Source organism: Bifidobacterium jacchi, assembly GCF_009078285.1.
Lineage (GTDB): Bacteria > Actinomycetota > Actinomycetes > Actinomycetales > Bifidobacteriaceae > Bifidobacterium > Bifidobacterium jacchi.
Genome location: NZ_RQSP01000013.1, coordinates 1 through 57671, shown reverse-complemented (window position 1 = coordinate 57671; position 57671 = coordinate 1). Strand labels below are relative to the sequence as shown.

Annotated in this window: 40 protein-coding genes and 1 pseudogene (1 of these 41 running past the window's edge); 30 read left to right on the top strand and 11 right to left on the bottom strand. The window is 63.2% G+C overall.

Annotated features, from left to right (window positions below; translation table 11 throughout):
* From EHS19_RS05235 to purF, 4 genes are all read right to left on the bottom strand, one after another.
* Positions 1–387 carry the start of an AMP-dependent synthetase/ligase gene (locus tag EHS19_RS05235; protein WP_151916731.1) on the bottom strand. It extends 1425 nt beyond the left edge of the window, so the window shows 387 of its 1812 coding nt (coding positions 1–387); its start codon is at positions 385–387; its stop codon lies beyond the left edge, outside the window.
* 43 nt (positions 388–430) lie between these two features.
* On the bottom strand, positions 431–1702 hold the full coding sequence (gene purD / locus EHS19_RS05230; RefSeq protein ID WP_151916730.1) for a phosphoribosylamine--glycine ligase: 1272 nt from the start codon (positions 1700–1702) through the stop codon (positions 431–433).
* A 20-nt stretch (positions 1703–1722) separates the two neighbouring features.
* Positions 1723–2769: a phosphoribosylformylglycinamidine cyclo-ligase gene (gene purM / locus EHS19_RS05225; protein WP_151916729.1), complete on the bottom strand. Its 1047-nt coding sequence runs from the start codon at positions 2767–2769 to the stop codon at positions 1723–1725.
* Positions 2770–2886: 117 nt separating this feature from the next.
* On the bottom strand, positions 2887–4395 hold the full coding sequence (gene purF, locus EHS19_RS05220) for an amidophosphoribosyltransferase (RefSeq protein WP_151916728.1): 1509 nt from the start codon (positions 4393–4395) through the stop codon (positions 2887–2889).
* Positions 4396–4659: 264 nt separating this feature from the next.
* On the opposite strand from purF, the gene EHS19_RS05215 reads away from it, so the two are divergent.
* Complete coding sequence (locus EHS19_RS05215; RefSeq protein WP_151916727.1) at positions 4660–6294, top strand: Y-family DNA polymerase; 1635 nt, start codon at positions 4660–4662, stop codon at positions 6292–6294.
* The gene (locus EHS19_RS05210) at positions 6291–6509 is read left to right on the top strand and encodes a hypothetical protein (RefSeq protein ID WP_151916726.1); all 219 of its coding nucleotides are present in this window, start codon (positions 6291–6293) and stop codon (positions 6507–6509) included. Before EHS19_RS05215 ends, EHS19_RS05210 begins: the two co-directional genes overlap by 4 nt.
* Positions 6510–6687: 178 nt before the next feature.
* Here the strand turns inward: EHS19_RS05210 and EHS19_RS05205 are convergent, their stop codons facing one another.
* Complete coding sequence (locus EHS19_RS05205; protein WP_151916725.1) at positions 6688–7308, bottom strand: DNA-deoxyinosine glycosylase; 621 nt, start codon at positions 7306–7308, stop codon at positions 6688–6690.
* 237 nt (positions 7309–7545) lie between these two features.
* Here EHS19_RS05205 and EHS19_RS05200 point away from each other — a divergent pair, with 237 nt between their 5' ends.
* The 11 genes from EHS19_RS05200 to EHS19_RS05150 all read left to right on the top strand — a co-directional run bounded on the left by EHS19_RS05200 (position 7546) and on the right by EHS19_RS05150 (position 21091).
* Positions 7546–8571, top strand: a complete 1026-nt coding sequence (locus EHS19_RS05200) for a TrmH family RNA methyltransferase (RefSeq protein WP_241677093.1) — start codon at positions 7546–7548, stop codon at positions 8569–8571.
* A gap of 220 nt (positions 8572–8791) precedes the next feature.
* The gene (gene pheS / locus EHS19_RS05195) at positions 8792–9847 is read left to right on the top strand and encodes a phenylalanine--tRNA ligase subunit alpha (protein ID WP_421745289.1); all 1056 of its coding nucleotides are present in this window, start codon (positions 8792–8794) and stop codon (positions 9845–9847) included.
* A gap of 6 nt (positions 9848–9853) precedes the next feature.
* Positions 9854–12466, top strand: a complete 2613-nt coding sequence (gene pheT / locus EHS19_RS05190; protein WP_151916724.1) for a phenylalanine--tRNA ligase subunit beta — start codon at positions 9854–9856, stop codon at positions 12464–12466.
* A 206-nt stretch (positions 12467–12672) separates the two neighbouring features.
* On the top strand, positions 12673–13503 hold the full coding sequence (locus EHS19_RS05185; RefSeq protein ID WP_241677092.1) for a hypothetical protein: 831 nt from the start codon (positions 12673–12675) through the stop codon (positions 13501–13503).
* Positions 13504–13673: 170 nt separating this feature from the next.
* Positions 13674–14762 (top strand): N-acetyl-gamma-glutamyl-phosphate reductase, encoded by a 1089-nt coding sequence (argC, locus tag EHS19_RS05180; RefSeq protein WP_151916723.1) that lies wholly within the window; start codon positions 13674–13676, stop codon positions 14760–14762.
* The gene (argJ, locus tag EHS19_RS05175; RefSeq protein WP_151916722.1) at positions 14759–15928 is read left to right on the top strand and encodes a bifunctional glutamate N-acetyltransferase/amino-acid acetyltransferase ArgJ; all 1170 of its coding nucleotides are present in this window, start codon (positions 14759–14761) and stop codon (positions 15926–15928) included. Before argC ends, argJ begins: the two co-directional genes overlap by 4 nt.
* Before the next feature lie 2 nt (positions 15929–15930).
* A complete protein-coding gene (argB, locus tag EHS19_RS05170) occupies positions 15931–16887 on the top strand; it encodes an acetylglutamate kinase (RefSeq protein ID WP_151916721.1) in 957 nt (318 codons plus the stop codon).
* Complete coding sequence (locus EHS19_RS05165) at positions 16877–18172, top strand: acetylornithine transaminase (protein ID WP_151916720.1); 1296 nt, start codon at positions 16877–16879, stop codon at positions 18170–18172. The genes argB and EHS19_RS05165 overlap by 11 nt, the downstream gene beginning before the upstream one ends.
* A gap of 113 nt (positions 18173–18285) precedes the next feature.
* Positions 18286–19251, top strand: a complete 966-nt coding sequence (gene argF / locus EHS19_RS05160; RefSeq protein ID WP_151916719.1) for an ornithine carbamoyltransferase — start codon at positions 18286–18288, stop codon at positions 19249–19251.
* Entirely contained in the window at positions 19248–19760 is a 513-nt protein-coding gene (locus EHS19_RS05155; protein ID WP_151916718.1) for an arginine repressor, read from the top strand. Before argF ends, EHS19_RS05155 begins: the two co-directional genes overlap by 4 nt.
* Before the next feature lie 92 nt (positions 19761–19852).
* Positions 19853–21091, top strand: a complete 1239-nt coding sequence (locus EHS19_RS05150) for an argininosuccinate synthase (protein ID WP_151916717.1) — start codon at positions 19853–19855, stop codon at positions 21089–21091.
* A gap of 523 nt (positions 21092–21614) precedes the next feature.
* Here EHS19_RS05150 and EHS19_RS05145 read toward each other — a convergent pair.
* On the bottom strand, positions 21615–22754 hold the full coding sequence (locus EHS19_RS05145) for a hypothetical protein (RefSeq protein WP_151916716.1): 1140 nt from the start codon (positions 22752–22754) through the stop codon (positions 21615–21617).
* A gap of 448 nt (positions 22755–23202) precedes the next feature.
* On the opposite strand from EHS19_RS05145, the pseudogene EHS19_RS05140 reads away from it, so the two are divergent.
* Together EHS19_RS05140 and EHS19_RS05135 are read left to right on the top strand one after the other, a co-directional pair.
* Positions 23203–23564, top strand: a pseudogene (locus EHS19_RS05140) (lyase family protein); the annotation flags it as partial.
* Positions 23565–23876, top strand: a complete 312-nt coding sequence (locus EHS19_RS05135; protein ID WP_421745293.1) for a hypothetical protein — start codon at positions 23565–23567, stop codon at positions 23874–23876.
* Between the two features lie 58 nt (positions 23877–23934).
* Here EHS19_RS05135 and EHS19_RS05130 read toward each other — a convergent pair whose 3' ends face one another.
* Complete coding sequence (locus tag EHS19_RS05130; protein WP_151916715.1) at positions 23935–25797, bottom strand: DUF6020 family protein; 1863 nt, start codon at positions 25795–25797, stop codon at positions 23935–23937.
* A gap of 528 nt (positions 25798–26325) precedes the next feature.
* Between EHS19_RS05130 and ileS the strand changes: the two genes are divergently transcribed.
* The 12 genes from ileS to priA all read left to right on the top strand — a co-directional run bounded on the left by ileS (position 26326) and on the right by priA (position 44127).
* Positions 26326–29652: a mupirocin-resistant isoleucine--tRNA ligase gene (ileS, locus tag EHS19_RS05125; RefSeq protein WP_151916714.1), complete on the top strand. Its 3327-nt coding sequence runs from the start codon at positions 26326–26328 to the stop codon at positions 29650–29652.
* A 155-nt stretch (positions 29653–29807) separates the two neighbouring features.
* Positions 29808–30758: a magnesium transporter CorA family protein gene (locus EHS19_RS05120; protein WP_151916713.1), complete on the top strand. Its 951-nt coding sequence runs from the start codon at positions 29808–29810 to the stop codon at positions 30756–30758.
* A 5-nt stretch (positions 30759–30763) separates the two neighbouring features.
* Positions 30764–31693 carry a transporter substrate-binding domain-containing protein gene (locus tag EHS19_RS05115; protein ID WP_175578321.1) on the top strand — a complete coding sequence of 310 codons (930 nt, stop codon included), beginning with the start codon at positions 30764–30766 and terminating at the stop codon, positions 31691–31693.
* Between the two features lie 122 nt (positions 31694–31815).
* The gene (gene leuS, locus EHS19_RS05110) at positions 31816–34809 is read left to right on the top strand and encodes a leucine--tRNA ligase (protein WP_421745284.1); all 2994 of its coding nucleotides are present in this window, start codon (positions 31816–31818) and stop codon (positions 34807–34809) included.
* 365 nt (positions 34810–35174) lie between these two features.
* Positions 35175–36329, top strand: a complete 1155-nt coding sequence (locus tag EHS19_RS11325; RefSeq protein ID WP_241677091.1) for a ComEA family DNA-binding protein — start codon at positions 35175–35177, stop codon at positions 36327–36329.
* Positions 36330–36388: 59 nt separating this feature from the next.
* Entirely contained in the window at positions 36389–38347 is a 1959-nt protein-coding gene (locus tag EHS19_RS05100) for a ComEC/Rec2 family competence protein (RefSeq protein ID WP_241677090.1), read from the top strand.
* Between the two features lie 93 nt (positions 38348–38440).
* On the top strand, positions 38441–39838 hold the full coding sequence (gene hisD, locus EHS19_RS05095) for a histidinol dehydrogenase (RefSeq protein ID WP_175578320.1): 1398 nt from the start codon (positions 38441–38443) through the stop codon (positions 39836–39838).
* Positions 39835–40992, top strand: coding sequence for a histidinol-phosphate transaminase (locus EHS19_RS05090; RefSeq protein WP_151916710.1), 1158 nt, complete (start codon positions 39835–39837; stop codon positions 40990–40992). The genes hisD and EHS19_RS05090 overlap by 4 nt, the downstream gene beginning before the upstream one ends.
* Positions 40993–41115: 123 nt before the next feature.
* The gene (hisB, locus tag EHS19_RS05085; RefSeq protein ID WP_151916709.1) at positions 41116–41718 is read left to right on the top strand and encodes an imidazoleglycerol-phosphate dehydratase HisB; all 603 of its coding nucleotides are present in this window, start codon (positions 41116–41118) and stop codon (positions 41716–41718) included.
* Positions 41718–42476 (top strand): hypothetical protein, encoded by a 759-nt coding sequence (locus tag EHS19_RS05080; RefSeq protein ID WP_151916708.1) that lies wholly within the window; start codon positions 41718–41720, stop codon positions 42474–42476. The genes hisB and EHS19_RS05080 overlap by 1 nt, the downstream gene beginning before the upstream one ends.
* Positions 42477–42556: 80 nt before the next feature.
* Positions 42557–43204, top strand: coding sequence for an imidazole glycerol phosphate synthase subunit HisH (gene hisH, locus EHS19_RS05075; RefSeq protein WP_151916707.1), 648 nt, complete (start codon positions 42557–42559; stop codon positions 43202–43204).
* A gap of 197 nt (positions 43205–43401) precedes the next feature.
* Positions 43402–44127 (top strand): bifunctional 1-(5-phosphoribosyl)-5-((5-phosphoribosylamino)methylideneamino)imidazole-4-carboxamide isomerase/phosphoribosylanthranilate isomerase PriA, encoded by a 726-nt coding sequence (gene priA / locus EHS19_RS05070; RefSeq protein ID WP_151916706.1) that lies wholly within the window; start codon positions 43402–43404, stop codon positions 44125–44127.
* A gap of 13 nt (positions 44128–44140) precedes the next feature.
* Here the strand turns inward: priA and EHS19_RS05065 are convergent, their stop codons facing one another.
* The gene (locus EHS19_RS05065; protein WP_175578319.1) at positions 44141–45556 is read right to left on the bottom strand and encodes a DUF2252 domain-containing protein; all 1416 of its coding nucleotides are present in this window, start codon (positions 45554–45556) and stop codon (positions 44141–44143) included.
* A 253-nt stretch (positions 45557–45809) separates the two neighbouring features.
* On the opposite strand from EHS19_RS05065, the gene glnA reads away from it, so the two are divergent.
* Complete coding sequence (glnA, locus tag EHS19_RS05060) at positions 45810–47147, top strand: type I glutamate--ammonia ligase (RefSeq protein WP_151916705.1); 1338 nt, start codon at positions 45810–45812, stop codon at positions 47145–47147.
* Between the two features lie 156 nt (positions 47148–47303).
* Here glnA and EHS19_RS05055 read toward each other — a convergent pair whose 3' ends face one another.
* The 3 genes from EHS19_RS05055 to EHS19_RS05045 form a co-directional block, all read right to left on the bottom strand.
* Complete coding sequence (locus EHS19_RS05055; RefSeq protein WP_151916704.1) at positions 47304–48749, bottom strand: DUF5067 domain-containing protein; 1446 nt, start codon at positions 48747–48749, stop codon at positions 47304–47306.
* A gap of 98 nt (positions 48750–48847) precedes the next feature.
* Positions 48848–53011, bottom strand: coding sequence for a DUF3418 domain-containing protein (locus EHS19_RS05050; protein WP_151916703.1), 4164 nt, complete (start codon positions 53009–53011; stop codon positions 48848–48850).
* Positions 53012–53182: 171 nt separating this feature from the next.
* Complete coding sequence (locus EHS19_RS05045; RefSeq protein ID WP_175578318.1) at positions 53183–53842, bottom strand: class I SAM-dependent methyltransferase; 660 nt, start codon at positions 53840–53842, stop codon at positions 53183–53185.
* 80 nt (positions 53843–53922) lie between these two features.
* On the opposite strand from EHS19_RS05045, the gene hflX reads away from it, so the two are divergent.
* Together hflX and EHS19_RS05035 are read left to right on the top strand one after the other, a co-directional pair.
* Positions 53923–55566 carry a GTPase HflX gene (gene hflX / locus EHS19_RS05040; RefSeq protein ID WP_421745278.1) on the top strand — a complete coding sequence of 548 codons (1644 nt, stop codon included), beginning with the start codon at positions 53923–53925 and terminating at the stop codon, positions 55564–55566.
* Positions 55567–55811: 245 nt separating this feature from the next.
* Positions 55812–56774: an L-lactate dehydrogenase gene (locus EHS19_RS05035; protein WP_151916700.1), complete on the top strand. Its 963-nt coding sequence runs from the start codon at positions 55812–55814 to the stop codon at positions 56772–56774.
* Positions 56775–57671: the final 897 nt, after the last annotated feature.

Sequence of the window (57671 nt, the reverse complement as noted above, 5' to 3'; positions counted from 1 at the left end):
CTCGTCGTTTTCGGCGAACGCCATGCGCACTTCGGAGTCGTTGAAGATCATCTTCACCTGAGCGGGCGAATTGGTCTCATATACAGGCACGGTGAGCGCTCCGATCGACATGATCGCCATGTCCAGAGCGGTCCACTGCCAGCAGGTCCGTGCGATGATCGAAACACTGTCGCCCGGCATGATGCCGCGCGCAATGAGCCCCTTGGCCAGTGCGATCACCTTGTCACGGAACTGCGTGGCACTGAACGAGGCCCACTGCCCTTCGGAGCTCTTGTATTCGACCAGCGAGTCGTCCGGCGTGCGCTGCGCCCTCTCCTCAAGAAGGGAGAACAGGTTCCCGTCATCGTCTATGGGCTGTTCAAGAGGACGAGTAAATTCGCGATGCATGACTACTCCTATCGTGTGCTCTGACGCGTCGTGTGCGGTGTGTTCAGGCGTTCGGCGCCTTGGCCCCGATGTCATGGCGATAGAACATGCCGGTGACGTCAAGTCGGTCGAGGATCGCGTAGACCTTGCCCTGGGCGGTTCTGATGTCGGGGGCGCTGGTTTCGACGAAGAGCACACGGCCGGATGATGCGATCAGTCGACCATCGTCATCGTTCGTCACTCCGGCATAGTAGACATGCGAGTCGCTGTCCACGGTGATGTCGGGGATTGGCACGCCGGTGACGACATCGGTCGGATAGCCGTCGGACGCGAGAACGACGCCGAGCGTTGCACCATCCTCGACCCATGTGAATTGCGGCTCGACTCCGTTGAGAATCGCGCTGATCGATGCCGCGAGATCGCTGGTGAGACGCGGCAGCACCACTTCGGTCTCCGGGTCGCCGAATCGGGCGTTGAATTCGATGACCTTCGGCCCCTGTGCGGTGGCGATGAGTCCGGCGTAGAGGATGCCGGTGAACGGCGTGCCTTCGGCGGCCATCGCTTCGACGGTGGGACGGACGATGTCGTTGATCGCGGCTTCGATCACGTCATTTCCGATCTGAGGCACTGGGCTGTATGCGCCCATGCCGCCCGTGTTCGGCCCCTTGTCTCCATCCCATGCGCGCTTGTGATCCTGGGCGATGGGCATGGGCCAGAACTCGGTGCCGCGCACGAAGCTCATCAGAGAGAACTCCTGGCCTTCGAGATAATCCTCGATGACGACCTTGGCTCCCGCGTTGCCGAAGCGATGGTCGATGAAGATGTCGTCCAGCGCCTTGACCGCAGTGTCCTCGTCCATGGCCACGGTCACGCCCTTGCCGGCGGCCAGGCCGTCTGCCTTGATGACGATCGGCGCGCCATGCTCGCGCACGTAGGCGATGGAATCATCCAGATTGTCGAACGTGCGATATCTGGCGGTGGGGATGCCGTGACGTTCCATGAGACGCTTGGCGAAGTCCTTCGAGCCTTCGATCTGCGCCGCAGCCTTGCTCGGTCCGAACGCCTTGATGCCTGCGGCCTCCATATCATCGACAAGACCTTCGATCAGCGGAACTTCGGGGCCGACGAACACCCAGTCGTAATGGTTGTCCTGAACGAAAGCGATGAGTGCGGCATGATTCGACTCGTCGATCTGCGTGGTACGGATGCCGTCGAGCTCCATGCCGGGATTGCCCGGGGCCACGGTGACCTCGTCGACGCTGCCGCCTCGCAGCAGCGCATGCGCGATGGCATGCTCTCGTGCGCCCGACCCGATGACCAGAACCTTCTGTCCCATGTTGTCCATCGTCCTTTCCGTCACATTCCCTTATGCAGCTGCACGCGGGTGCCGTCCACGTCCTTGACGATGCGGCCCACCGTGTAGTGCCTCTCCTGCTCCTGATCGAGGATACGCTCGACTTCGGCGACCTTGTCCGGTGCGACGACGAGCACCATGCCGATGCCCATGTTGAAGATGTTGTACATCTCCAGCTCGTCCACGTCGCCCAGCTTCTCAAGCAGACGGAAGATCGGCGGCACATCCCAGCTGGTGATGTCGAACGCGGCGGCCAGTCCCTCGGGAATGATGCGCGGCACCTTCTCGATGAATGCGCCACCGGTGATGTGGGCCACGCCGTGCAGCAGGTCGTCGCCGGCAAACAGGGGCTTCAGCGGCTTCGCGTAGATGCGCGTGGGCTTCAGGATCTCCTCGCCCAGCGTCTCGCCGCCCAGCTCTTCGGGCTTGGAATCGACGGTCAGGTCGTGGTCCTTGAACAGGATCTTGCGCACCAGCGAATAGCCGTTGGAATGGATGCCGGAGGATGGCAGACCGATGAGCACGTCGCCTTCGGCGATGGCGCTGCCATCGATGATCTTCGACTTCTCCACGACACCGACGGTGAAACCGGCCAGGTCGTATTCGTCGGCATCATACATGTCGGGCATTTCCGCGGTCTCGCCGCCGACCAGTGCGGCACCGGCGTCCACGCAGCCGTCGGCCACGCCTTTGACGACCTGTTCGAGCAGGGCCGGATCGTTCTTGCCGCAGGCGATGTAGTCGAGGAAGAACAGCGGCTCGGCACCCTGCGCGAGGATGTCGTTGACGCACATGGCCACGCAGTCCTGACCGATCGTGTCATGCTTGTTCATCATCTTGGCCACCATGAGCTTGGTACCCACGCCATCCGTGCCGGAAACCAGCACCGGTTCCTTGTAGCCGAGGGAGGCGAGATCGAACAGACCGCCGAAACCGCCGATGCCACCGGCGCCGGGACGTGCCGTTCGTGCCACATGTGCTTTGATGCGATTGACGACCTCATAACCTGCTTCGACGCTCACACCGGCGTTCTCGTAGGCTTTGGGCATGTTTCTCTCCTTGTTCTATGGTCGTTCCATGGTCGTTTACAGTCGTTGCCGACCTTCTCACGGTCGGTGCAGGCGCCAGACACGGCTGGCGCAAAGGTGCCGGCGATAGCGGGAGCGTCAGTCGTCAGCCGGCTTCACAGCGTATTCGTTGCCCTCGTACTTGCTTTTGTACAAAGCGAATTCCGGGAGCCTGACGCGGTCCTGCGGGGTGAGCGACTTGAGGAAGTCCGCTTCGTAGTCATCCAGCGCGGTCGGATAGTCGCCATTGAAATAGGCGACGCACAGTCCTCCGTACGGGGCGTTCGCGTTCAGACCTATCGATTCGACCAGTCCATCGAGCGACAGGAACGCGAGAGAGTCCGCGCCGATGTACTGGCGTATCTCCTCGACGCTTTTGTGCCCTGCAATGAGCTCGCGCGTAGTGGAGATGTCGATGCCGTAGAAGCACGGGTATTTGAGGGGCGGCGAGCTGATGCGCATATGCACTTCAGCGGCGCCCGCCTCCTTGAGCAGCTGCACGATGCGCTTCGAGGTGGTTCCGCGAACTATCGAATCGTCGATGACGACGACGCGTTTGCCCTTGACCACGCCTCGCACCGCGGACAGCTTCATCCTCACACCCTGCTCCCGCAGCTCCTGCGTGGGTTGGATGAACGTGCGGGCGACGTACTGGTTTTTGATCAGGCCCATCTCATTGGGAAGATGCGCGGCTTCGGCATAACCCGATGCCGCCGACAGCGACGAGTTCGGCACGCCGATCACCATGTCGGCATCCGCCGGAGCCTCTGCGGCAAGCCTTGCGCCCATGCGCTTTCGGGCGGAATGCACGTTGACGCCGTAGATGTCGGAGTCCGGACGCGCGAAGTAGATGAACTCCATCGAGCAGATGGCGAGCTGCGTTTTGCTGGTGTACTGGACGATCTTGTATCCGTGATCGGAGACCACGACGATCTCGCCGGGACGGATGTTGCGCACGAGTTCGGCACCGACCACGTCGAGTGCGCAGGTCTCTGATGCCAGCACGTATGCGCCGTTCTTCATGCGGCCGAGCGAGAGGGGTCTGAATCCGTTCGGATCGAGGGCCCCTATCATCGCCGTCTCGGTCATCAGCAGGTAGGCGAATCCGCCGTGAACAGTGTTGAGCGCCTCCTTGAGCTTGTCCATGAACGCGGACTTGGAGGAGCGACGGATGAGATGCATAAGCACCTCGGTGTCGGAGTTCGAGTGGAAGATCGCACCCTCGTTCTCAAGATTGCGGCGCAGCGTCTGGCAATTGGTGAGATTGCCGTTGTGGCACAGTGCCATGTCGCCGTCGTGGAATCGAAAGATGAACGGCTGGATGTTGTCGGTGGACCCGGATCCGGAGGTCGCATAGCGCACGTGACCGATGGCACGGTCGCCCTTCAGGCGGGAGATCTCATGCTCGTCGCTGAAGACCTGAGTGAGCAGTCCGAGCCCACGATGGCCGATGAGGTGGCCGTGGTCGTTGGAGACGATTCCTGCTCCCTCCTGACCTCGATGCTGCAGCGCATGCAATCCGAAATACGTCAGACGGGCGGCGTCGGGGTGCCCCCAGACTCCGAAGATTCCGCATTCCTCATGAATGTCTTCAAGTTCAGCTGACAAGCCAAGGCTCCCTTCCAAAACCGTGGGACTGGGGATTCGCTATCCGTCCACACTATCAATCGGCGGCTACATCGGTGCGTTCGCTTGCGATGACGCGGGGTCGGGCGGTTGCGTGCGCCTTGGGCGACGCGCCGATGTTCAAACAGTTGTTCGATCACTGTAGTACGATTGTTCGACATCGAGGTCGGTGTGTCGTAGGGTCGGGGCACCGATGCGATGTCGGAACACCTGATGGTGACGAAACGATGACGAAAGGAGTGCGCTATGGCGACGGGAAGCGTCTATGTGGCGGTTGATCTCAAATCGTTCTATGCCTCTGCGGAATGCGTGGCGCGTGGGCTTGATCCGCTCTGCACCAACCTTGTGGTCGCTGACGTCTCTCGTACCAGCAAGACCATCTGTCTGGCGGTGTCTCCCTCGCTCAAGGAATATGGCCTTGGCGGGCGAGCCCGACTGTTCGAGGTCATGGAGGTCATGTCTCGCGTCAACGAGGCCCGTAGGCTGCGCGCACCCGGTCGGCGCTTTGCCGGCGAGTCCTGCGACGCCCGCGAACTCGCCGCCGATCCGTCCCTATGTGCGCGCTACATCGCGGCCATGCCGAGAATGGCGCATTACCTTGACGTCAGCGCGCATATCTACGGCATCTATCTGCGGTATGCCTCGCCGCGGGACATTCACGTATATTCCGTGGACGAGGTGTTCATGGATGTGACGCACTATCTGTCGATGTACGGACTGACTCCGCATGATCTGGCAAGGACGATCGTCCGGCAGATCATGCGGGAGACGGGCATCACGGCCACTGCGGGCATCGGATCGAATCTGTATCTTGCCAAAGTGGCCATGGATGTCGTCGCCAAACACATGCCGGCCGATCGTGACGGTGTTCGTGTCGCCGAACTCGATGAGCGCTCGTATAGGCGGCTTCTGTGGAATCATCGTCCGCTGACCGACTTCTGGCGTGTGGGGAGAGGTTATGCGCGTCGGCTGGAAGGCAAGGGGCTGTTCACGATGGGTGACATCGCCCGCTGTTCGATCGGAGGTGCGGGCGACTACTACAACGAGGAGCTGCTGTACCGCATGTTCGGGGTGAACGCCGAACTGCTGATCGATCATGCCTGGGGATGGGAGCCGTGCACGATCGACGACATCAAGGCGTATGCGCCGCAAGCCCACAGCGCCAGTGTCGGTCAGGTGCTTACCGGGCCTGCGGACAGTGCGACCGCTTTGCTGATAGCCAAGGAGATGGCCGATACTCTCGCTCTCGACCTGACCGGCAGAGGCGCGTGCACGAATCGAATCACCCTGTCGATCGGATATGACTCCGGCAGTCTCGATCCCAGACGGCTTGATGATTGCGTGGATGACGCGTTGAGGAAACAGGCGAAGAGGGCCGCGCGGGAGTACCAAGGGCCCGTCGGCATCGATCATTACGGGCGCAGAGTTCCCGAAGCGGCCGGCGGTTCGATCGCTCTAGGCGGGTACACCGCTTCGGCCGATAGGATTCGCGCGGCCGTGACGACGGTGTTTCTTCGTGTTGCAGATCCCCTGCTGCTCGTGCGTCGTCTTACCGTGGTGGCCGGGGACCTGTCAACCGATGCGCGGCGCATGGCGGGGAAACGATATGAGCAGCCTGACCTGTTCGCGACATCGGCGGCTTCTGATTCTTCGTGCACCGATTCGTTGTGCGCTGATTCGTCGGGTGTTGATTGTGAAAGCGTCCGGGCGTCGCCGGACGGGCGATCGGCATCGCGGGAGCGTCGCAGCGAGAACGTGCAGCGTGCGATGCTCGCCGTCAGGCGACGGTATGGTCGCAACGCCGTGCTCAAGGCGATGGATATGGAGCCGGGGGCCACGGGAATCGAGCGGAACCAACAGATCGGAGGGCATCGGGCATGACCTTGCAAACCACCAGTCGCTACGACGACATCATTGACATGCCTCATCATGTCTCGCGCAGGCATCCGCCGATGCCACGGCTCGATCGAGCCGCCCAGTTCATGCCGTTCGCGGCATTGAGCGGATATGAGCAGATCATTGCGCGCAAGGCGCAGGAGGTGGAACGGGAGGTGCAGAAAAGGAACCGTCTCTTCGATTGCGATTTCGGTGCCTAAGGCGGAAGACTCGAAGCCTATGGCCATGGTCGATAATCGTGTGCATCCAACACAGGACACTATTGTGCCGCGTCAGAAGTTCGTTGATCATATTGTTGGCTCCCCTTGTCAGGGGAGCTGGCCCGCGAAGCGGGACTGAGGGGTAGTGAATTCGTCAATGAATTTCTGACACAGGACACTAGCCGTCGAATGCATTGCGATACACGTCGATAAGCCGCTGCAGACCCATCGAGGCGTTCGCCGGACTGGTGGACGGCAGTGGGATCATCGGCGTGGTCAGATCGGCCTTCTCCAACTGCGGCGCGATGAGCCGGCAGTACAGTCGTGCCGCCGTGCCGCCCGTCGTATAGATGCGCGTGATCGGCGCACCACGAAGAATCGGCGTGATGTCATTGGCCGTCGCATTGCGGATGCTGGCATCGGATGCGCCGACGATGTCACATGAGGCGATGACATCCCAGAGAGCCACATGGTGACGCAATGCGAATGCACGACGAGAAGCGGGAGCATCGCCGGGAACATCGGCCGGGTCATTCGGATCGGAGAACAGCGCCTGCATCACCGGCCAGAACCGGTTGCGCGGGTGCATGTAGTAGAACGACTCCTCGCGGGATTTTGGACTGGGCATCGAGCCCAGTATCAGCAGACGGGATTCGGCGTCCCATACCGGTCCGAATCCATGCTGCACATGGGTGACTGGTGGCGTGCAGGAGGCGTTGGCGGCGTGATGGACGGCTTTGCCTTGCAAAGCGTCGGTACTGCCGCATATGGAGTCAGTGTGTGGGGAGGGTCGTTCCATCGTTCATATCCTACCCAGTGAGGCAAACGCAGCATGCGTCTGGGCCTGGATACGCGGGTAGGTCCGCAGCTGATCCGTATCCGGGCTTGTTTCTGGCCAGGGAGCGTTTCCGCTGCGCGCTTCCGGAAGGTCATTGGGAACAGGCTCTTGGGAACAAAATGATCGTAGGAAAGTGAGGATACAATGCGAAATCCGGGAATTGCCGGCCTAGGGCGGGCATGCGGTAGTCTCGGTCATATGCCGATTTCCGCTGAAGTGTTGACCAATCCGAAGGCCGAGCGCATACGTCGCGTCGCCGATCTTGCGAACCGTCGATCGAGAGAACGCTATGGCCGCTTCCTCGTCGAAGGACCGCAGTCCGTGCGCGAGGCGGTCCTGTGCCGTCCTGATGTCGTCCGTGATGTCTACGTCACGGTCGACGGCGACGAACCGGATTCGCCGATCTCGTTCGTCGCTGCGGCCAAAATCGCCGGTCAAGCGCTGAACACCGGCATCTATGTGCACAAGATCACCGCGCAGGTGATGGCGAGAATCAGCACCGATGCGCAGGGCATCGTCGCCGTCGGCGACCTGGGGGCGATGGTCGGTTCGGATTCGGGTGTCGGTGCGGGTGTCGGTGAGACAACCGGCGGCGCCGCAGACAGGCGGGCCGCTGCAGATGGGGGTACCGACGAAAACGGTTCCGTTGTGCACAACGATGCCACGCACAACGATGCCACGCATGGCGATGCCGATGCGCGGGGCGCATCTGGAATGATCGCGGCGTTCTGGCAGGTGCGGGACCCCGGCAACGCCGGAACGGTCATCCGCGTCGCCGATGCGGCCGGATGCAGGGCGGTGGTGTTCGTTGACGATTGCGTGGACATGTTCAATCCCAAGGTGATTCGCGCGACCGCGGGATCGCTGTTTCATCTGCCGGTCCTCACGATGCGCACCGACGAATTCTTCGACTGGGCGAAGAACGGCGACCGACCTGTGATCGCCGCCGATGTGCACGGCACTGAGCTGCGTCGACCCGAATCGCTGCCTGACGTCCTCGCAGCATGGGCGCAACCGGAGGGGATCGAGCGTGAGCCATCGCCGGTCGTGCTCTTCGGCAACGAGGCGCGCGGTCTTGCGGACGATGTGCTCGCGCGTGTCGGACGCATCGTCTCCATTCCGATATACGGGCGAGCGGAATCGCTCAACCTTGCGACCAGCGCCTCCGCCATGCTCATGAGCATGGCCATGGCTGCGCATCGGGCGGGGCGTCACGCGGCGTAGCTCCGGCACTGCGCACGGTACGGCACTGCGCATGGTACGGTATGGCACAGCGCTGCCGGCACGGCGTCGGCACCGTGTGCGGCATAAGAGGTTGTCGAGTCGTATGGGGACAATGAGAATTTGGTTCAATGCCTGAAAAGCGTGTGTTCTTGCGCATGCGCAGGCTGTACGACGACTATTGAGACTATTAGCCAAGCTACAAGGCAAGGAGAGGGTGCTCGTGGCTCAAGTGCAATTCGACGCCCAGGCGGTGACCCGTGCGGTCACCGACGGCATCGCAACAATCGGGAACGTCTCCAGCTCCGCGGAGCTGAAGGCCGTCAAAAGCGAGGTCATCGCCGCACTGACCGCGGCGAGCAAGGCCATCGGATCGTTGCCGAAGGACGAGAAGAAGGATGCCGGCAAGCTCATGAGCCAGCTGCGCGCCGATTTCGGCCGCGCCTTCGGTGCCAAGGAGGCTCAGGTCAAGGCTGACGAGGAGGCTCGGGCGCTTGCCGCCGAGACCGTCGACATGACGATGCCGATCGAGCGTAGGCCGCTTGGCGCGCGCCATCCGATCTCCCGCGTCATCGAGGACATCGAGGACTTCTTCGTTTCGATGGGCTGGCAGATCTCCGCGGGCCCCGAAGTGGAGACCGAATGGTACAACTTCGATGCGCTGAACTTCGGCCCGGACCATCCCGCACGCCAGATGCAGGACACCTTCTACGTCAAGGGCAATCAGGCCAAGGACGCCGCCGGATTCGTCGGCTCCAACATGGTCGTGCGCACGCAGACCTCCTCCGATCAGGTGCGTGCCCTCATCACCCGCGGCGTTCCACTGTACATCGCCAGCCCGGGTCGCGTGTTCCGCACCGACGAGCTGGATGCCACCCACACCCCGGTATTCCACCAGTGCGAGGCGCTCGCTGTCGACAAGCATCTGACCATGGCCGACCTCAAGGGCGTGCTCGACAAGCTCGCCGTCGCCATGTTCGGTCCCGAGGCCAAGACCCGCCTGCGCCCGAGCTACTTCCCGTTCACCGAGCCGAGCGCCGAGCTCGACCTGTGGTTCCCCGACAAGAAGGGCGGCCCGGGCTGGCTCGAATGGGGCGGCTGCGGCATGGTCAACCCGAACGTGCTCAAATCCGCGGGCATCGATCCGAATGTGTATACGGGATTCGCGTTCGGCGTCGGCGTGGAGCGCACGCTGCTGCTGCGCCACGACATCAACGACATGCACGACCTCGTCGAGGGTGACGTGCGATTCAGCGAACAGTTTGTGATGGGGGAGTGATAGCCCATGCCCATGGTAGATATTGACTGGCTCAAGGACCACGTCGAGGTTCCTGCGGACCTCACCTATGAGCAGCTCGCCAAGGATCTCGTCAAGGTCGGTCTTGAGGAGGAGGAGATCCACTCCTCCCAGGTCACCGGTCCGATCGTCGTCGGCTACGTGGTCGACGCCACGCCGGAGCCGCAGAAGAACGGCAAGACCATCAACTGGTGCCACGTCGACTGCGGTCCCGAATACAACGAGACCGATGAGAACGGCAACAAGGTGCCGCGCGGCATCATCTGCGGCGCGCCGAACATGGCGGCGGGCGAAAAAGTGGTCGTGACGCTGCCGGGAGCGGTACTGCCCGGTGACTTCAGGATCGAGCCGCGCAAGACGTACGGCCACATCTCCAACGGCATGTGCGCCTCCGAGCGTGAGCTTGGTCTGGGCGACAGCCATGACGGCATCATTCTGCTGCGCCACTACGGATTCACGCCCGAGGAATACGAGGCGCTCAAGCCCGGTGATGACGCCATGCATCTGCTGCATCTCGATCAGCCTCTGCTGGAGATCAACATCACGCCGGATCGTGGCTACGCGTTCTCCTACCGTGGCGTCGCCCGCGAATACCATCATTCGACCGGTGCCGAATACGTGGACCCGGCGATCGAGCTGGGCAAGGACGCTCCGGATCTGACCGGTCCGGGCGCGGCCCAGGGGACTCCCGACATCGAGGTGGCCATCGAGGACGACAATCCGATTCACGGCGTCGTCGGCTGCGACCGCTACTACGCGCGCGCGATTCACGGATTCGATCCGACCAGCCGCACGCCCAACTGGATGCGTCGTCGCCTCGTTCGGGCCGGCATGCGTTCGATTTCGCTGGCGGTGGATGTCACCAACTATGTGATGCTTGATCTTGGCCAGCCGATGCACGCCTATGATCTCGACAAGATCGCCGGTCCGATCGTGGTGCGTCGCGCCCGTGCAGGCGAGTCGCTCGTCACGCTCGACGGCAAGAAGCATGATCTCGATCCCGAGGATCTGCTCATCACCGATTCGCCGGACGGTCAGCGTGGATCGCGCATTCTCGGCCTCGCCGGCGTCATGGGCGGCATGTACGGCGAAGTGACCGACGAGACGAAGAACATCCTTCTGGAGGCCGCTCACTTCGATCAGGTGTCGATCGCACGTTCCGCACGCCGTCACAAGATCCCCTCCGAGGCGTCCCGACGCTTCGAGCGCGGCGTCGATGACCGGCTGCAGCCCGCCGCCGCGCAGATGGCCGCCGAACTGCTCACCAAGTACGGCGATGGCGAGCCGTCCGAGCATCCGTGCGACGTGGACAACACCGTTGCGCGTCGTCCAATCCATTTCAAGGCCTCCGAAGTCAAGCGCGTCGCGGGCCTCGACGTGGACGTCAACCGCATCAGCGACATTCTCACCGATATCGGATGCCGTGTCGCCGGTGGCGGCAACGGCGAGTTCTCCGTGACCGCGCCGAGCTGGCGTCCCGACCTTAATGAGGCCTGCGATCTGGTTGAGGAGGTCGCGCGCCTCGTCGGCTATGACGAGATTCCCGTCACCGTTCCGCCGGCTCCGGTCGAGGGCGCGGTTGGACTGACCGCCGAGCAGCGTCATCGTCGTGAGGTCGCCAATGAGCTTGCCGAATATGGCATGGTCGAGGCGCTGAGCTACCCGTTCGTCGGCGACGAGGATTTCAAGGCGTTCGCCTACGATCCCGAGACGATCGAACCGGTGAGCGTCGAGGTCGCGAATCCGCTGGCCGGTAATCGCCCCTACCTGCGTCGCGATATCCTGCCGACGCTGGCCGGCACCGTCCAGCTCAACCTTCGCCGTGGCATCGAGAACGTGCGTCTGTACGAGATCGGCCACGTCTACCTGTGGGACCCGAACGCTCCGGCCATTCCCGCCCTGCCCGGCGGCGTCAAGCCGACCGATGAGCAGCTCGCCGCACTTGACGCCGGCCTTCCCGACCAGCCGATGCGGGTCGCGGGCATTCTCACCGGGCTGGCTGAGGATTCCGGTTGGCTCGGCACTCGTCGTGCGGTCGACTACAGTGACGCGCTGGAGGCGGTGCATCGCATTGCGGATCGCATCGGCGCACATATCGTCATTGACCAGCCGGCCGCAGCGGAGGTGCCGGTGCAGTGGCATCCGGGTCGCGCCGCACGGGTGCTGGCCGGAGGCAAGGAGATCGGCATGGTCGGTGAGCTTCATCCCCATGTCAACGAGGCTCTCGGCTTCCCCGCCCACACTGCCGCCTTCGAGATTGACCTGACCGATCTGTTCGCCACGCTGGACGGCAAGCCGGTACAGGCCAAGCCCATCTCCACATTCCCGCCAGTCAAGCAGGATCTTGCGTTCACCGTGCCGGACACGGTCAGCGAGGCGCAGCTTGAGACGACGATTCGCGAGGCCGCCGGAGACGAGCTGGAATCGATCAGGCTCTTCGATGTGTTCACCGGCGATCAGGTCGGCGAACACAAGAAGTCGCTGGCTTTCGCGGTGGTGTTCCGTGCCGCGGATCGCACGTTGAGCGCCGAGGACAGCGAGGCCATCCGCGCGCGCATCGTGGATGGCGCACAGGCGTTGGGTGCGCAGTTGCGCGCTTGATGCCAAGCCGTTGTCGCTTGCAGCCCGCCGTTCGCCCGATCGCATCCGCTGATGAGGATGTGCGGGCGGACGGCGGGTTGCGTTTTGCCATGACGCGCGAATATCATCGACATCAGCGGTATTCGTGACTAGCGGATTTGTCAATGTTTTGTCAATGTGCGGTCGTGCTCGGCACGATCGCATCGTCGTAAGGGGAGGATGGTTCGATGAGCGATATTCAACAGGATGGTGCGGAACCGTCCGTCGGATCGCTGCCGTCTGATCCGCAGAACCAGCAGAACCCACAGAACGCGCAGAACACGGGAGCGGGGGAGACGGCGCGATCGCAGACCGATGGCGTGAACCTCGGCGGATCACCGTCGGGAATCCAGCCGGAATCGCAATCGGGAACGCAGCCGGGGGAACCGCAGTCGGGTGCAGCCGCCCAGCCGCAGTATGGTCAGTATCGCATTCCCGAATATGGCGCGATGTCCGGCCAGTTCGCACCCGGATATGACCCGTATGTGTATGGTCGGCCCGATCCCGCGCCCAGCGGTGACGATGCCGGTCACGGCAATGCCGCCGATGCGGGCAGCGCCGGCGGCGCATGGGACGGCGCACGGATGGCGCCGGCAGCAGGCGGTTCCCGTGGCGCGATGTCTGGTGCCGATGCGTCTGCGAACAGTGCGAATAATGCGAATCGGCCGAAGCCCAGGTATTTCCGTGGCATCGATCTCAATGATCCCAATCAGAATCCGGTGTACGGGCACTGGGATTTCTACGCCATAGCCGCGTTCGTTCTCGCGTTGTTCTTCCCGGTTCCGTTGCTGACCACGTTGCTTTCGGCTCTGGCCATGTGGCGTACTCGCGTGTTCCATACCAAGGGATTCGGCCTCGCCGTCGCCGCGTTGATCATCAGCATCGCGAACGCCGCGTTGGTGATGTGGATGACGGCCAATGGCATGACGGTGGACGACCTGTACAGGATGCTGCTGCAGACGATGATTGGAACGGGCGGCAACATGGGTGGCACTTCGGGCGGTGGCATCAGCGTCTGAGGGTTGATCACGCCCGCGGCGGATTTGATGGATTGATGGATGAATGGCAAACGTCTGATGGAGTGCATGGCAATCGAGTGGGATTCATTCGACACGCGTAATTTGCATATATATGCAGACCTATGCATAAAGTGTATACTATTCGTGTTGTCGATCGAAAAGAGCAGGAAATGACGAAGTACACGGTTGCGGTGGCCGGCGCCACTGGGTATGCCGGTGGGGAGGCGCTGCGCATTCTGGCCATGCACCCGAACTTTGAGGTGACGTGTGTCGCCGGTCACTCGTCGGTGGGGGACAGGCTTGGGGCTCATATGCCGCACATTCCCCAGTATGCGGATCTGATCGTCGAGGACACTTCCGCCGATGTGCTCAATGGCCATGATGTGATCATACTGGCGTTGCCGCACGGTGCCTCAGGGGCGCTGGCGGCGCGGCTTGATCCAAACGCCGTGGTGGTGGATTTGGGCGCGGACCATCGGCTTGAATCGAAACAGGCTTGGGACGACTACTATGGCGGCGATTTCTATGAGGCGTGGACGTACGGCATGCCGGAGCTCATCGTCGGCCGTGGCCAGTTGGGCTCATATACCCGTCAGCGTGAGTCGTTGCCCGGCGCGACGCGGATCGCAGGTCCGGGATGCAATGTCACCGCCGTCACACTGGCCATGCAGCCGGCGCTTGCCGAGGGGATGGTGAAGCCGAAGACGCTGACGGCGGATCTCGCCGTGGGGTATTCGGGCGCAGGCAAGAATCTCAAGCGCACCAATCTTCTGGCGGCGGAGGCATTCGGTTCGGCGACGCCATACGGAGTGGGGGGAACGCATCGTCATATTCCCGAGATTCTTCAGAACCTCGCCCACGCGGGCGGATTCGCGGATACCGATGCGCTGCGATTGGCGTTCACTCCAATGCTGGTGCCGATGGCGCGAGGCATTCTTGCGGTGGTCAGCGGTGAGATGACCGATCATGCCGCCGCATTGAGCGATGACGAGATCCATCGCATCTGGGCCGATGCCTATGCGCGCCAGGAGTTCATCAGCGTGCTGCCGTCCGGCACGTTGCCGGCGACTGCCAATGTCGTCGGCTCCAACGCGGCGCATGTCCAGGTTGTTGCCGACCGCCGGGCCGGACGACTCATCGCCTTCGCCGCCATTGACAATCTCAATCGCGGCACCGCCGGTCAGGCGGTGCAGTCACTCAATATCGCACTTGGCCTGCCGGAGGATGCAGGCCTGACCAAGATCGGAGTAGCACCGTGAGCGTGACGTTCGCACAAGGATTTACAGCGGCTGGCGTGGCCGCAGGCATTTCATCCATCGAAGGCAAGAAGGACCTCGCCCTCGTCGTCAACAACGGCCCCTTGGATGCGGCTGCAGGAGTCTTCACGTCGAATCGGTTCTGTGCGGCACCGGTTCAGTGGAGCAGGGTAGCCGTCGCCGATGGCCATATCAGGGCGGTGATCCTCAACTCCGGAGGGGCGAACGCCTGCACCGGGCCGAAGGGCTATACGCAGAGTGAGGCCACGGCAAAGACCGTCGCCGAACTGGTCGGTGCCGATGCGTCGAACATCGCAGTCTGCTCCACCGGTCTGATCGGCGAGCTGCTCCCGCTTGACCATGTGCTTGATGGGGCGAAGGCGGCGTACCTCGCCCTAGGCGACGATGATGCGGCGGGTTCGGATGCCGCGCATGCGATCATGACCACCGACACCAAGCCGAAGACCGTTTCGCTTGAAGGCTCCGGATACCGAGTCGGCGGCATGGTCAAGGGGTCCGGAATGATCGCTCCCCAGCTGGCCACCATGCTGTGCGTCATCACCACGGATGCTGTCGTTTCCGGCGGTCAGCTTCAGGCGGCGCTTACCGCCGGCGTCGACACGTCGTTCAACCGCATCGACGTCGACGGGTGCATGTCCACCAACGATACCGTGCTGCTGCTCGCGTCGGGTGCATCGGGTGTGGAACCCGATGCGGACGAGTTCAACGGGCTTGTCGCCAAGGCGTGCGCTTCGCTCGCACGGCAGATCATCGGAGACGGCGAGGGTGCCAGCCACGACATCCGTATCACGGTGACCGGTGCCACGAGCGAGGATGCCGCGTTGGCCTGCGCTCGCGCCGTGGCGTCCTCGAACCTGCTCAAGTGCGCCATCAGCGGCAATGATCCCAACTGGGGGCGTATCGTCAGCTCGCTGGGAACCGTTCCTGCGCAGGTCGCTCCCTATGATGCCGACAATGTGACCGTGGACGTCAACGGCGTGCGCATCTGCGAGAACGGCGGCGCAGGCCGGGACCGTTCCGAGGTGGACATGACGCCGCGCGAGGTGCACATCGATATCGATCTGGGTGCTGGGGATGCCGAAGCGACGGTATGGACCGACGACCTGACCCACGAGTACGTTCATATCAACGCCGACTACGAAAGCTGATCATGTCTACAGAATTGAAGGGACCGGGATTCCATTTCGACGTGCACACGGACCTGCGCGCCGATCAGAAGGCAGAGGTGCTCATCGAGGCGCTGCCGTGGCTGGAGGAATTCGCCGGGCAGCGCATCGTCGTCAAGTACGGCGGCAATGCGATGATCGACGAGCATCTCAAGCAATGCTTTGCGCAGGACATGGTGTTCCTGCGTCAGGTCGGTCTGCATCCCGTCGTTGTGCATGGCGGAGGACCTCAGATTTCCCATATGCTCAAGGCGCTCGGCATCAAGTCCGAGTTCAGGGGAGGATTGCGCGTCACCACTCCCGAGGCGATGGACGTGGTGCGCATGGTGCTTACCGGCAAGGTCTCCCGTGAACTTGTCGGACTGATCAACGCGCACGGTCCGTTTGCGGTGGGATTGTCCGGCGAGGACGGCGGTCTGTTCTCCGCCATGCAGCGAAAGCCGATCATCGACGGCAAGCCGACCGATATCGGTCTGGTCGGTGACGTGGTGAGCGTCGACGCGTCGGCGGTGGAGGATCTGATCGCGGCCGGGCGCATTCCGGTCGTTTCATCGGTCGCGCCGAACGAGGAGGATGCCACGCAGGTGCTGAACGTGAACGCTGACTCTGCGGCGGCCGCTTTGGCTGCCGCGCTCGGCGCGAGAAAGCTGGTCATTCTCACCGACGTGGATGGTCTGTATGCGGACTGGCCCGACAAGAACTCGCTGATCGGGCGTATCGGCGTGGAGAATCTGCGCGATATGCTGCCTGATCTGGAGACAGGAATGCGTCCGAAGATGGAGGCGTGCGTGCGCGCGCTCGACGGGGGCGTGCCGCAGGCGCACATCATCGACGGTCGAAAGCCGCATTCCATTCTCAATGAGATATTCACCACAGCGGGCATCGGCACCATGGTCGTGCCCGAGGATGGCGTGGAGATGAGGAGCTCGTATGCCTACTGAGAATACGGAGACGCTGGGCGCGAAGGATGCCGAGTGGCTGGGCAAGTACACCAAGGTCCATATGAATGTGTTCGGCACGCCGCTGCGCGTGATGGACCACGGTCAGGGGACGCGCATCTGGGACATCGATGGCAATGAATACCTCGATTTCCTCGCAGGCATTGCCGTCAACTCGCTTGGGTACGCACACCCGGCATGGGTGAAGGCGGTCAGTGAGCAGGCGGCCAAGGTGGCGCATACCAGCAACTACTTCGCCACGGAGCCGCAGATCGAGCTGGCGTCCAAGCTTGTCGGTCTCGCGGGGGCGCCGGAGGGATCCCACGTCTACTTCGGCAATTCGGGAGCCGAGGGCAACGAGGCGGCGATCAAGCTCGCCAAGCTCTATGGCCGCACGCTTGCCGGTGCGCTTCCTGCAATAGGAGGCAAGCCGGCGCGAATCATTGCTCTCGAACACGGTTTCCACGGGCGTACCTTGGGCGCATTGAGCGCCACATGGAAGCCCGTCATCCGAAAGCCGTTCGAGCCGCTGATGCCGGCGATCGAATTCGTCCCCGCCAATGATCGCCTTGCACTGTACGAGGCGTTTGCGGAGACCGGCCTCGGCAAATACGGCAAGGGGCCGGTCGCCGCGGTCATCATGGAGCTCATCCAGGGGGAGGCCGGCGTGCGTCCGCTGGATCCTCAGTATGTGCGTCACGTGCGTCAGATGTGCGACATCAACCATGCTCTGCTCATCATCGACGAGGTGCAGACCGGCATTGGGCGTACCGGACGCTGGTTCGCCTTCCAGCGCGAGGATCTGTCGGGAGGCGTCACTCCCGACATCGTCACCTTCGCCAAGGGCGTCGCCGGCGGCTTCCCCATGGGTGGCATGATCGCGTTTGGCGCGCAGCTTTCGGCGCTGTTCACACCTGGCTCGCATGGATCGACCTTTGCAGGAAATCCGTTGGGAGCTGCCGCGGCGCTGGCCACGCTTGACGTGATCGAACATGATCATTTGTTGGACAATGCCGAGAACCGGGGACAACAGCTGCGTGAGGGCATCGCATCATGCGGCAATCCGCTGTTCGCAGGCGTGCGCGGGCGCGGGCTGCTCAACGCGGTTCAGCTTGCGCATCCGTGCTCCCATGCCGCGATGAACTGGGCTCTCGAACATGGGCTCATCATCAACGCCGTCGCTCCTGACGCGCTGCGGCTCGCTCCGCCGCTGATCGTATCCGAACAGGATATCGACGAGGCGGTGGGCATTCTGGCGCGCATCCCCTCGGACCTTCCCGATGACTGAGGAAGACAAGGCCAAGTCAGGGTTTGAGCGTGAGCATGGGCGGATGCGCACGCAGAAGAACAACAGATGCATCGATGTGAATCGGATAGACGTGAATAGGTTAAGGAGTGCCAATGACCGGTCAGCTTCGTCATATGCTTCGCGATGACGATCTCAACCATGACGAGCAGCGTCAGGTGCTTGAGCTTGGTATGAGATTCCGCGAGAATCGTTTTTATCGCCAGCCGTTCGCCGGCCCGCAGGCGGTCGCCGTGCTGTTTGACAAGCCGTCGACCAGAACGCGTTCCAGTTTCTCCATTGGCGTGGCCGAGCTTGGCGGATATCCGCTGGTCATCGACAAGTCGGGTTCCCAACTGGGACGAGGCGAGCCGGTCGCCGACACCGCCCGTGTGCTTACGCGCATGGCCTACGGGATCGTGTGGCGCACCTTCGGGCAGGATCGCGTCGAGGAGATGGCCAAATACGCAACCTGTCCGGTCGTCAATGCGCTGACCGACGAATTCCACCCCTGTCAGGTGCTTGCGGATCTGCTGACGATCGCGCAGTTCAGGGGCGGTGTCGATGCGCTGCCGGGCAAGACCATCGCCTACCTGGGAGACGCGGCGAACAACATGGCGAACTCGTATCTTCTTGGTGGCGCCACGGCTGGAATGAACGTTCGCGTTGCAGGCCCCTACGGCTATCTTCCCGATCCCGCGATCGTCGCCGATGCGGAGCGTATCGCCGCCGAAAACGGAGGCTCCGTTCTGGTGACCACCGATCCTCGGGAGGCTGTGGCGGATGCCGACTGCGTCTTCACCGACACGTGGGTGTCGATGGGTGAGGAAGCGGAATATGCGATCCGATCCAAGCCCTTCTGGGACTATCAGGTCAACGATGCGCTGATGAAGCTCGCCAAGCCGGATGCACTGTTCCAGCACTGCCTTCCCGCATACCGCGGCAAGGAGGTCACTGAGTCCGTGATCGATGGGCCGCAATCGGTGGTCTGGGACGAGGCCGAGAACAGGCTTCATGCGCAGAAGGCGTTGCTGACCTGGCTCGTCGGCAAGCAGCGTGGCGACGAGAGCCTGCTCGCATGAGCGAAACGAATCAGCCGGTGCGTCGTCCGGCGACGAGAACCGCGCGGCTGAGCGTCATCGAGGAGATTCTGCTCACACACGTCATCACGTCGCAGTCGCAGCTGTCCGGCATTCTATCCGATGAGGGCATCGCGGTCACGCAGGCCACGCTCAGCCGCGACCTTGACGAGATCCATGCCATGAAGACGCGTTTGCCGGATGGCACGATCGCCTATACGGTCGGTGATCGTGCCGCGCATCCGCTGACCGGCATCGGCGAAAAGGCCGAACAGCAGATGGCGAAGGTTCTTGGCGGACTGGTCACGTCGGTGGCATGTGCCAGAAATCTCATTGTCGTGCACACACCCTCCGGTGCGGCCCAATACGTGGCCAGCGTCATCGATCGGCAGCCGATCGAGGGAGTGCTCGGCACGATAGCCGGCGACGATACGGTGATGGCCATCTGTTCGGATGACGAGACCGCGGCTGTCCAGTCGAAGTGGCTGCTCGCCGTCGCTTCAAAAAACTGAATGGCATTCGACTCGCCGAATGCATAAATATACACACCTATGCATATACTTGCAGTCATTGGTGAACGTGAGTTTTACAGAGAAAGGCAATCATGAGCGATAACAAGCGCATCGTGCTCGCATATTCAGGCGGGCTTGACACCTCCGTGGCCATCCCCTACCTCAAAGAGCGTACCGGCAAGGATGTGGTCGCCGTGTCCCTCGACGTCGGCCAGGGCGGCGAAAGCCTGGAGACCATCAAGCAGCGTGCGCTCGCATGCGGCGCGGTCGAGGCGTATGTGGTCGATGCGCGCAACGAGTTCGCCGAAGAGTACTGCATGAAGGCGCTTCAGGCCAATGCCATGTACGAGGGCGTCTATCCGCTTGTCTCCGCCATCTCCAGGCCGCTGATCTCCAAGCACCTTGTGCGTGCGGCCCACCAGTTCGGTGCCGACACCATCTCCCATGGCTGCACGGGCAAGGGTAACGATCAGGTCCGTTTCGAAGTGTCCATCGCCTCGATCGATCCGACGCTCAAGGCGATCAGCCCGATTCGCGATCTGTCGTTGACTCGCGACGTTGAGATTGCGTTCGCCAAGGAGCACAAGCTTCCGATCACGCAGACGGAGAAGTCGCCGTACTCCATCGACCAGAATGTGTGGGGCCGCGCCATCGAAACCGGATTCCTCGAGGACCCGTGGAACGGACCTACGAAGGACTGCTACGCCTACACCGATGATCCCGCCTTCCCGCCCGTCGAGGATGAGGTCGTCATCGAGTTCAAGCAGGGCATCCCGGTCAAGATCGACGGCCGCGACGTCACGCCGCTGCAGGCCATCGAGGAGATGAATCGTCGCGCCGGCGCCCAGGGCATCGGTCGCATCGATCTGATCGAGGACCGTCTCGTCGGCATCAAGTCCCGCGAACTGTACGAGGCTCCGGGTGCCGTGGCGCTGATCACCGCGCATCAGGAGCTGGAGAACTGCTGCCTGGAACGTGAGCAGCATCGCATCAAGCGCGACATCGACAAGCGCTGGGGTGAGCTGGTCTACGATGCGCAGTGGTTCAGCCCGGCGACGCAGTCGCTGAACGCCTTCATCGAGGACACACAGAAGTATGTTTCCGGCGAGATCCGCATGGTGCTGCATGGCGGTCGTGCCGTGGTCACAGGTCGTCGCTCCGACAGCTCGCTGTACGATTACAAGCTTGCCACCTACGATTCCGGCGACACCTTCGATCAGAAGTCCTCCAACGGCTTCATCGACATCTACGGCCTGCCGTCCCGCGTGGCCGCCGCCCGCGATGTCAAGTTCGGCAACGGCATCGAAGTGCCCACCAACACCGTCGAGTGATGCTCCGGCGTTTCCCTGCGTCCTTGGCGTGTGCGCGGTTTGCCTGATGGCCTTGCACGGTGACGCCAAGTGGTTGAACCGCGTCGGTGATGAAGTCGAATCCGCCACCCGGCCCATGCCGGACGGCGGATTCGACGTATTTTTTGGGGGTGGGGAGGGGGTTGCATCTTGGTGCATCCTCGTGCCGATGCATGCCGTGATGCTTCGTCAGGCGGAATCGATGTTGCGACGCAATCGCAGCGTCGTGCCCCATCAATCCCCATCGATTCGGCATGGTTTTCGATTGCAACCCAGCAAACCATCCCCGATGGGTGAGTTTTACGGGTGACCCACCATTCCTTCGACAGCAGGAAATCGGCCACGCTGTCGGGCTGATAGCCAGGCGCGGCATGGCGTAGCGAAGTGTTGGCAAGATAGGACTTTTCCTGCGCTTCGGGCGGTTCCTTGCCTTATTGCAGAACAGGGGGATCCGGACACCTGCCGGCTCCCCCCTGCCCTGCGCCTACCTTGCATCCGCCGTGTATCAGTCCTCGGCCAGCGTCGGCGCAACCAGTTCAACCACTTGTTCTCCGATCGCACGTTGATCAGAGGAACCCACACTGTAGGAGATTTGCACACTCAGCACCTGTTTGTCAGTGACGATGACCCGTTCGTAATGCACTTCTTGATCAGCCTCATACGTCAGGTAAGCGTTTTGGCCGTCAATTCGTTTATCGGTGATGTTGTTACCTGACGCTCTGCCATGAAGTAAGTCGTCCATCGCATCTTGTACGGATTGGATTTTGTCGTTGGGCTGCCTTCTGAACATGATGCTAACGCCGCTGCCATAGTACACGGTGGAAAAGGCTTCCGCCCCGCCTTGCACGAACTTGAAATTGTCGGGAACCTGGGCATGGAAACCATAGATCACATTGCGATAGGTTTCCATGGTGGAGGACGGAGGATCATTGCTGGCGTTATGAGCGCCGGTCATCGCACTGGAATCGCCGTCGTTGCCATAGAAGAAATTGAGTTGGAACTCCTTCGGATTGCTCGCATAGCGCTGCGCGATGCTGTCGATGTCGTCCGAGCATTCGTCCTGCGTATACGGAATCGTGATGCTAATCTCATCCACGCCGTCCACGCCCAGCAGTACCGGATCGGAAGAGGAGAAATCAACGACGCGGTTCGCCGCCGATTTGTAGCCATTGTCATAGATCAGTTCGAAATGTGCGTCCGGTCGTTCGAGGAGACAGCTGATTCCCGACGGCGTTTGCGCCTTCATCGTCACAACCAGTTTGCCATTCTCGCTGTCGACTCTAACGAGGTTGCTATCATCGGCGGATTCGTCCGAATCATTGGTTAAAAAGCTAAAGACGTCGCTGCCCGATTCACAATCGTCCATGTCCGTGTAGCCCGACTGGGATGGCGATCCCGGGGTGTGCTTCTGTGCCCCGTCGAATGTCACGCCATCCACTGTGATGGTCTTCGAGATGCTATCGTCGCTTTCCGTTGATGTGGTTGGAGGGGTGGAAGACGTGGCTTCCGAGGATTTCGTGTTGTTGTCGGATGCCGGAGCCGATGCCTGACCGGTTTCACTCTCCTGCTGGCCACAACCTGACAAGGCGAAAGCCAAAGCCAGCAACGCCGCGATTATGGTGAATCCTCTGCGTTCCCTTCTCATAGTTGAACCTCCTCCAACTGATCCGAAAGCGAAAAACGCATCGCTGGTTCGATGGCCGGTGCCTTCGGGGCCGCTGATTGCGGTTCGAGCCGTGACGCATCACAGTCGGACTGCTTGGCCGCGGATCGAGCAATGGACGAATTGACCATGACTCCTCTTTCTCTGGGTTGTCTCTGGATTGGTCTGACGCAATATGTTGTGACGAAGCGTGAATCGGATGCGAATTTTGCATGCGCCATTGGTGATATTGGGACATACACAGGGGGAGCCAATGCTCTGAATCCATTTCACTATAGCATTCCTGAATCAAGCGGTTCCAATCGTATTGCGCCACGTCAGGACGGTCCCAGGCCGGTGGCGCCTTCGCCCACGCCGTCTACGTAGCCCAACGCTGATAGCCTTGCGTACAACTGGCATCGAGCTTTTTCGCGTATATAAGGAGTGACCCATGCCTGAGGACACCGAACACCTCGCCCTGTGGGGAGGCCGCTTCACCTCCGGCCCCTCGCCCGAGCTGGCACGCCTGTCCAAGTCCACCCAGTTCGACTGGCACCTGGCAGACGGCAATATCGCCGGCTTCTGCTCGCCCTCGCCGCCGCGCTGATCGAACAGGCCGACAAGGCCGGCCACACCGTCATGCCCGGCCGCACGCACATGCAGCACGCCCAGCCGGTGCTGCTCGCCCATCAGCTCATGGCCCACCTGTGGCCGCTCGTGCGCGACGTGCAGCGCCTGACCGACTGGGACAGGCGCATCGACGCCTCGCCCTACGGCTCCGGCGCGCTCGCCGGCAACACGCTCGGCCTCGACATGATCCTGCATGGTGGCTGTGCGGTCGTCGCCGGCCGTCGCTCTGACTCCTCGCTGTACGATTACAAGCTGGCCGCCTACGATTCGGGCGACACGTTCGACCAGAAGTCCTCCAACGGCTTCATCGACATCTACGGCCTGCCGTCCCGCGTGGCCGCCCCCGCGATGTCAAGTTCGGCAACGGCATCGAGGTGCCGAACAACACCGTCGAGTGAGACGTTTCCCGGGCGTGTCGCTCTTCTTGGGAACGGCACGCCTCGGGGTGGCACCATCGGCTTGCATGATGGTCGTTTGCGATCAACCCATATGTGATCAGCCCATGTCTGATCAGCTCATGTGTGATCAGCTCATCTGTGATTGCCATTCGCGATCAGTTCATACGCGATTGGCTTATACTTTGGCTCGTACGCGGTGATTCGGGTCCGCTCAGCATGCCGACGAACATCGGCAGCACATGGAATAGCGGGAGCGCATACCATGGCAGCACGATCGGTGAGGCATACAGCACGAACACCGTGCCGGCAAGCGGCATCCAGGCGGCCAGCAGCAGGCGTCGTCGGCGCGTGACGCAATACAGCAGCAATGCCAGCGGAATATACGTCACATAGTAGGCGTAGGAGGCGATGCCGTTCGGCGCGTTCATCCGATCACGCATCGCATCGCCGAGCACCCAAACCCACCAGGGTTTGGGTGCGTTGATCTCTGCGGCCGGCCTTTGCAGCGGAATCCCGACCGATTCGGCTGCGGAATGCGGTGGCGAGACGTAGAACTCCCAGCGCAGCATATATCCCTCATCGAACACATAATCGGTGTTCCAGCCATAGAACACACCGCGATCGGGATTGAACCAATACAGCATGATGTTGCCGTACGCCTTGATCGTCTCGATCGGATGAGCCAGACACAGTCGCAGCCATGCGTTGAGCGCCGCTCGTCTTTGCTCGGCGGACGCATCGAGACGCACCGTCCATGACACCTCATCGCTTCGTCGTGGATTGTAGATCTTGCCCGCAGTGTCCAGATTCATCAGCCCATACAGATCCGCCCGGTCCCGGCCGGTGATCGCGCGCGGATCCTCATGCTGGATGCGCGCCACCGGCTGCATGATCAGGCCGTTGAGGTCGCGTGTCGGATTGTCCCACGCGTCGGTCAGCCGGATAGACAGCGGATTCCACACGCCATGCACCACGATCAGCGCGGCCAGCAGGCAGGCAAGCGTCCGTATCCGAACGCCGCGTGCGACCGTGACGATCGCGACGAACGAGACCAGAACGATCACTTCACCGGTGCGTTTCGTCATGATGTTGAGCGCGGCCAGCACCAGCATCGCCACCCATACCGGACGGCGACGCAGCAGTCTGCCACGCGTCAGACAGGCCTCAACGCAGATCAGCATGAACGGCACCAATACGATCACGTTGAGCGAATCCTTCGCCATCACCGGCACGCTGCCGACCACCACATAATCGAGCGCATAATAGGCCCACAGCACGCCGACCAGCAGTCGGGGCGCTCCAAGTTTGCGCACATAGCACAGCGTCATCGCCACACACAGCGACATCAGCGCCGCCTGCACGACGACGTATATGCCGGCACCCCAGATCGTGTGCCCCATCAGCGAGCCGATCCACCAGAAGAATCCGAAGATCAGCGTGTCAAGAATCGGATGCTGCGTGTAATACCCGGCCGCACCCGACGACTGGATGAACTGCGCCACCGTGTCGTCGCGCAGAATGCCCGGCCAGCAGACCGCGATCCACGGCAGCCAGCATCCGAATGCGACCAGCGCGTAGCGGATGCCATGAGTGCGCAGCGTCTCAGTGAAGGTCGTAGGGCGCTGCGCCCGCGTCCATGATCGCATCATCGCGGTCAGCGCATGCGAGGATGACGAGGACGACGCGGACTCGGGCGCATATCGCGACTCGTCGCCTCGATGCTGCGCCGCCACGGCATCCATCCATGTGAAGAACAGTACGGCAATCAGATAGAAGACGACCATTGTGGTGATGATGACGGGAGCGGCCGCGTAGGGGGTCTTCCACTGCGCAGGAAGCTTGTCATCCACCCATCGACCGAACACCATCATCGCGCCGATCATCACGGCCAGTATGATCGCCGCCGGGTCACCCCAGCGCATGCGCTTTGCCACACGGGCCGCCTCGACGCCGATGCGATGAATCGAACTGGGCGCACGGCGACGCGTGGGCTGTGGCGCGGGAGCTAAGACTGGCATGGGTCTTATTCTAATGTGGTTTGCGCAGCACCTCGGCTGCTTGAATGCTTTGTTTGAATGCGTTGCTTGAATGCCTCATCTGACAGTAAGACAGTAGGCGAAATCCAAAGCCCCTCAACATTCGTCCTGAGGCGTGCTAGAATGAACCGCGTTGTTGGGCTGTGATCCGTTATCAGCGGGGAGCCTTCCGGAAGAACGGCGGGTCGGCATGGTCGTCCATCTGTGGGCGAGCGCGTCGACCGCTCAGTAGAACCGACGGGATCGGCCCGATACAGCCGAATGCAAGCGGTCATGCCGACCGCGGCGCAGCGGGTGCGAATCGCCCCGGCGCGCCGGATCGGCATGATAAGCGAGGTGGTACCGCGGTGACGGTGCGGCGTCAAGTCGAGCATCCGTCGTCGTCCTCGTACATAGGAGCATCACCATGGTGACGGTTCCAGGCGAGGCGACCGAACGGCGACCGCTCGAATCCATTGCCATCGATGATGATCCCCCAACGTACCAAACCATGCAACGAGGAGATCTACGGTGAGCGAAAACGTATATCCCAAGGCGAACGAGGGCGGCGAAACCGCTCGCATCGCGCCGAACCCCAGCTTCCCCCACATGGAGGAGACCGTTCTCGACTACTGGGACAAGGATGACACCTTCCAAAAGTCGGTCGAGCGCAAACCCTCCGGCGACCACAGTCAGAACGAGTTCGTGTTCTTCGACGGCCCGCCCTTCGCCAACGGTCTGCCGCACTACGGCCACCTGCTGACCGGTTACGCCAAGGACGTCATCCCGCGCTACCAGACCATGAAGGGCCGCAAGGTCAACCGCGTCTTCGGTTGGGACACCCACGGCCTGCCTGCCGAACTCGAGGCGCAGAAGGAGCTCGGCATCGACTCGGTCGACCAGATCGAGAAGATGGGCATCGACAAGTTCAACGACGCCTGCCGCGCCAGCGTGCTCAAGTACACGCACGAATGGCAGGACTACGTGCATCGTCAGGCCCGCTGGGTGGACTTCGAGCACGGCTACAAGACCCTCAACATCCCGTACATGGAATCCGTGATGTGGGCGTTCAAGCAGCTCTACGACAAGGGCCTCGCCTATCAGGGCTACCGCGTGCTGCCGTACTGCCCGAAGGACCGCACGCCGCTGTCCGCGCACGAGCTGCGCATGGACGCCGACGTCTACCAGGATCGTCAGGACACCACCGTCTCCGTGGCCGTCAAGCTGCGCGACGAGGACGCCTACGCCGTCTTCTGGACCACCACGCCGTGGACCGTGCCCACCAACTTCGCCATCGTGGTCGGCGCCGACATCGACTACGTCGAAGTCAAGCCCACCGAAGGCAAGTTCGCCGGCAAGAAGTTCTACCTCGGCAAGGCGCTGCTGGGTCATTACACCAAGGAACTCGGCGAGAACTACGAGGTCGTGCGCGAGCTCAAGGGCTCCGAACTCGAAGGCCGCCGCTACTGGCCGGTGTTCCCGTACTTCGCCGGTGAGAAGGCCGAGTCCGAAGGCAACGTGCCCGGTCCGAACGGCTACACCATCTTCACCGCCGATTACGTCGACACCGTTGAGGGTACCGGCCTCGTGCATCAGGCCCCCTACGGCGAGGACGATATGAACACGCTCAACGCCAAGGGCATCAAGAGCACCGACGTGCTCGACGCCGGCTGCCGCTTCACCTCCCAGTGCCCGGAGTATGAAGGCATGTTCGTATTCGACGCCAACCTGCCGATCCTGCGCAACCTGCGCGCCGGAGACGGCCCGCTCGCCGAGATTCCCGAGGAGCATCGCGCGATCCTCTTCCAGGAGAAGAGCTACGTGCACTCCTACCCGCACTGCTGGCGTTGCGCCACCCCGCTGATCTACAAGCCGGTCTCCTCCTGGTTCGTGTCCGTGACCAAGATCAAGCCGCGTCTGCTGGAGCTCAACCAGCAGATCAACTGGATCCCGGGCAACGTCAAGGACGGCCAGTTCGGCAAGTGGCTCGCCAACGCCCGCGACTGGTCGATCTCCCGCAACCGCTTCTGGGGTTCTCCGATTCCGGTGTGGGTCTCCGACGACCCGAAGTACCCGCGCGTGGACGTGTACGGCTCGCTCGAGGAGCTCAAGGCCGACTTCGGCGATTACCCGCGCGACGACAAGGGCGAGATCAACATGCACCGCCCGTGGATCGACAACCTGACCCGTCCGAACCCGGACGACCCGACCGGCAAGTCCACGATGCACCGCATCACCGATGTGCTCGACTGCTGGTTCGAGTCCGGGTCCATGTCGTTCGCGCAGTACCACTACCCGTTCGAGAACCAGGAGACGTTCGAGCAGCACTTCCCGTGTGACTACATCGTCGAATACATCGGCCAGACTCGCGGCTGGTTCTACGTGCTGCACATCATGGCGACCGCCCTGTTCGACAAGCCGGCGTTCAAGAACGTGATCTGCCATGGCATCGTGCTCGGCTCCGACGGCCAGAAGATGAGCAAGCACCTGCGCAACTACCCGGACGTCAACGGCGTGTTCGACAAGTACGGCTCCGACGCGATGCGCTGGTTCCTGATGAGCTCGCCGATCCTGCGCGGCGGCAACCTGATCGTGACCGCCGAGGGCATCCGCGACACCGTGCGCCAGGTCATGCTGCCGGTGTGGAGCTCGTACTACTTCTTCACGCTGTACGCCAACGCGGCCAACGGCGGCAAGGGCTTCGACGCCCGTCAGCTCACGCCCGACGAGGTGGCCGGCCTGCCGGAGATGGACCGCTACCTGCTGGCCCGCACCCGCCGCCTTGTGGAGAAGGTGGAGAAGTCGCTCGACGAGTTCGCCATCTCCGACGCCTGCGATGCGGCCGCCGACTTCATCGACGTGCTCACCAACTGGTACATCCGCAACACGCGCGACCGCTTCTGGAACGAGGACGTGAACGCGTTCAACACGCTGTACACCGTGCTCGAGGTGTTCATGCGCGTGCTCGCCCCGCTCGCCCCGATGGAGGCAGAATCGGTGTGGCGTGGCCTGACCGGCGGCGAGTCGGTGCATCTGGCCGACTGGCCGTTCCTGACGGTCGACGGCAAGGCCGACGCCGAGGCGACCGAGCTGGGCCGCGTGCTCGTGGATGCGCCCGAGTTGGTCGACGCGATGGAGAAGGTGCGCGAGGTCGTCTCCGGCACCCTGTCGCTGCGCAAGGCGTCGCAGATCCGCGTGCGCCAGCCGCTGTCCAAGCTCACCGTGGTGGTCGAGGACGTGGCCGACGTGGAGGCGTACATCGAGATTCTCAAGTCGGAGCTCAACGTGAAGGACATCGAGTTCTGCACGATGGAGGATGCCGACTCCAAGGGTCTGAAAATCGTGCACGAGCTGCGAGTGAACGCTCGCGCTGCCGGCCCGCGTCTGGGCAAGCAGGTGCAGTTCGCCATCAAGGCGTCCAAGACCGGCGCATGGCATGTGGATTCCGCCACCGGCGCGCCTGTGGTCGAGACGCCGAACGGCGAGGTCGCACTGGTCGAAGGCGAGTACGAGCTGATCAACCGAGTGGAGGAGCAGAACGCCGCTGAGGCAGCCGCGTCGGTGTCCGCGGCGCTGCCGACCGGCGGCTTCGTGATTCTCGACATTGCGCTGACCGACGATCTGATCGCCGAAGGCTACGCCCGCGACGTGATTCGCGCCGTGCAGGACGCCCGCAAGGACGCCGGACTCGACATCGCCGACCGCATCGCGCTGACGCTGACGCTGCCTGCCGCCGATGCGCCGAAGGCCGAACGGTTCCGTGATCTGATCGCGCATGAGACGCTTGCCGACGCCGGCGTGGAGATCGTCGCCGATCAGCATACGGACGAGGTGGGTGTCAAGGTCGTCAAGGCCTGACGATCGCCCGTCCCTGTCCCGGTGGTGGGGCTATCATCGTGACGGTTTTGTCGTGGCGCGGCGTGTGAATCCGCTGAGGCCTGTCGGGCCGAACGGAATCAGCGTCGCGCCATATGCGGCGCGTTCACCAAGATGGCGAGAGGTGGGTGATCGACATGCTGAGATTGTTCAGCACCATCAACGGACAAGTGGAGCAGATTCAGAAACCGGAGAACGGTTCGTGGCTGTGTCTGAGCGAGCCCACCGACGTGGAGCTGGCCACCGTGGCGCAGCAGACCGGCATCGAACTCGCCGATCTGCGCGCCTCCTTGGATGACGAGGAACGTTCGCGTGTGGACGTCGAGGACGACTACACGATGATCATCGTCGACATCCCCACCGTCGAGGAGCGCGGCGGCCGCGACTGGTACGAGACGATCCCGTTGTCGATCATCGTCACCGAAAATCTCATCATCACCGTCTGCATGCAGGACACCCCGGTGCTCCACCCGTTCATGGAGGGCACGATCCGCGGCTTCAACACGTTCATGCGAAGCCGGTTCATCCTGCAGATCCTCTACCGCAACGCCACCATGTATCTGCGCTATCTGCGCATCATCGACCGCGAAAGCGACAAGCTCGAACTCAAGCTTCGCCACTCCATGCAGAACCGCGAGATCGTGATGCTCATGGAGCTTTCCAAGACCTTGGTGTACTTCACCACCTCGCTCAAATCGAATGAGATCGTGATGGAGAAGCTCACCACGCTGCAGCGCATCAGGCAGTATCCGGATGACGAGGATCTGCTTGACGACGTGATCATCGAGAACAAGCAGGCCATCGAGATGGCGAACATCTACAGCGGGGTTCTTGCGAACATGACCGATGCGTTCGCGTCGATCGTCTCCAACAACCTGAACAACGTGATGCGCATCTTCACGATCATCTCGATCACCCTGTCGGTGCCCACGCTCATCTTCTCCATGTACGGCATGAACTTTCAGGAGGGTATGCTGGGCATGCCGCTGAGCAATCAGCCGTGGGGCTTTGTCGCGATCATCCTGATCTCCATCGCCCTGTCCGCCGTGGTGACGTGGTTCCTCACCAGATCGCGCATGTTCAAATGACGCGCATGCATTGGCGGGTGCAGGCGGTCGCCGCCGCCGTCTGCTCGGCGGTGCTCGCGTTGTCCGGCTGCGGAGCGCAGTCGGCTGCGGACGGCTCCTCGAATGCGACGGCTGCGGTTTCGGCATCCGATTCCGCCACGCCGCAGGGGCCGACGATCGCCATCGGAGTGTCCTCCGATCTGCCGGGGCTGGGATACCGGCACGAGGGCGGATATGTCGGTTTCGATATCGATGTCGCCGGCTATGTGGCCAATGCGCTCGGCTATGGCGACAAGCAGATCGTATTCACGCCGGTCGCGCCGTCCGAACGCGCCGCTGCATTGGAACGGGGTGATGTCGATATGGTGGTCGCCGCGTTCGGCATGGATGAGAGGAACGAGCGTGCGGTCACCTTCGCCGGGCCGTATCTGAACGTGCATCCGTCGATGCTGACGCGCGGCGATTCGCGCGCGGCATCGACGGATGATGACGGCGATGCGGGCGGTGCTGTTGATGCTGATGATGGCGAAGATGCCGGCGATGGCGTCACCTGCGTGGTGCGCGGCACGATCATGCAGGAGCGGCTTGGCTCCGACGATGCGCTGCGATCCTACGGCACGTATGGGCAGTGCATGACGGCTCTGATGGTCGGTTCGGTGGATGGCATCGCGGCCGACGACGCGATACTGCCTGGGCTGAGCCGGAATCATCGCGGGACGTACCGGATCGAGCCGATCGAGGCTGCCTCCGCCGACTCCGACGCCGGTGTCGCGGATGTGATCGGCTACGGCGTGGCGGTGCGTCGCGGCCGCGTCGAGCTCGCATCGAAGATCGCCGGCGCCCTGCGTGCCATGATCAAGGACGGGACATGGCGGTCATATGTCGATGCGAATCTCACTCCTCTCGGATATGCCCTGCCGCAGGCCCCCGCGTCCGATGCCGTCGCCGTGCACTGACGATGCCGTCTGACTATCGTCGTCTGACTATCGCCGTTTGACGATGTCGGCTCGGCCGCACTATTCGCACTATGGTCGCAAAGCGCGAAAAACCGCCCGCTGTGTCCAGTTGCATGGCGATAATGCACCGTATGGCTAATGAGAAGAACACCGCCGCACAGGCGGGCGAAGTCCCCGCAGAACCGGCATTTCGCTATAATGCGGTCCTCGCTCAGGACATCGAAACCAAGTGGCAGAAGAAGTGGGATGACGAAGGCACCTTCTGGGCCGCCAACGTCCACGGCGACCTCAAGGACGGCAAGGGGCGCAACGCGGACGGCCGTCCCGCCTACTTCGCGATGGACATGTTCCCCTACCCGTCAGGCAAGGGTCTTCACGTGGGGCACCCGCTGGGCTACCTCGCCTCCGACGTGGTCTCCCGCTACCACCGCATGAAGGGCGAGAACGTGCTGCATGCGATGGGCTACGACGCCTTCGGTCTGCCCGCCGAGCAGTACGCCGTGCAGACCGGACAGCACCCGCGCGTCACCACCGAGGCAAACATCGCCAACATGTCGCGCCAGCTGCACCGCATGGGCCTGAGCTTCGACAACCGCCGCACCTTCGCCACCATCGACCCCGGCTACGTGCGCTGGACACAGTGGATCTTCTCGCGCATCTACGATTCCTGGTACGACGAGGACGCCACCAACCCGTCCGGCACCAAGGGCTCCGCGCGCCCGATCAGCGAGCTCGTCGCCAAGTTCGAAAGCGGCGAGAGGGCCATCCCCGGTCACGAGGACGACGGCAAGGCCTGGGCTGATCTGACCGACGCCGAGCAGCAGGACATCCTCAACGACTTCCGTATCGCCTACATCTCCAAGTCCCCGGTCAACTGGTGCCCGGGCCTGGGAACCGTGCTGGCCAACGAGGAGGTCACCGCCGAAGGCAAGTCCGAGCGCGGCAACTTCCCGGTGTTCCAGCGCGAGCTGCGCCAGTGGTCGATGCGCATCACCAAGTACGGCCACCGCCTGATCGAGGACCTCGACGGCATCGACTGGCCCGAGAAGGTCAAGCTGATGCAGCGCAACTGGATCGGCGAATCCCACGGCGCCTCCGTGCACTTCACCGTCGCCACGACGGCCGGCGACAAGGACATGGAGATCTACACCACCCGTCCCGACACCCTGTTCGGCACCACGTTCGCCGTGGTCTCCCCGGAGCACGACCTGCTGCAGTACGTTCCCGCCGAGTGGCCTGCCGACGTTCCCGATTCGTGGAAGGGCGGCTACGCCACGCCGGTCGAGGCCGTGAAGGCCTACCGTCTGGCCGCCGAATCCAAGACCGCCAAGGACCGTGTGGACGAGGCCGGCGAGAAGACCGGCCTGTTCACCGGCCTGTATGCCACCAACCCGATCACCGGTGCCAAGCTTCCGCTGTTCACCGCCGACTACGTACTGATGGACTATGGCACCGGCGCGATCATGGCCGTCCCCGGCGGCGACCAGCGCGACTATGACTTCGCCGTCAAGTTCGGTCTGCCGGTCATCTACACCGTTCAGCCGCTGCCGGAATCCGGCGACGATCTCGCCAACTACGAGGGCAAGGCGCCGTTCGTCTCGCATGACGGCATCGTGATCAACTCCGCTGTGGAGGCCACCAAGACCGCCGGCGACGCGCTGAGCCTCAACGGCCTGCGCGTCGACGACGCGATCGCCAAGGTGAACGCCTGGCTCGAATCCGCCGGCGTGGGCAAGGGCACCGTCAGCTACCGTCTGCGTGACTGGCTGTTCTCCCGCCAGCGCTACTGGGGCGAGCCGTTCCCGATCGTCTATGGCGAGGACGGTACCCCGCACCTGCTGCCGGACTCGATGCTGCCGATCAACCTTCCCGACGTGCCCGACTACCAGCCGCGCACCTTCGACCCGATGGACGCCGAATCCAACCCGGAGGCACCGCTGAGCCGCAACGAGGACTGGGTCAAGGTCACTCTGGACCTCGGCGACGGTCCGAAGACCTACTACCGCGACACCAACACGATGCCGAACTGGGCTGGCTCCTGCTGGTACTACATGCGCTACATCGACCCGTCCGACACCAAGCACATGGTGGAGAAGGACGAGTTCGACTACTGGATGGGCCCCAACCACAACAAGTACTCCGGTGACGAGGGTGGCGTGGACCTGTACATCGGCGGCGTGGAGCACGCGGTGCTGCACCTGCTGTACTCGCGCTTCTGGCACAAGGTCCTCTTCGACCTGGGCTACGTGGACTCCGCCGAGCCGTTCCACAAGCTGTTCAATCAGGGCATGATCCAGGCCTACGCCTACACCGACGATCGCGGCCAGTATGTGCCGGCCGACGAGGTGGTGGAGGGTCCGGCCGACGCCTCCGGCGAGCCGACGTTCACGTGGCACGGCGAGCATGCCAACCGCGAGTTCGGCAAGATGGGCAAGTCCCTCAAGAACATCGTCACGCCAGACTTCATGTACGACAACTATGGTGCCGACACGTTCCGCCTGTACGAGATGAGCATGGGGCCGCTCGACGAGTCCCGCCCGTGGAACACGCGCAACGTGGTCGGCGGCATGCGCTTCCTGCAGCGCCTGTGGCGCAACGTGATCGACGAGACCACCGGCGAGGCGCATGTGAGCGAGGAAGCGCTCGACACGAAGACGCTCAAGCTGCTCAACAACACGATCGCCGATGTGACCGTCGAGATGGAGAACATGCGTCCGAACACCGCGATCGCCAAGCTCATCGTGCTCAACAACCATCTGACCACGTTGGGTGCGGGCAGTGTGCCTCGCGCCGCGGTGGAGCCGCTGATCCTCATGCTTTCGCCGATCGCCCCGCACATCTGCGAGGAGCTGTGGTCCCGTCTCGGCCACACCGAGTCGTTGGCGCATGAGCCGTGGCCGGTGGCCGACGAACGCTATGTCGGTCAGGATACGGTGACCGCGGTCGTGCAGATCAAGGGCAAGGTACGCGCCAAGCTGGAGGTGCCGCCCGACATCGATCCGGCCGAGCTGGAACGACTTGCGCTGGAGGCCGTCGCCGAGCGTCTTGGCGGCAAGACGCCGCGCAAGGTCATCGTCAAGGCGCCGAAGATCGTGTCGATCGTTCCCGCCGAGTGAGTCCGCCGACGAGGGCGGTGCCGCCTGTCGTGACGGCTGCCGCCCGTGGTTGCCGTCCGCATCCTGCGCTCGCATGCGAGACAGCCGAATAGCAAGACGGAATCGCCCACTATGCGGTCATGTGGATAACTTTGAGGTTCCGTCCACATGACCCGGTTCCGCTGGACAATGTGCCCATGCTCCTTCATCGTAAGGGCATGGGCACGTTTGATATTGGTCGCAGCGCTATCGCTCGTAGCGCTGGTGGTGGCGACGTCGGCTTTGCGGGCGGCGTCAAGGGCAGTCGGGGCGATTGCGCTGACGGTTCCGTCAGGCTGCTGCGTCTGGACCGCGTCCGCGCGGGCGGTCATCGCATGGACGGTCGCATGGACAGTCGCACAGAGCGAGGCGACGGGCAGTCGATTCGGCTGCATGACCTGCGCGTAGATCATCATGCGCATCGTCTCGAACGGCAGCAGTCGTCCTGCGATATCGGATTGCGTGAAGCCGGTGTACGTGACGGCTGGGGGCGTGACGTCGGATCGTCGTCGGTATCGCCGGTGCCTCCGGTGCCTATGCCGCCGGTGCCGGCGCCGACTGAGTCGATACAGCCTGAGTCGGCATCGTCTGAGTCGTTGCCGTCTAAGCCGGCACCGCCTCGGTTTATGCCGCATGCGCAGAGCGAATCGCCGTCGGCCAACGACATGCTGATGTCCTTGGCCGGCGTTCGCCACCGTGATGCCGGTGCCGGCTCGCATGAGGATGCCGGTGGCGGCCACATCGACCGACATGGCGGGCGGAGCCGTCTTGGGCGGTACGATCAGGAACAAGGCGAGCATGAACAGCGTGAACCTGATGCCGGTGCCGGTGAGGATGCCGGTGCCGCTGCGCGCGACGGCGAAGGCAGCGATCCGGCACGCAGACGACGGACGCGCCCGCGACTGGCCTTCTCGCCGATGCATGCGCTGGTTGCCATACTGTTGCTCGCCGCCGCCCTGTGCGCGAGCCTGACGATGCTCATCCAGCAGGCGGTGCGATACAACGCCGCATTGGAACGCTCATCGGTCAGCGCGCCCGCATCCCGACCCGGCGGCGCCTCCGCCGACAATCAGACCGAGCCGCCCGAGTCGTCCGCCCCCGCCACATCTGAATCCGAATCCCCGCAATCCGCTCAGTGCGGGCATGCCGCATCCGGGCAATGCGATCCGGACGTCGGCCGCGGGGGGAACACCGACGCTACCGGGAACACCGACAATGATGTCGGAACTGACACCGGAGCCGGCACTGCCGATGATGTCAATCCAGCGCCGAACGCCACCAATGGCGATGGCGATGCCGCGACATCGGCGCTTATCGATCTCAACACCGCGACCAGCGAGCAGCTGCAGACCGTCAAGGGCATCGGGCCGGTCACCGCAGGGCGCATCATCGATCATCGCACCGCCATCGGCCGCTTTACCAGTGTCGATCAGTTGCTCGATGTGGAGGGCATCGGCGCGAAGACGCTGGCGAAGATCCGCGGCTCGCTGACGGTTCGCTGACGGGAGATGACGGGATTGATTGTCCATCGATGATTCGGAACAAGGAAGGGCGGCGGAACATGAGCGGCAGCGAGATCGGGACGGCGACCGCCATGACGGCAGTCACAACGGCAGCTACTACGGCTGCTGATGGCGGGCGTGTGTGCGGCAGTCGCGATTGGCGCATGCTGCCGATCGCCGCGGCGGTGTGGGCGGCGAGCCTGGCCATGCATTGTGGTTTCGAGCCGCTGCTGCATGGCATCGCCGGTGCTGGCAGCGGCGGCGCTGGCAGCGGCGGCGGTGCAGTCGGCGCGACCGTGACGCTGACTGTGCTGCTCGCCGTCGTGGCGACTGTGGCGGTTGTACTGATCGCATTGACGACCTCATCCGTCCGCCGACCGGCGTTGCGCGATGCCGATTGCGACTCGCCGCATCGTGGCGTGCATCGTGACGCCACGCGGCCTCATCGGCGCGGTCATTTTCGTCGTGGCAACCAGCGTCGCGACCGTCGGCGTCGCCACCATATGCGGCGCATGGCGGCGTGCGGCGTCGCCGCCATGATGGCGGTGGGTGCGTTGTCATCCACGGCTTCCACGTTCGTGCACGAACTGGCGATGTGGCATGATCCCGCATCGATCGTGGTGCGCGAATCGAGTCAATCCACGGTCGGCATGACGATGCGCATCACCGCGCCGCCGACCGCATCCGAACTGCGCTCATCCGATTGCCGCGCCGACGCCACGGCGTTGTCGATCACCGTCGGCGGCGTTCGCCAGTCGTCGCGATCACGGATACGCCTCTACGCGAGCGGACGCGGATGCGCGCTGATGAAACATGGCGCGATCATCGAGGCCGGGGGAGCCTTGCAGGCGGCGCGATTCGGAGCAGCGCCGATCTGGCTGGTCGCCGATGCCGGGATGGATGACGCCGTCAGGCGCGTGCGCTCGCCGCCGACGTACCGCCGCGTAGTTGCGCGACTGTGGGACGCGTTCTTCACGGCCACCGACACACTCAGCGATCAGGGTCGTGTTCTGGTTCCCGGTCTTACGCTGGGCGTGCTTGGACAGGATCGCCCATATGCCGGCGATGATTCGGATGCGGCCGCTCCGGCGACACCGATCAACGAAACGTATGCGCAGAGCGTGGAGGACGACTTCCGCCGTTCCGGCATCATGCATCTCATGGCGGTCTCCGGCGGGCATTTCATGCTGATCGCCGATATGATCCGTCGGCTGTGCGCGCGAATGATGCTGCCTCGACGATTGACCGCGGTGTGCGTCGCGGGCGCGTATGCGGCGTTGTCGGCTCTCATGTATCCGTCCGATTCGGTGCTGCGCGCGCTTGTCATGGGGCTGATCGGCGCGCTCGCCATGGCGGTGGGGCGTCGCGGACAGTCGGTGAGCGCATTGAGCTGGACGGTGATCATCGTCGTGCTGATTGATCCGACGATGGCTCGCAGCTTCGGATTCGCGCTCTCCTGCGCGGCGGTGCTCGGCATCGTCCTGTTCGCCCGTCCGGTTGAGGCGTGGCTGAGCGGGCTGCTGCCGGGATTCGTCGCCGCAGCGTTGTCGATGACGCTTGCCGCCCAGTCGCTGACGATGCCGATTCAGGTGTTGATGGAACCCGAGCTGCCGCTCGCTTCGGTCCCAGCGAATCTTCTGGTCGCTCCGGTGGTGGGGTTTGCCACGGTCGCCGGACTCGCCGCGCTGATGGTGTCGTGGGTAAGCCCGCACTGCGGTGTCGCGCTCGCCTGGATCGCCTCTTGCGGCACTCGGGTGATGGAGCAGGTCGCGGCGTGGATCGCCGGCGGACGCTATGCGCTCGTGCCGTGGGCGGGCGGCGTGGCGGGGGCGCTGCTTGTGCTGGTCGTGCAGATCGTGGTCGTCGGCCTGATCGTGGGGATGACCCGTCTGATCGTCGCCCGCCGCAGGGAGGATCCCCGCCTGCCCGGGATGGCGTTCCGCCCGGGATGGCGTTCGCGTTTCGCCGTCTGGCGTGCCGACACCGAACGCATGGTCAGGAACGCGTTCGATCAGTGACCATACGCTCGACGGATGGAATATCTCACGATTCGAGTGGTTGCGGCCCAATCGCCGATCATTCGTGACATGACGTTGGTACGATAGGGCGATATGAGCGAGAACATCATGCGAATCATCGACCTTCGCGGGCGGAAGCTGTCCCGCGCCGAGCTGCTGGCCGCCATGCCGCGCGCCGCCATGGGCACGTCCGAGGCCACCGATCTGGTGCGCCCGATTCTTGAGGACGTCAAGGAGCGCGGCGCGGCCTCGCTGCGCGACTTCGAGGAGAAGTTCGACCATGTGCGGCCCACGCATCTGCGCGTGCCCGTCGAGGAGTTCGACAAGGCGCTCGCGGCATTGGACCCCGAAGTCAGGTCGGCCATCGAGGAGTCGGTGCGTCGCGCGCGTGCCGTCGCAGCCAACCAGGTGCCGAAGGATTTCCACACCGATCTGGCTCCCGGCGCCCGCGTCGCCGAACGCTGGATCCCCATTCAGCGCGTCGGCCTGTACGTGCCCGGCGGCAAGGCGGTGTATCCCAGTTCGGTCATCATGAACGTCGTGCCCGCACAGGCGGCCGGCGTCGAATCGCTTGCCATCGCCACGCCGCCCGCGCGCGACGATGCCGAAGGACTGCCGAACCGGACCATCCTCGCCACCTGCGCCATCCTCGGCGTGCACGAGGTCTATGCGGTCGGCGGTGCCCAGGCCATCGCCATGTTCGCCTACGGAGCCAAGGGCAGCGAGCCTCAGGATGGTGACGTGCTGTGCGACCCGGTCGACAAGATCACCGGCCCGGGCAACATCTTCGTGGCCACCGCGAAGTCGCTGGTCTCCGGTTTCGTCGGCATCGACGCGGTGGCAGGTCCCACCGAGATCGGCATCATCGCCGACAGTACCGCCGACCCGAGCCTTGTGGCGGCCGATCTGATCGGTCAGGCCGAGCATGACGAGCTCGCCGGTTCCGTGCTGTTCACCGACTCCGAGGAAATCGCCGACAAGGTTCAGGAGAGCCTCGCATATCGCGTTCCGCGCACCGAACACGCCGAGCGCGTCCACACGTCCCTGTCCGGTCGCCAGTCGGCCATCGTGCTGACCGACGGTCTCGACCAGTCGATCGACGCGGCCAACGCCTACGCGGCCGAGCACCTCGAAATCCAGACCGCCGACGCCGATGCGGTCGTCAAGCGCATCAAGAACGCCGGCGCGATCTTCCGTGGTCCGTATTCGCCGGTGCCGCTCGGCGACTACATGTCCGGCTCCAACCATGTGCTGCCCACCGGCGGCACCGCCCGTTTCGCCGCCGGACTCGGCGTGCACACGTTCATGAAGCCCGTCGAGGTCATCGAATACGACGAGGAGGGCCTCAAGGCTCTGGCGGCGCGCATCAACGCGTTCGCGGTGTCCGAGGATCTGCCCGCCCACGGCGAGTGCGTGCTGTCGCGATTCGTGCGCGACCCGTACGACAAGTCCACGCTTCGTGAGCAGGAGAAGGAGGCCGGTCTGCTGTGAGCGCGATCCCTTCCAATCTGCCGCTGCGCAACGATCTGATCGGCGAGGAGCCGTACGGCGCCCCGCAGCTTGACGTGCCGGTGTGCCTCAACGTCAACGAGAACCCCTATGCGCCGAACCCCGACGTGTGCGACGACATCGCACGCCGCGTGCGCGACATCGCCCCGACGCTCAACCGCTATCCCGACCGCGAGCACATCGCGCTGCGACGCGCGTTCAGCGACTACCTCGCCAAGGAGTCCGACACGCGCCTCGCGGTCGACCAGCTGTGGGCCGCGAACGGCTCCAACGAGATCATGCTGCAGATCTTTCAGGCGTTCGGCGGGCCGGGACGCAAGGCGCTCGGCTTCGCGCCGACGTATTCGATGTATCCCGAATACGCGCGGGACACCTTCACCCAGTGGGTGACCGTGCCGCGCAACGACGATTTCACGCTCAACATCGAACGGGCGGTCGCCGCCATCGGCGAGGTCCGGCCGTCCATCGTGCTGGTCACCAGTCCGAACAATCCGACCGGAACGCCGCTGTCGATGGATGAGACCACGCAGCTGCTGGAGGCCTGCGAGCAGGCGTCGGTGGACGGCGCGGCAGACGGCGTGCATCCGATTCTCGTCGTGGACGAGGCGTATGTGGAATTCCGCACGCCGGGCGTGCCCTCCGCGGTCACGCTGATCGACAAGCATCCGAACATCGCCGTCAGCCGCACCATGAGCAAGGCGTTCGCCTTTGCGGGCGCCCGCGTCGGCTACGTCGCGGCGAACAAGGGCATCATCGATTCGCTGCGCATCGTGCGCATGCCGTATCATCTCTCCGCCGTGACCCAGGCCGCCGCACTGGCTGCCCTCGAGCACACCGACGAACAGCTGAGCACCGTCGCGCACCTGCGCCAGACGCGTGAGCAGACCGCCGCGTGGCTTGCACAACAGACCTACAAGGGTGCCGCGCTCACCGTAGCCCACTCCGAATCGAATTTCGTGTACTTCGGCGTGTTCGACGATCGCGACTTCATCTTCAGGTCGCTGCTGGAACGAGGCGTGCTCATCCGCGACGTCGGCCCGGACGGCTGGCTGCGCGTGTGCATGGGCACCGACGACGAAATGGCGCGATTCCGCGAGGCGTTCAGCGAGGTGCTGCGGCTTGCGGAGAGCAGATGACCGAGTCGAATCGATAGCGGTGCCGGCGGCTATGCTCAACGCATGCTGCCGGCACCGGCCGGCAATACAGCCTATACGGCTACAGCTCATACAGGCTCATACAAGCTCTACAGGAGGGCATTCATGGCGCGCACCGCGCATATCGTTCGCGAGACCAGCGAATCGCATATCGAACTGACGCTGGACCTCGACGGGACCGGCAAGACCGACATCGACACATCCGTGCCGTTCTACAACCATATGATGACCGCGCTCGGCAAGCATGCGCTGATCGACCTGACGATCCACGCGCATGGCGACACCGACGTCGACGTACACCACACCGTGGAGGACACGGCCATCGTGTTCGGCGAGGCATTGCGTCAGGCACTCGGCGACAAGCGTGGCATCCGGCGATTCGCCGACGCCACCGTGCCACTGGATGAGGCGCTCGCCAAGGCCGTGGTCGACATCTCCGGCCGTCCGTACTGCGTGTGCTCCGGCGAGCCGGCAGGCTTCGAATACTGCATGATCGGTGGCCATTTCACCGGCTCGCTGGTGCGCCACGTCATGGAGTCGATCGCCATGCACGCCGGCATCTGCCTGCATATGCAGGTGCTCGCCGGTCGCGATCCGCATCACATCGCCGAAGCCGAATTCAAGGCGCTCGCTCGGGCGCTGCGCTTCGCCGTCGAACCGGATCCGCGAATCCAGGGGCTGATTCCCAGTACGAAAGGCGCGCTGTGATGAGCGACGACCTGCATAACGACAATGCGAATCGTGGCGACCTGAACGGCGACGACACGCATAACGATGACCTGCATTTCAGCGACGAGGAGCTGGATGCGGCGCTTGCCGGATTCGAGAAGGAATTCGCCTCGGATGCCGATGCCGCGACCGATGCCGCCTCTGATGCTTCCGATGCGGCCGATTCGGCTGCATCGGCGGACGACGCCGCAGCCGCTGACGTACCGGACGACGCCTCCTCACTGGAACCCGATCTGGAGACCGGATTCGAAAGCGAACTGGACGGACTGCTTGGCAACAAGGCGAAAGCCGCGATCATCATCACCAGACTGTCCTCGGCAAGGCTGCTCGCCGCGTTCTGCGAACTGTCCGACATCGCCGCATCCTGCATCGGCTCTCCGCAGGGTGCGGTGGCGGTATTGCACAATCTTGACGGCGACGGTCCCGAAAACGCCGCCAAGGATCTGACGACCGTGGTTGCGGGCATGTCGGTGGTCCTCGCAGTGAACCGAGCCGACAAGCTTGAGGCCACGCTGTACTTTCGCGGCAATCCCGGACGGCAGTTCCCGCCGCCGATCCTGTTCAGCTCCACACCGTCGTTCGTGGAGGACCTCATGCTCGGCATCGATACGCTCGACTCCCTTCGGCAACATATGCCGATCGAGGAGACCGCCGACATGACCCACGACGAGGCGATGAAGGTGCTGGCCGAGCATATGCGGTTCGGACGCGGCGGCTCAGCGCAATCCAGCAGGTAGCTGATCGCGATGGAAAGCCGTCGCTGCGCCGATGCGCTGACGATGACGGCGGAGACGACAATAGGCAAGAAAGGCTGGCTATGACTTCGGTGGTGGTGTTCGACTACGGATTCGGCAACGTCAGATCGATGGTGCGTGCGCTCGCGAATCTCAAGCTCGACGTTGCGCTCACGTCCGACTATCGCTCGGCGTTGGAGGCTGACGGACTGGTGGTTCCCGGCGTCGGCGCGTTCGGCGCGTGCATGGAGGGGCTACGGCAGGTGCGCGGCGATCGCGTCATCGTTGACCGTCTGCGTGCCGGCCGACCGGTGCTTGGCGTGTGCGTCGGCGAGCAGATCATGTTCTCGTCGGGCAGCGAGCATGGCGAGCGGCAATCCGGTCTGGGGTTGATCGATGGCAGTGTGTCGCTGCTTGACGCCGATGTCGTGCCGCATATGGGATGGGACACGGTCGACGCCGCCGAATCGAGCGTGCTGCTTGACGGCGTGGAGGGGGAGCGGTTCTACTTCGTCCACTCCTATGCGGCCACGGATGCGTCGCCGGCCGACGTGAGCGGGCTTGAGATCGATTTCGGCTCGGCCGCACAGCGCGTCACCTGGTGCGACTATGGCCGCAGCCGTTTCGTCGCTGCCTATGAGCGCGGTCCGCTGTTCGCCACCCAGTTCCATCCCGAGAAGTCGGCCGAGGCCGGGGCGCGTCTGCTGCGCAACTGGGTCGCCGTCCTCTAGGCGTGCGGGCGGACGTCACCGCCCCAATGCGGCGGTGACGTCATGATGGATTGCCGTAAGGGCGGTCTGAACGATCGGTCTGAACGATCGGCATGGACTGGCAGCTTGCACATACAGCAGAGAAGATGCCGCAGAATAGCGCATGCACAACATCGTATCCACAAATATCTCATGCACAACAGAAGAAAGGGATCATCATGGCACTGACACTGCTCCCCGCCGTTGACGTACGCGACGGCAAGGCCGTGCGTCTTCGTCAGGGCGAATCCGGGTCCGAAACCGATTACGGCTCGCCGCTCGATGCCGCCCGCACCTGGGTGGATTCGGGCGCCCAGTGGATTCATCTGGTCGATCTGGACGCCGCGTTCGGCACTGGCGACAATCGCTCATGCCTGCGCGAGATCGTCCATGAGCTCGGCGACAAGGTCAACATCGAAATGAGCGGTGGCGTGCGCGATGACGCGTCACTCGACGCCGCGTTGGAGGCGGGCGCGGCGCGCGTCAACATCGGCACCGCGGCCTTGGAGAACCCTGAATGGACCGCCGAGGCGATTCGACGCTATGGCGACCGTGTGGCGGTCGGCCTCGACGTGCGCGGCCACACGCTTGCCGCCCGAGGATGGGTCAAGGAAGGCGGCGATCTGTTTGAAACGATGGCGTTCCTGGATTCGGTCGGCTGCTCGCGCTATGTGGTGACCGATGTGACCCGTGACGGCATGATGTCCGGGCCGAACATCGATCTTTTGCGCGAGGTGGCCGAGCGCACGGATGCCAAGGTAACGGCGTCGGGCGGCATCAGCAGCCTCGACGATCTGCGCGCCATTCGCACGCTTGACGGACTCGGCGTGGATTCGGCCATACTCGGCAAGTCGCTGTACGCGCGCGCGTTCACGCTCGAAGAGGCGCTGCAAGTCGCCAAATAGGCGGCAGCGCCACCTACCTCTTCGAGCAGGGCAGTTCGCCGGCTTTGATGAGCCGCTTGAACAGCGCGTAGTCGGCTTCGTTCTGCTCGGCATAGGAGACCGCGAACGATGCGATCGCCTGATCGAACTCGTCGGTGCCGCCCAGATAGTTGGCGATGGCGATCGAGTCGCCGGTTCGCGCGTGGGCGTGCGCGAGACACCATGCGCACATGCGGCCGAGATCGGACAATCCGAGCGCGTTGAGATGATCAAGATCGATCGATCCCTTGCCATTCCAGAACTGACGCACGTAATAGTCGCGTTTGCGCCCGTCCTCCGCGGTGAAGCTGGCCCAGCCGAGCAGCACGTCGGCGGTGGATTGGATGAGCTTCTGCCCCTGCACCACGCGTTCGCCATGCGTCGCGTACGGACTGCGCCCGCAGAAACGCTCCAGCACCGACTCCTGCGCCTCCTTCATCTGCAGCATCAGCGGATCATCCAATCCGCGACCGGTGAGGATCGACACCCACGCCCGCGTGCCCACCGAGCCGACGCCCACCACCTTGCGCGCCGTATCGTGGTATTGATAGCGGTCGAGCACATAGCGCCGGTCCTCGTACAGGCTGTGCCGATAGCTGTCGAACAGCGTCTCCAGTCGTGCCTCAAGCGCGTGGAGATCGGCGTAGTCGTCAAGTTCGCTGATCGGTACCAATGCCGGCGGTTTGGAATGGAACCGCAGATGACGGCCGTCGACGTAGGTGAGTTTGGCCGCGGCCGCATCCGAATCGCGTGCCGCCGCGCGCATGGCGGCATCGCGCAGCGTGCGGTTGCGCTTGCCGTTCACCGTGGACTCATAATGGTCAAGCGCCGCTTCGACGTCAAGATGGTCGTACCAGACGTCGAGAAAATCCATCTGCGAAAACTGCCGGATATGATCGCGATAGGAGTGCACGCACCGTTCGACGGCCGCCCGGCGGTCCTTCGGCGCGATGCCGTTGGCCCGGCCGCAGATCTCCACCGACACGGCGAGCCGCTTGACGTCCCATTCCCAGGGGCCGGTGGACGTTTCGTCGAAATCGTTGATGTCGAACACCAGCCGGTCGCCGGGGGAGCGGAACATGCCGAAATTGCCGATATGCGCGTCGCCGCACGCCTGCACGGGGATGCCGGATACGGGGGTGCGCGCCAGATCGTTGGCCATGATCAGCGCGGTGCCTCGATAGAACGTGAACGCCGAATCGCTCATCCGGTAGTAGCGCAACGGCACCAGTTCGGGCACGCGTGTGCGTGACTGCTCCTCCAGCAGCGCGATGACGTCTCGACGCTCGTCGCGCACCTGCCAGACGGCGTGGCTTTCCAGCGAGGCACGGCTGCGCGCCGACACGCCGGCTCGCGCTCGTTCCATGGGGCGTTCCGCCTGATGCCAGTCCAGATCGATGGGTGTCTGCATGGGTGCCTGTGCGGTTGCTGTGCTCGCTGCGGCGGTTGCGGTGGTTGTGCTCGCTGCGGGGGCTGTTGCTCGGCTGTCGTCTGCGGTCGCTTGCGCAGCGTCGGTGCCTGTGATGCTGGTCATGGGTTCAAGGATACGCCGCGACGCGCGATAGGGTGAACCGCCGTTGAATCATCGCCGAATTGCCGCTGAATTGCCGCTGGTTCGGTGTTATGTTAACTCGTCGAAATAAACGCGTGGGACACTATGCGCTATGGATAAACAGCAGGAGTTTGCTCTGCGCACGGTCGAGGAACGCGACGTGCGCTTTATTCGGTTGTGGTTCACCGATGTGCTTGGAACGCTCAAGTCAGTGGCCATTGCGCCTGCCGAGCTGGAGGCCGCGTTCGAGGAGGGGCTCGGATTCGACGGTTCCGCCATCGAAGGCATGACGCGCGTCTCCGAGGACGACATGATCGTCCAGCCGGATCCTTCGACGTTCCAGATCTTGCCGTGGCGTGGAGGCCCGCAGGGCACGGCCCGCATGTTCTGCGACATTCTGACGCCGGACGGCGAACCCTCGTTGGGTGATCCGCGGCATGTGCTCAAGCGCGCGCTCGCGAAGGCCAAGGAGAAGGGATTCACGTTCTATGTGCATCCCGAGATCGAATTCTATCTGTTTGAATCTCAGGATGACTGGTCCAAGACGCCCACGCCGATCGACGAGGGCGGCTATTTCGATCATGTGCCGCGCAGCCCCGGCATGGATTTCCGTCGCGCCACCGTGAACATGCTCGAACAGATGGGCATTTCCGTGGAGTATTCGCACCACGAGGCCGGTCCGGGACAGAACGAGATCGATCTGCGCTACGCCGATGCCCTCACCACGGCCGACAACATCATGACGTTCCGCACGGTCGTCAAGGAGATCTCGCTGGAACGCGGCATCCATGCGAGCTTCATGCCCAAGCCGTTCGCCGATGCGCCCGGCTCCGGCATGCACACGCATCTGAGCCTGTTCGAGGGGGATACGAACGCGTTCTACGAGGCGGGTCAGGAGTTCAACATGTCGTTGACCGCCCGTCAGTTCGCCGCCGGCATCCTCTATCATGCGGCGGAGATCTGCGCGGTCACCGATCAGTACGTCAACTCGTACAAGCGCCTGTGGGGCGGCAACGAGGCGCCGAGCTACATCTGCTGGGGCCACAACAACCGCTCCGCTCTGCTGCGCATCCCGCAGTACAAGCCCGGCAAGGGCAATTCTGCGCGCATGGAGTTCCGTGCGCTCGATCCGGTCGCGAACCCGTATCTTGCGTACTCGGTGCTGCTGGCGGCCGGTCTGGACGGCATCGAGCAGCAGATGACGCTCGGCGAGCCGACCAGCGACGACGTGTGGGAGCTGACCGACGCGGAACGTCAGGCGATGGGCATCCAGCCGCTGCCCGAATCGTTGGATGCCGCGCTCAGGATCATGGAGAAGTCCGACTTCGTCGCCGGAGTGCTTGGCGAGCATGCCTTCGAGTACTTTCTGCGCAACAAGCGTCAGGAGTGGGAGGAGTATCGTCGTCAGGTCACGCCGTACGAGCTCAAGAAGTACCTGCCTCGTCTGTGATCGCCTGGCGATCGCCCAGGTGAAGCCAGCTGATCGCTAGTGTCCAGCGTCAGAAGTTCGTTGATGAATCGACTGCCCCTCTGTCCCGCTTCGCGGGCCGGCTCCGCTGACATGGGGGAGTTGGGAATGCATTCAACGGCCTTCTGACGCAGGACACTAGTTGAGCTTGTACTCCTTGGTCACGATGTTGTGCCGCTCGTCGCTGCCCTCGTCGGCATTGGGATTGGTGCCGCCGTCCAGCGTCACGGTGACCGGAGCGTTGGGATCGGGGAGTTTGAACGCGGCCGTGTAGGTGCCGCCCACATTGGGCATCAGGGCCCGCGCATAACCGTAGTTGTCGAATCCCTCCGGCTCGTTGCCGTCAAGCAGATACGTGGATTCCAGCTCCTTGCCGTTCTGCGTCAACTTGAGATTCACCGCGGCCCCAAACGACGTGACCGATGTGCCGCGGTTCACCCAATCGACGTAGACCAGCACGGTATGGGCGTTGTCGTACTTGGTGTCCGGCCCGCGCACCACTTTGCTGACCTTCACCTGCACGTCGTTGCCGTAGGTGTGGAATGTCGTCATGTGCGCGGTGTCGGATTCCGGCACGGTCTGCGGTTTGGGCACATCGGTATGGCTGATGCGGGTGAAGGTCTTGCCGCCATCCGCGATGGTGAATCCGGAGGCGATGCCGATATGGGTTCGGTCCGCCTTCACTGGCTGCACGTAGAGCGGCGTGGTGAGGTCCCGCAGTTCGAACGCGTCGGTCACGATCTGCGACTTGCCGGGGGCGACCTTGACGGTGAGCGATTTCCTGTCGTATCCTTCGACGGGCTTGTCGCCGTTGTACAAGGACACTTCACGCAGCGCCACGCCGTTTTGGAACACGCTGAAGATATCGCGAAAGTCGGAGAACGTCACCGTGTCGGTTCCGGTGTTCTTCATCTGATAGGTGATGATGACCGTCGGCTTGTTGGTCTCATAGTCGGCGATGCCCGCCGCTGCCTTCTCGATGGTGATGGTGGCCTTTCTGCCGCTGTACAATTCGACATCTCCGCTGCCGTCCTTGATTTCCTTGGGTTTGCCGGAGCTGAAGGCGCTGATGGTCGGGGACCCGTTATTGGAGACGGTGCTTTTGACATAGCCGGAGACGATGCCGGATACGAAAATCGCGATCGCCACCAGCCATCCGATCACATGGCTGATTCTGTTGGATTTGTTCGGCTTGCCATACCGTCGTTCGATCTGGCGGACGTCGGTCGGCAGCTTGCCGCCGGAGGGACGTTGCGGCGACGACTGAGGCGCTGGTCGGCGCGTCGCTGATGCGGATGCCGACCTTGGCTGCGACGCGCCATGATAAGCGGCCTTGGAGGTTTTCAATGCACCGTCTGATTGCGGTCGATTTGATTGCGGTCGATCTGATCGCGGTCTGTCTGATTGCGGTCTTGCATAGGATGCGGATTCGGCGGCGGCCTCCTGGGAGCGGGTCGGCTCGGCCATCTCCTGTGCGGAGATGACCGATGCCTGCTTGTCCGGATTGACATAGTCCTGACTGTGTTCCGCGTCGAATGGGGAGACGTATCCGTCGTCATGCCCGCTCTTGCCGAATAGTGCCATGATGCAATCCCCCGCCTTGGCCGTCGGCACCGTCCGCAGTGCCTGTCAGATCCAGTATACGGCGGTGCGCGGCGTCTTGCTCGGGGGCCTTGACTGGACTAGATGAGCGCCTTGTTGATGCGGTTGAGGCTGACCGGATGCGCGGTGCCGAGCTCCTGCGCCCACAGCGAGATGTAGAATTCCTCCAACATCCAGCGAGCGGTCGTGGCCTTGCCCATCAGCTCCTCGTGGCGTGGGCCGGCCGGCGACGCCTTGGCGGCGGCAAGCGCCTTGTCCACCACACCTTTGGCCTCATCGGCCTGCCACGCCCAACGCACGTCGCGGTTCTTGTCGGTCTTCGCCTTGGCAAGGCGAATGAGATCGGCGTTGAGATACACGGCGATGCGCGTGAGTCGATCCGGGGGAGCCGCGCCGATGAATCCGGGGAACACCAGCGTGGCCATATGGTCACGCACCGACTGGAGCACCGACAGCATCGGCAGATCGGCGCGTCCGGACGTGGCCTTGTCGACTTCGGCGTATTTGCGCAGAATCGCGATCACATCATGGGCGACCGCGTAGACGGTGTCCTCGAACACTTCGGTCACGCCCATCACCGCGTCGGCGAGCGCGGCGTCGTCGGGCAGCGTGTCGATTCTCGGCAGCAGCCGTTTGACGGCGGCCAACTGCAGATCCTCGACAAGATCCTTGGTTGAACGGTATGGTGCCGATGCCAGCATCAGCGCCTCCGTTCCCAGCCAACGAGACGAGATGCGCTCCGACGGCAGCCGTAGTGCGTCCAATGCGCCGCGCCACAGCATCGCCGCCCGCGATTCGGTCGTCGCTCCGGCCTTGTGCAGCAGATTCGCCTGCTGCACAAGCCTGCCCTCGTCGCCGGCCTTGTCCGCCTGCCGTTGCACCATGCGGCGGGCCGATTCCTCGGCCTCGGCGGCAAAGCGCCGCTGCAGCTCGACCAGCGACTTGCCGGTGCCGAGCGTCTTGACCGGGCCGCGTGCGCGTCGGCTAGCGCGACCGTTGCGGGGCTTGGCGGGCTGAAGCTGCTGCTCGACCGCGAACGTCATGCGCAGGTAGGGGCTGATCCGGTCCATCAGCTGCTCGTCGAGCACTTCAGGATGAATCTGCGCGCCGACCGTTTCGATCGCCGCGCGGGTGAAGACATGCGGCAGATCGGGCCATTCTGCTTCCTGATCGCCGTCGCCCTGCCCATCCGTCTGTTGGGCCGGCGCGTTCGGCTTGCCGCGGTCGCCGGAACCGGGAAGATTCGGATAATGCGCGTCGATCCAGGTGCGAATCTTGCGGGCCGTGTCGGGAGCGGGCACGAACTGGACGCGAAGCGCCTTGGGCAGCGCCTTGATGAGTCCCACGATCAGCTCGTCGAGCAGGCCGGGGACGTTCCAGGTGAACTGTTCCGGCGTGAGCCGCGACAGCGCCTTGAGCGGGATGTGCACGGTCACGCCGTCTGCCGGGTCCTGTGGATCGTAGACATAGCTCAGCCGCAGATCGATGGGCTGGCCGTCGGTGCCCCGCGCGTGCCACTGGTCGGGGTAATCCGCCAACGACACCGAATCCGAGTCGGCAAGCCGTTCGACCTTGTCCGGATCGAAGTCCAGCAGATGCGGGTCGTCGTCGTATGCGCCCTTCCACCATTTCGCAAGGTCGGCCACGTTCGTCACATCGGCGGGGATGCGCGACTGGTAGAAGTCGAACAGATCCTCGTCGCTGACCGCCTGCGCAAGATTCCTTGTGCGATTCGTGTCGTCGGATGCCTGCTCCAGCACGTCCCTGTTGTGCCCGACGAAATCGTCGCGGCTGAAGCGCTGCTGGATGTCGCCTTCGACCAGACCCTGACGAATCAGAAAGTCACGCGCCTCGGCGGGGTTGATGCGCCCCCATTGCACGATGCGGCCCTGCACGATCGGCAGACCGTACAGCAGCACGTTCGCCTTGGCGACGGCGGCCCCGCGGGAACCGGACCAATGCGGCTCCGCATATGTGACGCGCGTCAGCGAGCCGGCAAGCGACTCAGCCCACGCCGGATCGATCGCCGCCGAATACCGCGCCCACAGACGGCTCGTCTCCACGAGTTCGGTGCTCATCACCCACGGCGGCGTCGATTTGGCTGTCGTCGAGGCCGGAAACAGGGCGAATCGCGTGCCGCGCGCCCCCTGATAGTCGTTCTTCGCGGTCTTTTGCGCGCGTTTGAGCGCCTTCGCCCGCGCCGCGCCCTTGAGTCCGGCGAAATCCGATGCCTTGGGCTCGCGGACGACCTGCATGCCCATCATCGACAGCAGTCCGGCCAGCATCGACGTGTGGATGCCCCGGTCGTCCCACGAGCAGCGGAGCGAACCGGCGGCCTGCTGGTTGATCGGCAGCTGGCGGATCGCCAGTTGGGGGCGGGATGCCGGCTGGGGGGAGCCGACGGTGAATTTCAGCTCGGCGCACATGCTGGTCAGCTGGGCGACCAGATCGCGCCACTGACGCATGCGCAGCCAGCTGAAGTACTCGGCCTTGCAGATGCGCCGCAGGGCGTTGCCGCTCGGCTCGCCATCCGCCTGAAAGACCCGATCCCAGATGTTGAGCGCGGTCAGGTAGTCGCTGGTCGGGTCCGCGTATCGGTTGTGGATGCGATCGGCCTCGTCGCGGGCGTCATCGGGTCGCTCGCGCGGGTCCTGAAGGCTGAGGAACGCGACGATCACCAGCACGGCGGCCAGTGTGTCGGGCGTGGTCGACTTCGCGGCCTCGATCACCATGCGTCCAAGACGAATGTCGATGGGGATGCGCGAGAGCTGACGGCCGATATGCGTCAGCGTCACCTCGCCACGCTGGCGGGCCACGGCCTTGAGCTCGGTCAGTTCGTTGAAGCCGTCCGATACGGCCTTCATGTCGGGAGGATCGATGAAGCCGAAGTCGGTCACGTCGCGAGCGGTGCGCGCCACGCCGACCGACAGCATGTGCAGCACGACGGCACCCAGTGACGTGCGCAGAATCTCCGGTTCGGTGAACCTGGGTCGGGACTCGTAGTCCTCGCGCGAATACAGGCGAATCGCGATGCCGTCGGCCACGCGGCCGCATCGGCCGGAACGCTGGTCGGCGCTGGCCTGGCTGATCGGCTCGATCGGCAGCCGCTGCACCTTCGCGGTCTTCGAATACCTGCTGATTCGTGCGGTGCCGGGGTCCACGACATAGCGGATGCCGGGTACGGTCAGCGACGTCTCGGCCACGTTCGTGGCGATCACGATGCGCTGATGCGTGTGCGGTTCGAATACGCGATGCTGCTCCTTGGACGACAGCCGCGCGAACAGCGGCATGATCTCGATCGCGTCCGGGCGACGCATGTCGTCCACGCGGGGGCCATAGTGATGGCGCAGCGCGTTCTCGAACTCGTGGATATCGCGTTCGCCCGAAGCGAACACGAGAATGTCGCGCGGACCGCGTTCATGGGTGGAATGAATGACCAGTTCCGCGCACGCGCGCGCCACCGCGGTCGGCATGTCCATGTCGGAATCACGGTCCCGTTCCCGCTCGCTGTGCGGGCCATCGCCCGCGTCGCGTCCGGATCGACCATCGGGGGCGGCGGACAGCTCCGCGTATTCGGCATCGCCCGGCATCGCGCCCGTCGCGAATCCGGGAACCTGCCGCATCAGTGCGGGGGCGGTGCCCAACGGCTCGTAGACCACCTGAACCGGGAACGTTCGTCCCGAAACCTCGACCACCGGCACCTTGGCATGCAGCGCCTGCTCGAAATGCTCCTGGAACTTCACCGAATCGATCGTCGCCGACGTGATGATGAGCTTGAGATCGCTGCGCTTGGGCAGCAGCGCGGTCAGATAGCCGAGCAGAAAATCGATGTTGAGACTGCGCTCATGGGCCTCGTCGATGATGATCGTATCGTATTTCATCAGCTGCGGATCCCGCTGGATCTGCGCCAGCAGAATGCCGTCGGTGACGACGCGCAGGCGCGTGTGCGGCGAGCTTTCATCCGTGAACCTCACCTGGAAGCCGATCTCGTCGCCAAGTCGCACGCCCATTTCGGCGGCGATGCGTTCGGCGACTGTGCGGGCGGCGATACGACGCGGCTGCGTGTGCACGATCTGACGGCCATGCCCGCCCCGACCCATTTCCAGAAGGATCTTCGGCAGCTGCGTCGTCTTGCCGGAGCCGGTCTGCCCGGAGACGATGACGACCTGACTGTGGCGTACCGCGTCGGCGATCTGCTCGCGCGCGGCCGATACCGGTAACTCGGATGGATATTCGAACTTCATGGATCTTCTTGTTCTTGCCCTGCTGTTCCCTGTGCGGCTTGCATGCCGTATTGCGTTGTACCCTGTCGTGTTGCGCGGCGCGTTGCCTTCGGCGGCGTGTGGCTCACCGTGGCGTGTGGCTCACCGTGGCGCGCTGCTCACCGTGCTGCGTGGCTCACCGTGGCGCGTGGCTCACCGTGCTGCGTGGCGGGCCACCTCGATGACACGATAGCCCTTCGCGGAATGATACTTGGACACCTCATAGTCGTCGCCGAGCGCCTGAGCGAGCCAGGGGATCAGCGAATCGGCTCCGAGATTGCGCTGCACCACCAGATATGCCGCGCCTTCGGGCTTCAGACGCGGCAGCCATGTCATGAGCAGCGTGTGCAGCACCTCCTTGCCGACGCGTATCGGCGGATTCGACCAGATCGCATCGAAACGCAAGTCGTCGGGCAGCGCTTCACAGGATGCGACCGACTGCCGTGCAAGGGGGGTGCCGGTCTCGTCGGTCTGCGAAACGTGGATGTTGGCTCGTCCGTTGCGTTTCGCGTTGCTTGAAGTCAGTTCGAGCGCTCTGGCGTTGACATCCACCGCCCAGACGTCGGCCTCGGGAGATGCGAACGCCAGAGCCAGTGCGATCGGTCCCCATCCGCATCCCAGATCGAGCAATGTGCCGGATTCGGGCGGTTCGGGGACCTCTCGCAGCAACACCGATGTGCCCAGGTCAAGCCGTGAGCCGGAGAACACGCCGTTGGAGGTCTCCACCGTCGCCTCTCGGCCCTGCAGCGAAACGGTCAGCGTGCGACGCACATCCGCCGATTCGGGGTCCGCGGCAAAATACTGTTCGCTCATACCACTCCTCATATACCATGATTCACTTCTCGCGATGTCGCTCATGATCCTGTGCGCAAGGCGCTTCACCATGCCGTCATATGCGCGTCGCGCATGCGGCTGGCATGCCAGCCAGGGCGCATGTCTTCCAAAACGATGATAATAGGGACAACCATAGTGCAATCGTGAGTCAAGCCATCAAGCGAGAGGTGCCATTGAGCCAGCGCAGCCAGCAACGGTCCGCCGACGAGACGGAGACGACCATATCCATCGAGCCACAGGAGCCGGCGCTGAGCGGGGTGCTTTCCGACCGCTCCCAGGTGCTTATCGACGAATCGACGCCCAGCGCCGCCGAGATGGCCGAAAGCCACGACGAGGCATGGCAGGAGCGCGAGTCCCGCAACCAGCTGAAGCACGTCGCGGGCCTGGGCGAACTCAAGGACGTCACCGAGGTCGAATACCGCAAGGTCCGTCTTGAACGCGTCGTGCTGGTGGGCGTGTGGTCAAGCGCCGAGACCACGGCCGATGCGGCCGAGGAATCCCTGCGCGAGCTTGCGGCGCTCGCCGAAACCGCCGGCGCGGTCGTCTGCGACGGTCTGCTGCAGCATCGTCTGCGTCCCGATTCCGCCACCTACGTCGGTTCGGGCAAGGCCGCCGAGATCGCCGAGATCGTCGAGCGAGACGAGGCGGACACCATCATCGTCGACGATGATCTGCCGCCCAGCCAGCGACGCGCCCTGGAGGATGCCACCAAGGTCAAGGTCGTGGATCGCACCGCGGTGATCCTCGATATCTTCGCCCAGCATGCGACCAGCCGTGAAGGCAAGGCGCAGGTCGAGCTGGCGCAGCTGGAATACATGCTGCCGCGACTTCGAGGATGGGGCGGCTCGCTGTCCCGCCAGGCCGGCGGTCGTGCGGCTGGTGCGGATGCCGGCATCGGCTCGCGAGGTCCTGGTGAGACCAAGATCGAGATGGATCGTCGTGTGATCCGCACGCGCATCGCGCGGCTGCGTCGACAGATTCGCGACATGGCGCCGGCGCGTGAGATCAAGCGCGGCTCGCGTCGCCGGTACGGGCTGCCCACCGTAGCGGTCGTCGGATACACCAATGCGGGCAAATCGTCGATCACCAATCGGCTCACCGGATCGAGGGAACTGGTGGAGAACGCGTTGTTCGCCACGCTTGACACGGCGGTCAGACGCGCCCGTGCCAAGGACGGGCGGCTCTACGCGTATGTCGATACCGTCGGATTCGTGCGCCGACTGCCCACGCAGCTCGTCGAGGCGTTCAAATCCACGCTGGAGGAGGTCGCCGACGCCGATCTCATCGTGCATGTGGTGGATGGGTCGCATCCTGACCCGTTCTCCCAGATCAACGCCGTCAACGACGTGCTCTCCGGCATTGACGGCACCGCGGACATTCCGAGGATTCTGGTGTTCAACAAGGCCGATCGCGTTGATGAGGTCACGCGGCGGCGATTGGCGGCGCTTGAGCCGGATGCGCACATCGTTTCGGCGTACAGCGGGGAGGGCATGGAGGAGCTGCGTGCGCATGTCGAACGCATGCTGCCCGCGCCGAACGTGCATGTCAAGGCGCTGCTGCCCTACAGTGCCGGCGCATTGCTGTCGCGGGTGCGTGAATACGGTCAGGTGCTTGATGTCGACTACCGTGATGACGGCATGATGGTCGAGGCGCGCGTGGGAAGCCATCTTGCTTCGCAGCTGGTCGAGCAGTCGATCGACTGATGGGTGGCGATGGGCGTCGATGGGCGTGTCTCGGCGGTTGGGGGAGTGTCCTTGCGATCGAGCCGCGTTCGTGTGTGTTCATGCGCGTGTCTTGTTGTGAACGGTAACAATTGTGGCATTTCTCACATTGCCGACTTGTTGTCGATGATGCCAAACGTCACCATGTGTGGATAAAGTGAACCTTGTTGTTACAAGGAAGCCGACATGATCGGCAACATTGTTTCTAAAGAGAGGTCGCTATAACCATGGCTGAATCACTCATCAAGCCCACCAAGCTCGCCGTCGTCGGAGCGGGCGCAGTCGGCTCCACGCTGGCTTTCGCCGCTGCCAACCGTGGCGTCGCCCGCGAGATCGTCCTCGAGGACATCGCCACCGAGCGCGTCGAGGCCGAAGTCCTCGATATGCAGCATGGCTCCAGCTTCTACCCGACCGTCTCCATCGACGGTTCCGATGATCCGGAGATCTGCCGTGACGCCGATATGATCGTCATCACCGCAGGCCCCCGTCAGAAGCCCGGTCAGTCCCGCCTTGAGCTTGTCGGCGCCACCGTCAAGATTCTTCAGGCCATTATGCCGAACCTCGTCAAGGTTGCCCCGAACGCCATCTACATGCTCATCACCAACCCGGTGGACATCGCCACGCACGTCGCTCAGAAGATCACCGGCCTGCCGCAGAACCAGATCTTCGGCTCCGGCACCAATCTTGACTCCGCTCGTCTGCGCTTCCTGATCGCGCAGCAGACCGGTGTCAACGTCAAGAACGTTCACGCCTACATCGCCGGCGAGCATGGTGATTCCGAGGTTCCGCTGTGGGCTTCCGCCACCATCGGTGGCGTTCCGATGTGCGACTGGACCCCGCTGCCGGGCCACGAGCCGCTTGATGCCGAGAAGCGCGAGGCCATCCATCAGGAGGTCAAGAACGCCGCGTACAAGATCATCAACGGCAAAGGTGCCACCAACTACGCCATCGGCATGTCCGGCGTCGACATCATCGAGGCCGTGCTGCACGACACCAACCGTATCCTGCCGGTGTCCTCGATGCTGAAGGACTTCCACGGCATCTCCGATGTGTGCATGTCCGTGCCGACGCTGCTCAACCGCGCCGGTGTCAACACCGCGATCAACACGCCGGTCTCCGATAAGGAGCTCGCCGCCCTCAAGCGCTCTGCCGAGACGCTGAAGGAGACCGCGGCGCAGTTCGGCTTCTGATAGCCGTCTCTTTATGCGTTTGTCTGCTAGTGCAGCAGGTGAACGCTTATTGCGGCGGTCCGTTCGACGCATGGCGGTCGGGTCTGATCTCAGACTTGCGAATGCCATGCGGCGATCGGACCGCCGTTTTCTTATATACGGCTCGTGTCGCTTGTGCTCGGTGAGATCCCAACGGTATTGGGTGACAGTCGCATGGTGCGCTTTGCATCGTGGCCGCGCATGTGACGTGACTCGCGTTGTGCGATCGATGACGTGGCCTGATTGTTGGTCCGTCTCTACGGTGAGACGGCTTGTGTCGTCTGCTGTCGATAATGCTCGTTTTCCGCGTCACGGGGAGCGGGGCGGTCACCGGGAGCGGGGCGGTCACCGGGAGCGCCCGCGCCCTGTGATCAAGGTGTCAGAAACGTTGCAATACCAAGGTTTTCACCAAGCGGTCACTGGGAACGACCCGCTCCCTGTGATCGAACCGGCACCATGCCACGTCAGCAGTACGGAATGCGGAATGTGCGTTGCCATAAGCATGGCTGCCTCGTTGCGAGAATAACTTGCGTTCACAGGGCGGTCGGACGCGAGACGCAGCCAGTTGGACGTTCAGCGCGAGTCACGCCAAGCCATGCGATGCCATTCCATGCCGAGCCAGATCGCCCGCATGGCTCCCGCTTGCCACGCGACGCCAAAAACGCCGAAAAACGCGTCGCGTGACAGACCGTGGCATTCCGTCGTCATGGGCCATAAGCGCAAAGTGGCGGAATTCCAATGGTTTGGATCAGGCTGAAGCCGGTTCGCAGCTGGTTCGCGTGTCACGAGACGTGAAAACCGGGCAAAATGTCGTCGCGTGACAAATCAGTCTGTCACGCGACGACGAAATCGTCTATAATCGCGTCGCGTGACAGACCG

What these genes read in the sequence shown, in the direction of transcription:
- purD (WP_151916730.1), bottom strand. Translation starts at nt 1,702, where the DNA reads ATGGGACAGAAGGTTCTGGTCATCGGGTCGGGCGCACGAGAGCATGCC.
- purM (WP_151916729.1), bottom strand. Translation starts at nt 2,769, where the DNA reads ATGCCCAAAGCCTACGAGAACGCCGGTGTGAGCGTCGAAGCAGGTTAT.
- EHS19_RS05215 (WP_151916727.1), top strand. Translation starts at nt 4,660, where the DNA reads ATGGCGACGGGAAGCGTCTATGTGGCGGTTGATCTCAAATCGTTCTAT.
- EHS19_RS05210 (WP_151916726.1), top strand. Translation starts at nt 6,291, where the DNA reads ATGACCTTGCAAACCACCAGTCGCTACGACGACATCATTGACATGCCT.
- EHS19_RS05205 (WP_151916725.1), bottom strand. Translation starts at nt 7,308, where the DNA reads ATGGAACGACCCTCCCCACACACTGACTCCATATGCGGCAGTACCGAC.
- EHS19_RS05200 (WP_241677093.1), top strand. Translation starts at nt 7,546, where the DNA reads ATGCCGATTTCCGCTGAAGTGTTGACCAATCCGAAGGCCGAGCGCATA.
- pheT (WP_151916724.1), top strand. Translation starts at nt 9,854, where the DNA reads ATGCCCATGGTAGATATTGACTGGCTCAAGGACCACGTCGAGGTTCCT.
- EHS19_RS05185 (WP_241677092.1), top strand. Translation starts at nt 12,673, where the DNA reads ATGAGCGATATTCAACAGGATGGTGCGGAACCGTCCGTCGGATCGCTG.
- argC (WP_151916723.1), top strand. Translation starts at nt 13,674, where the DNA reads ATGACGAAGTACACGGTTGCGGTGGCCGGCGCCACTGGGTATGCCGGT.
- argB (WP_151916721.1), top strand. Translation starts at nt 15,931, where the DNA reads ATGTCTACAGAATTGAAGGGACCGGGATTCCATTTCGACGTGCACACG.
- EHS19_RS05165 (WP_151916720.1), top strand. Translation starts at nt 16,877, where the DNA reads ATGCCTACTGAGAATACGGAGACGCTGGGCGCGAAGGATGCCGAGTGG.
- argF (WP_151916719.1), top strand. Translation starts at nt 18,286, where the DNA reads ATGACCGGTCAGCTTCGTCATATGCTTCGCGATGACGATCTCAACCAT.
- EHS19_RS05155 (WP_151916718.1), top strand. Translation starts at nt 19,248, where the DNA reads ATGAGCGAAACGAATCAGCCGGTGCGTCGTCCGGCGACGAGAACCGCG.
- EHS19_RS05150 (WP_151916717.1), top strand. Translation starts at nt 19,853, where the DNA reads ATGAGCGATAACAAGCGCATCGTGCTCGCATATTCAGGCGGGCTTGAC.
- EHS19_RS05145 (WP_151916716.1), bottom strand. Translation starts at nt 22,754, where the DNA reads ATGAGAAGGGAACGCAGAGGATTCACCATAATCGCGGCGTTGCTGGCT.
- EHS19_RS05135 (WP_421745293.1), top strand. Translation starts at nt 23,565, where the DNA reads ATGATCCTGCATGGTGGCTGTGCGGTCGTCGCCGGCCGTCGCTCTGAC.
- EHS19_RS05130 (WP_151916715.1), bottom strand. Translation starts at nt 25,797, where the DNA reads ATGCCAGTCTTAGCTCCCGCGCCACAGCCCACGCGTCGCCGTGCGCCC.
- EHS19_RS05120 (WP_151916713.1), top strand. Translation starts at nt 29,808, where the DNA reads ATGCTGAGATTGTTCAGCACCATCAACGGACAAGTGGAGCAGATTCAG.
- EHS19_RS05115 (WP_175578321.1), top strand. Translation starts at nt 30,764, where the DNA reads ATGCATTGGCGGGTGCAGGCGGTCGCCGCCGCCGTCTGCTCGGCGGTG.
- leuS (WP_421745284.1), top strand. Translation starts at nt 31,816, where the DNA reads ATGCACCGTATGGCTAATGAGAAGAACACCGCCGCACAGGCGGGCGAA.
- EHS19_RS11325 (WP_241677091.1), top strand. Translation starts at nt 35,175, where the DNA reads ATGGACAGTCGCACAGAGCGAGGCGACGGGCAGTCGATTCGGCTGCAT.
- EHS19_RS05100 (WP_241677090.1), top strand. Translation starts at nt 36,389, where the DNA reads ATGAGCGGCAGCGAGATCGGGACGGCGACCGCCATGACGGCAGTCACA.
- hisD (WP_175578320.1), top strand. Translation starts at nt 38,441, where the DNA reads ATGAGCGAGAACATCATGCGAATCATCGACCTTCGCGGGCGGAAGCTG.
- hisB (WP_151916709.1), top strand. Translation starts at nt 41,116, where the DNA reads ATGGCGCGCACCGCGCATATCGTTCGCGAGACCAGCGAATCGCATATC.
- EHS19_RS05080 (WP_151916708.1), top strand. Translation starts at nt 41,718, where the DNA reads ATGAGCGACGACCTGCATAACGACAATGCGAATCGTGGCGACCTGAAC.
- hisH (WP_151916707.1), top strand. Translation starts at nt 42,557, where the DNA reads ATGACTTCGGTGGTGGTGTTCGACTACGGATTCGGCAACGTCAGATCG.
- priA (WP_151916706.1), top strand. Translation starts at nt 43,402, where the DNA reads ATGGCACTGACACTGCTCCCCGCCGTTGACGTACGCGACGGCAAGGCC.
- EHS19_RS05065 (WP_175578319.1), bottom strand. Translation starts at nt 45,556, where the DNA reads ATGCAGACACCCATCGATCTGGACTGGCATCAGGCGGAACGCCCCATG.
- glnA (WP_151916705.1), top strand. Translation starts at nt 45,810, where the DNA reads ATGGATAAACAGCAGGAGTTTGCTCTGCGCACGGTCGAGGAACGCGAC.
- EHS19_RS05055 (WP_151916704.1), bottom strand. Translation starts at nt 48,749, where the DNA reads ATGGCACTATTCGGCAAGAGCGGGCATGACGACGGATACGTCTCCCCA.
- EHS19_RS05050 (WP_151916703.1), bottom strand. Translation starts at nt 53,011, where the DNA reads ATGAAGTTCGAATATCCATCCGAGTTACCGGTATCGGCCGCGCGCGAG.
- EHS19_RS05045 (WP_175578318.1), bottom strand. Translation starts at nt 53,842, where the DNA reads ATGAGCGAACAGTATTTTGCCGCGGACCCCGAATCGGCGGATGTGCGT.
- hflX (WP_421745278.1), top strand. Translation starts at nt 53,923, where the DNA reads ATGCGCGTCGCGCATGCGGCTGGCATGCCAGCCAGGGCGCATGTCTTC.
- EHS19_RS05035 (WP_151916700.1), top strand. Translation starts at nt 55,812, where the DNA reads ATGGCTGAATCACTCATCAAGCCCACCAAGCTCGCCGTCGTCGGAGCG.